Annotated in this window: 47 protein-coding genes (1 of these 47 cut by a window edge); 15 read left to right on the forward strand and 32 right to left on the reverse strand. The window is 66.0% G+C overall.

Annotated elements, in window-relative coordinates; all coding sequences use genetic code 11:
* The 3 genes from ABKS89_RS28050 to rhlE2 all read left to right on the forward strand — a co-directional run.
* Positions 1-143: the 3' end of an HD domain-containing protein gene (locus ABKS89_RS28050; protein ID WP_348588410.1), read on the forward strand. Its footprint begins 388 nt before the window's first position; 143 of the gene's 531 nt are visible here — the last part of the coding sequence; its start codon lies off the left edge, out of view; the stop codon is at positions 141-143.
* A 54-nt stretch (positions 144-197) separates the two neighbouring features.
* Entirely contained in the window at positions 198-1046 is an 849-nt protein-coding gene (gene metF / locus ABKS89_RS28055) for a methylenetetrahydrofolate reductase [NAD(P)H] (protein WP_348588411.1), read from the forward strand.
* Between the two features lie 154 nt (positions 1047-1200).
* Positions 1201-3300 (forward strand): RNA helicase RhlE2, encoded by a 2100-nt coding sequence (gene rhlE2 / locus ABKS89_RS28060; RefSeq protein ID WP_348588412.1) that lies wholly within the window; start codon positions 1201-1203, stop codon positions 3298-3300.
* Between the two features lie 266 nt (positions 3301-3566).
* Here the strand turns inward: rhlE2 and ABKS89_RS28065 are convergent, their stop codons facing one another.
* The 7 genes from ABKS89_RS28065 to pip form a co-directional block, all read right to left on the reverse strand.
* The gene (locus ABKS89_RS28065; protein WP_348588413.1) at positions 3567-4301 is read right to left on the reverse strand and encodes an amino acid ABC transporter ATP-binding protein; all 735 of its coding nucleotides are present in this window, start codon (positions 4299-4301) and stop codon (positions 3567-3569) included.
* A complete protein-coding gene (locus ABKS89_RS28070) occupies positions 4294-5196 on the reverse strand; it encodes an ABC transporter permease subunit (protein ID WP_518301063.1) in 903 nt (300 codons plus the stop codon). Before ABKS89_RS28070 ends, ABKS89_RS28065 begins: the two co-directional genes overlap by 8 nt.
* 133 nt (positions 5197-5329) lie before the next feature.
* Positions 5330-6127 (reverse strand): transporter substrate-binding domain-containing protein, encoded by a 798-nt coding sequence (locus ABKS89_RS28075; RefSeq protein WP_138213898.1) that lies wholly within the window; start codon positions 6125-6127, stop codon positions 5330-5332.
* 223 nt (positions 6128-6350) lie between these two features.
* Entirely contained in the window at positions 6351-8924 is a 2574-nt protein-coding gene (mdoH, locus tag ABKS89_RS28080; RefSeq protein WP_348588415.1) for a glucans biosynthesis glucosyltransferase MdoH, read from the reverse strand.
* On the reverse strand, positions 8917-10485 hold the full coding sequence (locus ABKS89_RS28085; RefSeq protein WP_518300975.1) for a glucan biosynthesis protein: 1569 nt from the start codon (positions 10483-10485) through the stop codon (positions 8917-8919). The genes mdoH and ABKS89_RS28085 overlap by 8 nt, the downstream gene beginning before the upstream one ends.
* 201 nt (positions 10486-10686) lie before the next feature.
* Positions 10687-11124, reverse strand: a complete 438-nt coding sequence (gene dtd, locus ABKS89_RS28090) for a D-aminoacyl-tRNA deacylase (protein WP_081515381.1) — start codon at positions 11122-11124, stop codon at positions 10687-10689.
* Complete coding sequence (gene pip / locus ABKS89_RS28095; RefSeq protein ID WP_138213896.1) at positions 11121-12092, reverse strand: prolyl aminopeptidase; 972 nt, start codon at positions 12090-12092, stop codon at positions 11121-11123. The genes dtd and pip overlap by 4 nt, the downstream gene beginning before the upstream one ends.
* Before the next feature lie 178 nt (positions 12093-12270).
* Here pip and ABKS89_RS28100 point away from each other — a divergent pair, with 178 nt between their 5' ends.
* A complete protein-coding gene (locus ABKS89_RS28100; protein ID WP_138213895.1) occupies positions 12271-12699 on the forward strand; it encodes a hypothetical protein in 429 nt (142 codons plus the stop codon).
* Positions 12696-13172, forward strand: coding sequence for an NUDIX domain-containing protein (locus tag ABKS89_RS28105; protein ID WP_348588416.1), 477 nt, complete (start codon positions 12696-12698; stop codon positions 13170-13172). Before ABKS89_RS28100 ends, ABKS89_RS28105 begins: the two co-directional genes overlap by 4 nt.
* 5 nt (positions 13173-13177) lie before the next feature.
* Here the strand turns inward: ABKS89_RS28105 and ABKS89_RS28110 are convergent, their stop codons facing one another.
* The 3 genes from ABKS89_RS28110 to ABKS89_RS28120 are packed head-to-tail and all read right to left on the reverse strand — an operon-like array spanning position 13178 to position 15747.
* A complete protein-coding gene (locus tag ABKS89_RS28110) occupies positions 13178-14077 on the reverse strand; it encodes a transporter substrate-binding domain-containing protein (RefSeq protein ID WP_171039393.1) in 900 nt (299 codons plus the stop codon).
* Positions 14078-14115: 38 nt separating this feature from the next.
* Positions 14116-14466: a RidA family protein gene (locus ABKS89_RS28115; RefSeq protein WP_138213893.1), complete on the reverse strand. Its 351-nt coding sequence runs from the start codon at positions 14464-14466 to the stop codon at positions 14116-14118.
* 24 nt (positions 14467-14490) lie between these two features.
* The gene (locus tag ABKS89_RS28120; RefSeq protein WP_348588417.1) at positions 14491-15747 is read right to left on the reverse strand and encodes a D-amino acid dehydrogenase; all 1257 of its coding nucleotides are present in this window, start codon (positions 15745-15747) and stop codon (positions 14491-14493) included.
* Positions 15748-15878: 131 nt separating this feature from the next.
* On the opposite strand from ABKS89_RS28120, the gene ABKS89_RS28125 reads away from it, so the two are divergent.
* On the forward strand, positions 15879-16790 hold the full coding sequence (locus ABKS89_RS28125) for a LysR family transcriptional regulator (protein ID WP_138213891.1): 912 nt from the start codon (positions 15879-15881) through the stop codon (positions 16788-16790).
* A 121-nt stretch (positions 16791-16911) separates the two neighbouring features.
* Complete coding sequence (locus ABKS89_RS28130) at positions 16912-17796, forward strand: tetratricopeptide repeat protein (protein WP_348588418.1); 885 nt, start codon at positions 16912-16914, stop codon at positions 17794-17796.
* A 115-nt stretch (positions 17797-17911) separates the two neighbouring features.
* Here ABKS89_RS28130 and hutG read toward each other — a convergent pair whose 3' ends face one another.
* The 9 genes from hutG to ABKS89_RS28175 form a co-directional block, all read right to left on the reverse strand.
* A complete protein-coding gene (gene hutG / locus ABKS89_RS28135) occupies positions 17912-18715 on the reverse strand; it encodes an N-formylglutamate deformylase (protein WP_348588419.1) in 804 nt (267 codons plus the stop codon).
* 255 nt (positions 18716-18970) lie between these two features.
* Complete coding sequence (gene hutI, locus ABKS89_RS28140; protein ID WP_348588420.1) at positions 18971-20167, reverse strand: imidazolonepropionase; 1197 nt, start codon at positions 20165-20167, stop codon at positions 18971-18973.
* Positions 20164-21696, reverse strand: a complete 1533-nt coding sequence (hutH, locus tag ABKS89_RS28145; RefSeq protein ID WP_348588421.1) for a histidine ammonia-lyase — start codon at positions 21694-21696, stop codon at positions 20164-20166. Before hutH (ABKS89_RS28145) ends, hutI begins: the two co-directional genes overlap by 4 nt.
* A gap of 49 nt (positions 21697-21745) precedes the next feature.
* Positions 21746-22561, reverse strand: coding sequence for a quaternary amine ABC transporter ATP-binding protein (locus ABKS89_RS28150; RefSeq protein ID WP_192293251.1), 816 nt, complete (start codon positions 22559-22561; stop codon positions 21746-21748).
* On the reverse strand, positions 22558-23412 hold the full coding sequence (locus tag ABKS89_RS28155; protein ID WP_138213885.1) for an ABC transporter permease: 855 nt from the start codon (positions 23410-23412) through the stop codon (positions 22558-22560). The genes ABKS89_RS28150 and ABKS89_RS28155 overlap by 4 nt, the downstream gene beginning before the upstream one ends.
* A gap of 62 nt (positions 23413-23474) precedes the next feature.
* Positions 23475-24446, reverse strand: a complete 972-nt coding sequence (locus tag ABKS89_RS28160) for an ABC transporter substrate-binding protein (protein ID WP_138213884.1) — start codon at positions 24444-24446, stop codon at positions 23475-23477.
* Positions 24447-24525: 79 nt separating this feature from the next.
* On the reverse strand, positions 24526-25938 hold the full coding sequence (locus ABKS89_RS28165; protein WP_081515367.1) for a purine-cytosine permease family protein: 1413 nt from the start codon (positions 25936-25938) through the stop codon (positions 24526-24528).
* Between the two features lie 168 nt (positions 25939-26106).
* A complete protein-coding gene (hutU, locus tag ABKS89_RS28170) occupies positions 26107-27774 on the reverse strand; it encodes a urocanate hydratase (protein WP_348588422.1) in 1668 nt (555 codons plus the stop codon).
* Between the two features lie 461 nt (positions 27775-28235).
* A complete protein-coding gene (locus ABKS89_RS28175; RefSeq protein WP_348588423.1) occupies positions 28236-29249 on the reverse strand; it encodes an ABC transporter substrate-binding protein in 1014 nt (337 codons plus the stop codon).
* Between the two features lie 235 nt (positions 29250-29484).
* Between ABKS89_RS28175 and hutH (ABKS89_RS28180) the strand changes: the two genes are divergently transcribed.
* Complete coding sequence (gene hutH, locus ABKS89_RS28180; protein ID WP_348588424.1) at positions 29485-31014, forward strand: histidine ammonia-lyase; 1530 nt, start codon at positions 29485-29487, stop codon at positions 31012-31014.
* 287 nt (positions 31015-31301) lie between these two features.
* On the opposite strand, the gene ABKS89_RS28185 is transcribed toward hutH (ABKS89_RS28180), so the two are convergent.
* Together ABKS89_RS28185 and hutC are read right to left on the reverse strand one after the other, a co-directional pair.
* The gene (locus tag ABKS89_RS28185; protein ID WP_348588425.1) at positions 31302-31892 is read right to left on the reverse strand and encodes a HutD/Ves family protein; all 591 of its coding nucleotides are present in this window, start codon (positions 31890-31892) and stop codon (positions 31302-31304) included.
* Positions 31889-32599: a histidine utilization transcriptional repressor HutC gene (gene hutC / locus ABKS89_RS28190; protein ID WP_348588579.1), complete on the reverse strand. Its 711-nt coding sequence runs from the start codon at positions 32597-32599 to the stop codon at positions 31889-31891. Before hutC ends, ABKS89_RS28185 begins: the two co-directional genes overlap by 4 nt.
* A 222-nt stretch (positions 32600-32821) precedes the next feature.
* Between hutC and ABKS89_RS28195 the strand changes: the two genes are divergently transcribed.
* A complete protein-coding gene (locus tag ABKS89_RS28195) occupies positions 32822-34186 on the forward strand; it encodes a formimidoylglutamate deiminase (RefSeq protein ID WP_348588426.1) in 1365 nt (454 codons plus the stop codon).
* Positions 34187-34300: 114 nt separating this feature from the next.
* On the opposite strand, the gene ABKS89_RS28200 is transcribed toward ABKS89_RS28195, so the two are convergent.
* The 9 genes from ABKS89_RS28200 to thiI form a co-directional block, all read right to left on the reverse strand.
* Positions 34301-34864 (reverse strand): lipocalin family protein, encoded by a 564-nt coding sequence (locus ABKS89_RS28200; protein WP_348588427.1) that lies wholly within the window; start codon positions 34862-34864, stop codon positions 34301-34303.
* A 36-nt stretch (positions 34865-34900) separates the two neighbouring features.
* The gene (bamE, locus tag ABKS89_RS28205; RefSeq protein WP_138213877.1) at positions 34901-35155 is read right to left on the reverse strand and encodes an outer membrane protein assembly factor BamE domain-containing protein; all 255 of its coding nucleotides are present in this window, start codon (positions 35153-35155) and stop codon (positions 34901-34903) included.
* Between the two features lie 75 nt (positions 35156-35230).
* Positions 35231-35836, reverse strand: coding sequence for a DUF924 family protein (locus tag ABKS89_RS28210; RefSeq protein WP_348588428.1), 606 nt, complete (start codon positions 35834-35836; stop codon positions 35231-35233).
* Positions 35836-36849 carry a class 1 fructose-bisphosphatase gene (locus ABKS89_RS28215; protein ID WP_138213875.1) on the reverse strand — a complete coding sequence of 338 codons (1014 nt, stop codon included), beginning with the start codon at positions 36847-36849 and terminating at the stop codon, positions 35836-35838. Before ABKS89_RS28215 ends, ABKS89_RS28210 begins: the two co-directional genes overlap by 1 nt.
* Before the next feature lie 232 nt (positions 36850-37081).
* Positions 37082-38989 carry an esterase EstP gene (gene estP, locus ABKS89_RS28220; protein ID WP_348588429.1) on the reverse strand — a complete coding sequence of 636 codons (1908 nt, stop codon included), beginning with the start codon at positions 38987-38989 and terminating at the stop codon, positions 37082-37084.
* A gap of 101 nt (positions 38990-39090) precedes the next feature.
* On the reverse strand, positions 39091-40455 hold the full coding sequence (locus ABKS89_RS28225) for a DUF3999 domain-containing protein (RefSeq protein WP_348588430.1): 1365 nt from the start codon (positions 40453-40455) through the stop codon (positions 39091-39093).
* Positions 40452-44168, reverse strand: a complete 3717-nt coding sequence (locus ABKS89_RS28230) for a DUF2339 domain-containing protein (protein WP_348588431.1) — start codon at positions 44166-44168, stop codon at positions 40452-40454. The genes ABKS89_RS28225 and ABKS89_RS28230 overlap by 4 nt, the downstream gene beginning before the upstream one ends.
* 202 nt (positions 44169-44370) lie before the next feature.
* A complete protein-coding gene (gene typA / locus ABKS89_RS28235; protein ID WP_045215809.1) occupies positions 44371-46191 on the reverse strand; it encodes a translational GTPase TypA in 1821 nt (606 codons plus the stop codon).
* Positions 46192-46361: 170 nt separating this feature from the next.
* Entirely contained in the window at positions 46362-47816 is a 1455-nt protein-coding gene (thiI, locus tag ABKS89_RS28240; protein WP_138213871.1) for a tRNA uracil 4-sulfurtransferase ThiI, read from the reverse strand.
* 331 nt (positions 47817-48147) lie between these two features.
* Between thiI and glnA the strand changes: the two genes are divergently transcribed.
* The gene (glnA, locus tag ABKS89_RS28245; RefSeq protein ID WP_045215805.1) at positions 48148-49557 is read left to right on the forward strand and encodes a glutamate--ammonia ligase; all 1410 of its coding nucleotides are present in this window, start codon (positions 48148-48150) and stop codon (positions 49555-49557) included.
* Between the two features lie 176 nt (positions 49558-49733).
* On the opposite strand, the gene ABKS89_RS28250 is transcribed toward glnA, so the two are convergent.
* On the reverse strand, positions 49734-51941 hold the full coding sequence (locus ABKS89_RS28250; protein ID WP_348588432.1) for a mechanosensitive ion channel family protein: 2208 nt from the start codon (positions 51939-51941) through the stop codon (positions 49734-49736).
* A gap of 193 nt (positions 51942-52134) precedes the next feature.
* Between ABKS89_RS28250 and ABKS89_RS28255 the strand changes: the two genes are divergently transcribed.
* The 4 genes from ABKS89_RS28255 (at position 52135) to ntrC (ending at position 55992) form a co-directional block, all read left to right on the forward strand.
* The gene (locus tag ABKS89_RS28255; protein WP_138213869.1) at positions 52135-52683 is read left to right on the forward strand and encodes a DUF4124 domain-containing protein; all 549 of its coding nucleotides are present in this window, start codon (positions 52135-52137) and stop codon (positions 52681-52683) included.
* A gap of 2 nt (positions 52684-52685) precedes the next feature.
* Entirely contained in the window at positions 52686-53276 is a 591-nt protein-coding gene (locus ABKS89_RS28260) for a DUF4124 domain-containing protein (protein ID WP_138213868.1), read from the forward strand.
* A gap of 206 nt (positions 53277-53482) precedes the next feature.
* Positions 53483-54559, forward strand: a complete 1077-nt coding sequence (glnL, locus tag ABKS89_RS28265) for a nitrogen regulation protein NR(II) (RefSeq protein ID WP_138213867.1) — start codon at positions 53483-53485, stop codon at positions 54557-54559.
* A 2-nt stretch (positions 54560-54561) separates the two neighbouring features.
* A complete protein-coding gene (ntrC, locus tag ABKS89_RS28270; protein ID WP_138213866.1) occupies positions 54562-55992 on the forward strand; it encodes a two-component system response regulator NtrC in 1431 nt (476 codons plus the stop codon).
* A gap of 324 nt (positions 55993-56316) precedes the next feature.
* Here the strand turns inward: ntrC and trmL are convergent, their stop codons facing one another.
* On the reverse strand, positions 56317-56778 hold the full coding sequence (gene trmL / locus ABKS89_RS28275; RefSeq protein WP_081515348.1) for a tRNA (uridine(34)/cytosine(34)/5-carboxymethylaminomethyluridine(34)-2'-O)-methyltransferase TrmL: 462 nt from the start codon (positions 56776-56778) through the stop codon (positions 56317-56319).
* Between the two features lie 52 nt (positions 56779-56830).
* Here trmL and ABKS89_RS28280 point away from each other — a divergent pair, with 52 nt between their 5' ends.
* Positions 56831-57229 carry a hypothetical protein gene (locus tag ABKS89_RS28280; protein WP_348588434.1) on the forward strand — a complete coding sequence of 133 codons (399 nt, stop codon included), beginning with the start codon at positions 56831-56833 and terminating at the stop codon, positions 57227-57229.
* Positions 57230-57671: the final 442 nt, after the last annotated feature.

Below are 57671 nucleotides of genomic sequence, written 5' to 3' on the forward strand. Positions count from 1 at the left end.
CGCCACCCTCGACCTGGGCGCGGAGCAAGATCGCCGAATACCATGTTCAGTCGCAGCGCATCCTGGCCGTCCTCGGCCATGCGCACGAGCCCAGCGCCGAGCGACTGCGCACGAAGATAGACAACTACCGCCGTTACTTCTGAAGTCGACGGCACATGCCGGCAGCCACGCGATGACGCGGCGCCGAAGGAACGACCATGAGTCAGAAAGAACGCCGTTTCAGCTTCGAGTTCTTCCCCGCCAAGACCGAAGCCGGCCATGAAAAACTGCTGGCCACCGCAAGCCAGCTGGCCGCGAAAAAGCCCGACTTCTTCTCCTGCACCTATGGTGCCGGCGGCTCCACCCGCGACCGTACCCTGACCACCGTGCTGCAGCTGGATGGCGAAGTGAAGGTGCCGACCGCACCGCACCTGTCCTGCGTCGGCGACACCAAGCCCGAGCTGCGCGCCCTGCTGGCCCACTACAAGGACGCCGGCATCCGTCGCATCGTCGCCCTGCGCGGCGACCTGCCTTCGGGCATGGGCATGGCCAGCGGTGAGCTGCGCTACGCCAACGAACTGGTGGACTTCATCCGCGCCGAAACCGGCGATCACTTCCACATCGAAGTTGCCGCCTATCCGGAAGTTCACCCGCAGGCACGCAATTTCGAGGATGATTTGGCGAATTTCGTGCGCAAGGTCAAAGCCGGCGCCGACTCTGCCATCACACAATACTTCTTCAACGCCGACAGCTACTTCCATTTTGTCGAGCGTGCGGAGAAACTCGGTGTCAGCATTCCGGTCGTACCGGGTATCATGCCGATCACCAACTACACCAAACTGGCCCGCTTCTCCGACGCCTGTGGCGCGGAAATCCCCCGTTGGATTCGCAAGCAGCTGGAAGCCTACGGCGACGACATCGCCAGCATCCAGGCCTTTGGTGAGCAGGTCATCACCGAAATGTGCGAACGCCTCCTCGAGGGCGGCGCACCCGGTCTGCATTTCTACACCCTGAACCAGGCTGAACCCAGCCTGGCGCTCTGGAACAACCTCAAGCTCCCCCGCTGAGGATCATTGCTCCGGGCTTACCGTCCGCGATCCCGGCCAGCGCAACGCCGGCGTATCGTGGACGGGGTGCTTCCAGCCATCGGCTGAGCGCTCGCCCCGAGCCTGAAATCACGCGCCCTCGAGCCGGCAGGTCGCCGGCCTACAGGAACCCCGCATGTCCTTTACTTCCCTCGGTCTCTCCGAGGCCCTGGCTGGCGCCGTTGAAGCCGCCGGCTACGCGCGCCCCACTCCCGTTCAGGAACGCGCCATCCCCGCCGTACTGCAAGGCCGCGACCTCATGGTTGCCGCCCAGACCGGCACCGGCAAGACCGGCGGCTTCGCCCTCCCGGTACTCGAACGCCTGTTCCCCGAAGGCCACCCGGACCGCGAGCACCGCCACGGCCCGCGCCAGGCTCGCGTCCTGGTACTGACGCCGACCCGCGAGCTGGCTGCCCAGGTGCACGACAGCTTCAAGGTCTACGCCCGTGACCTGCCCCTGAAAAGCGCCTGCATCTTCGGTGGCGTCGGCATGAATCCGCAGGTCCAGGCCATGTCCAAGGGCGTCGACGTCCTGGTCGCCTGCCCCGGCCGCCTGCTCGACCTGATCGGTCAGGGCAGCGTCGATCTGTCCCGCGTGGAAATCCTCGTCCTCGACGAAGCCGACCGCATGCTCGACATGGGCTTCATCCACGACGTGAAGAAGGTCCTCGCCAAGCTTCCGGCCAAGCGCCAGAACCTGCTGTTCTCGGCGACCTTCTCCAAAGACATCATCGACCTCACCAACAAGCTCCTGCACAACCCGGAGCGCATCGAGGTCACCCCGCCGAACACCACCGTCGAGCGTATCGAGCAGCGCGTATTCCGCATTCCGTCGGTACAGAAGCGCGCCCTGCTGGCACACCTGGTGACCATGGGCGCCTGGGAGCAGGTGCTGGTGTTCACCCGCACCAAGCACGGCGCCAACCGTCTCGCCGAGTACCTGACCAAGCACGGCCTGCCGGCTGCCGCGATCCACGGCAACAAGAGCCAGAACGCGCGCACCAAGGCCCTGGCCGACTTCAAGGCCAACGACGTGCGCATCCTGGTCGCCACCGACATCGCCGCCCGCGGCCTGGACATCGACCAGTTGCCCCACGTGGTCAACTACGAGCTGCCCAACGTCGAGGAAGACTACGTCCACCGCATCGGCCGTACCGGCCGCGCCGGTCGTACCGGTGAAGCCATCTCGCTGGTGGCGCCGGACGAGGACAAGCTGCTCAAGGCCATCGAGCGCCTGACCAAGCAGCGCATCCCCGACGGCGACATGCTGGGCTTCGACCCCAACACCGTGCTGCCGGAAGTCCAGCAGCCCGAGCCGAAGGAAGCCCCCCAGCGCCAGCCGCGCAAGGACAAGGCCAAGCGCGGCGAGCGCAAGGACCGCAACAAGGACAAGCCACAACAGCCGCAGGCCGAAGAGCAGCAGAGCGCCGCTCCCGGCGCTGAAGGCGAAGCCGCCGACGGCGACAAGCCGGCCGGCAAGCGCCGCCGTCGTGGCGGTCGCGGCAAGAAGAAGGGCGACGGCCAGGGCGGCGACGCTCAGCCAAACGCCAACGCTCAGGCTCGCGAGCCGCGCGAACCGCGCGAGCCCCGTCAACCGCGCCAGCCCCGCCAGCAGCACGATCAGCAGGGCCAGGGCGGCCAGCAGCAGGCCAAGCCGGCACGCGCAGCGAAAGCCGACGGCAACCGCGATCCTGAAGAATTCCTCGACGACGACTTCGACAACTTCGGCAACCGCGCCGACTACGTCAGCCCGTTCCCGGACAAGGACCAGCAACGCGGCCAGCGCCGCCGTGGCGGTCAGGGCCAGGGGCAAGGCCAAGGTCAGGGCCAGAACCAGGGTCAGGGCCAGCAGCGCGCCCGCGGCCAGGGTGGTCAGGGCAGCGGCCAGGGCGGAAGCGGTCAAGGTCGCAGCCAGGGCCAAGGACAAGGTCAGGGTCGCGCCGCCAAGAAGCCTAACGGCGGTGGTCGCAGCCAGGGCAGTAACGGCCAGGGCAAGCAGGGCCAGGGTCAAGGCCAGCGCAAGCGCGGTGGCAAGGCTCCGGCTTCGCGCATGAACGACGCCCCGCTGCGCGAGCCGAGCGAGTACGGCGCCGCCAAGCCGACCCGCCAGCCGGTAGTGATCAACAAGCGCGACCTGGTTCGCACCGACCGCTTCCCGACGCCGGAGCAGCTGGAAGAGCTGGAACCGCGCCGCAAGACCGAGCGTCCCGCGCTGCTGACCCGCAACCGCGAGTGATGCTGTAGAAGAAACCGCCCTTCGGGGCGGTTTCTTTTTGCCCGCGATTTGTCGCCGATACACCCTGTGATCCTACAAAAGCCCTGCACCTCACCTGCCCGCGTAGGGCGCATAACGCCTACGGCGTTATCCGCCGCCCTGGCGGATAACCCGTTCCGGGTTATTCGCCCTACGGGTGCCAGCGGCTGATCACAGAGAACAGACTTCCCCTCCGGGCAGGCACAAAAAAGCCGCCCGAAGGCGGCCTTGTCAGCAGTGCGCGAAATTCACAGCACTTGCCGCAGGAACGACTGCGCGCGCGCATCCTTGGGCTGGGCGAAGAATTCCGCCGGGGCGGCGTCCTCCAGCAGCTTGCCGTGATCGAAGAACAGCACGCGATCCGCCACTTCGCGGGCGAAGCCCATTTCGTGGGTCACGCAGACCATGGTCATGCCTTCCACGGCCAGGGTCTTCATCACGTCCAGCACCTCGCCGACCATTTCCGGGTCGAGCGCCGAGGTGGGTTCGTCGAACAGCATCACCTTCGGCTCCATGCACAGCGCACGGGCAATCGCCACGCGTTGCTGCTGTCCACCGGAGAGGCGCGACGGGTACTCGTTGGCCTTCTGGCCGATACCGACCTTTTCCAGCAGCGCACGGGCCTTGTCTTCGCGCTCGGCCTTGCCGCGCTTGCGCACGACCTTCTGCGCCAGGCACAGGTTCTCCAGCACGGTCATGTGCGGGAACAGGTTGAAGTGCTGGAACACCATGCCGACTTCGCGGCGGTAGGCGTTGATGTCGGTCTTCGGGTTGGCGAGGTCGACGCCGTCGATGCTCACCGAGCCGGAGTCGAACTCTTCCAGGCCGTTCAGGCAGCGCAGGAAGGTGGACTTGCCCGAGCCGGACGGCCCGATCACCACCACCACTTCGCCGCGGGCGACGCCGGTGCTGACATCGTCCACCGCGCGCACGACCAGCCCGCGGGTGTCGTAGACCTTGGTCAGATTACGGACTTCAATCACTTTGGCCGAGCCTCCGCTCCAGGCGCCCCGCCAGATGCGACAGCGGCAGGTTGATCACGAGGTAGAGCGCGGCGACGCAGAACCAGATCTCGAAGGTGGAGAACGAGGTGGTGATCGCCTCGCGGCCGCTCTTGGTCAATTCGGTGATGGCGATCACCGAGACCAGGGAAGTGTCCTTCACCAGGCTGATGAACTGTCCGGCCAGCGGCGGCAGCACGCGTTTGAAGGCCTGCGGCAGGATCACGTGACGCATCGACTGTGCGGCGTTCAGCCCCAGGGAGCGTGCGGCCTCATCCTGGCCACGGGCGATGGACTGCACGCCGGCGCGGACGATCTCGGCCACGTAGGCGCCGGTGAACAGCGCCAGCGCCGCCACACCGGCGAACTCGCGGGAGAGGTTCAGCACGGTGCCGATGAAGAAGTAGAAGATGAAGATCTGCACCAGCAGCGGCGTGCCGCGTACCAGTTCGACATAGAGAGTCGAGAGGTCGTGCAGGGTCGGGTTCTTCGACAGGCGGCAGAGACCGGTGAACAGGCCGATGAACAGGCCGAATGCGCCGGAGACGAAGGAAATCCACACCGTGGTCCACAGGCCCCAGGCCAGCGGGCCGGCGGCCCAGTGGCGGGTCGAGCCGACCACATCGCCCTCGGCGACGTCGTCGTTCTCGGAGAACTGCAGGCTGTCGGCGGCTACGGTGAGCACCTGCTGCTTGCCATCCTCGTCCACCAGGGTGACGCGAGCATTGCCGCCCTGGCCCTCGATCTTCTCCACCCGCGAGACGTTGTCCGCACGCAGCGGTTCTTCGGCCTGGTAGGCGAAGTACTGCGGGACGCGATTCCAGCGCCACTCGTAGGAAATCAGCGAAGTGGAGTACCAGAGGGCCAGGCCGATCATCAGCAGGATCAGTCCGGTCAGCCCGTGCCAGGGCCAGGTTGCGCGTTTCGTTCTAGCCACGAATCTCTACCGTGAAAATGCGAACGCGCAGGCTTGTGGCCTGCGCGTCGGGTCGACTTGCGTCAGACGTGGATTATTCCATGTCCTTGAGCCAGTCGGTGCTCTTGAACCACTTGTCGTGCAGACGATCGTAGGTGCCGTCTTCACGGATCTGCTTGAGGAAGTTGTTGATGAAGTTGATCGAGTCGTAGTCGCCCTTCTTCAGGCCGAAGGCCAGCGGCTCGTAAGTGAACGGCTGGTCCAGGTGCACCAGCTTGCCGGCGCCGAACTTGCTCACGCCGACGACGTTGTAGGGCGAGTCGTAGATGAAGGCGTCGGCCTTGCCGTTGACCACGTCCATGACCGCTTCGGGCTCGTTGTCGAAGCCATGGTACTGGGCCTTGGACAGCTGCTTCTTGGCGACGAATTCGCCGGTGGTGCCGATCTTGGAGGTGATGCGGTATTTCGCATCGTTCAGGTCCTTGTAGGACTTGATCTCGCCTTGCAGTTCCTTGCGGATCAGCAGGGTCTGGCCGACCACGATGAAGGGATCGGAGAAGTTCAGGCGCAGGTTGCGTTCCTGGGTCAGGGTCATGCCCGAGCCGATCATGTCGAACTTGTCGGTGAGCAGGGCCGGGATGATGCCGTCATAGGCGGTGGAGACCAGCTCCAGCTTGACGTTCATGGATTTGGCCATGGCCTTGAGCAGGTCCACTTCGAAACCGACGATCTGACCACGCTTGTTGGTCATCTCGAACGGCATGTAGGTCGGGTCCATGCCTACGCGCAGGGTGCCGCGCTTGGCCGCTTCATCGATGGCGCCGGCCTGAGCCGCGCTCACGCTGACCAGGGCGCAGACGCCCATCACCAGCGATGCCAGGTACTTTTTCATCCCCATACTCCCAAGCAAGTGAAAGAACTTCTTGTTTTTCCCAGCGATCGAATCGCGCGCGCCCTGGCATGCCGGGCACAGAAGGGTGCGAAGCGTACCCCATGCGGCGGATATCTCAATCTTTTCTGGATAGCTGGCGAAGGGTACCAGCAGCGGTGCGCGGGGAAAACAGGCTAAACCGCCACGCCTCCCTCGCCCCGGACGGGACGAGGGAGGCGCTGGGTCAGGATTGCGCGGCGGGCAGTGCCATGGCGCCCTGCTCCGCGACCGGCGCCAGGGGCACGGCCGGGGCATGGGCATCGGCCTGCAGCGATTGCCGCCAGGGACCGATCCACTGTTCCTTGTCACCCTGCCAGAGCGCCAGGTGCAGGCGCGACAGCGCCACCGGGTCGCTCAGCAGCGCCAGGCGACGATTGCCGTCGAGCTGCTCGGGGCCGGCTTCCAGCGCCTTCTCGACCAGCGCGGTGCGGGTCGCTTCGATGGCGGCGGACTGGCCGTGGCGGGCAGTGCCCATGGCGCACGCCAGGGCGTTCAGTACCGGGTCGACGGCGGAGCGGACGAAGCCGTCCTTCAGCGCCTGCCAGCGGTTCTGGTAGGTGTACTCGTCGGTGGCACGCAGCTCGCGGGGAGTGTCGTATTCCTCGGGAATGAGGAACAGCTTCTCGTCGCGCGAGGCCAGGCCGAGCTTGACCCGGCTGCTGATCACCGAGACCGGGATCGACAGCATCAGGGCACCGACGATGGGCGACAACCACCACAGGAAGCGCGGATTCAGCCACGCCACCAGCAGCGCCCAGCACAGGCCCAGCAGGGTTTGCAGGCCATGGCGGCGGATCGCCTCGCTCCACGGGGTGTCGTCGTCGTCACGCTGCGGCGACTTCCACTGGGCTTCCCAGCCGAGGAACGCGGCCAGCACGAAGCGGGTGTGGAAGAGCATGCGTACCGGGGCGAGCAGCACGGAGAAGAACATCTCCAGCAGCATGCTCATCGTCACCTTGATCACACCGCCGTAGCCCTTGGCGCCCTTGGCCCAGATCAGCATGACGCTGAGCAGCTTGGGCAGGAACAGCAGGGTCAGGGTGGTGGAGAACAGGGCGATGGCCTTCTCCGGGTGCCACTGCGGCCAGATCGGGAACAGCTGGCGCGGCTCCAGGAAGTACTGCGGCTCCATCAGCTGGTGCACCGCCAGCAGCGCGGTGGACAGCACCAGGAAGAAGAACCACAGCGGCGCCGACAGGTAGGACATCACGCCGGTGAGGAACACCGCGCGGTGCACCGGGTGCATGCCCTTGACCAGGAACAGGCGGAAGTTCATCAGGTTGCCGTGGCACCAGCGGCGGTCGCGCTTGAGCTCGTCCAGCAGGTTGGGCGGCAATTCCTCGTAGCTGCCTTCCAGGTCGTAGGCGATCCACACGCCCCAGCCGGCGCGGCGCATCAGCGCGGCTTCGACGAAGTCGTGGGAGAGGATCGCGCCAGCGAAGGAACCCTTGCCCGGCAACGGCGCCAGGGCGCAGTGCTCGATGAAGGGTTTCACCCGGATGATCGCGTTGTGGCCCCAGTAGTGGGATTCGCCCAGCTGCCAGAAGTGCAGGCCGGCGGTGAACAGCGGGCCGTAGACGCGGGTGGCGAACTGCTGCATGCGCGCATAGAGGGTGTCCATGCCCGACGCCTTGGGTGCGGTCTGGATGATGCCAGCCTCGGGGTTGGCCTCCATCAGGCGCACCAGCTTGGTCAGACAGTCGCCACTCATCACGCTGTCGGCGTCCATGACGACCATGTACTTGTACTGGCCGCCCCAGCGACGGCAGAAGTCGTCGATGTTGCCGCTCTTGCGCTTCACCCGGCGCCGGCGGCGACGGTAGAAGATGCGACCGAAGCCCAGGGCTTCCTTGCACAGCTCGATCCAGGCCTTCTCTTCGGCCATGGCGATATCGGGCTGGTTGGTGTCGCTGAGCACGAAGAAGTCGAAGCGATCCAGCTCGCCGCTGGCCGCCACCGATTCGTAGGTCGCCCGCAGGCCGGCGAAGACGCGCGGGACGTCCTCGTTACAGATCGGCATGACGATGGCGGTGCGCGCGTCAGGAGCGATCGGCTCGCTGCCCGCGCTGCTGCCGGAGATGCGGTAGCGGTCGCGGCCGGTGAGCAGTTCCCAGAAGCCCATCAGGGCGGTCCAGAAACCTGCCGAGACCCAGCAGAAGAGGATGGCAAAGAGCGCCAGCACGCCGAACTGGATGACGTACGGCAGCACCTGTTCCAGGGTCTGCAGGAAGGTCTGGCGGTTGATCTCTTCGAGGTCGACGAAGGCCCAGCCCTGGTAGGGCAGGATGCCTTTCATGTAATAGGTAGCGACGCTGGTCTGGCCGAGCATGAGCAGGACCAGGATGAACCGGCGCAGCGAGCCGACCCGCTGCCAGCGCGCCTTGGGCAGGTCACGGGAAGGCTTGGAGGGGTTGCTGCGCCCGGTCAGGCGGCGCCAGCCGCGCATGATCGGGTTGGTGCGCCAGGGTTCGGGGATTACCTTGGTGCGCTGGATCGGCGGTGCGGCCTTGAGGTAAGTGCGGCCGTTGTCGTCCATGCCCAGCATCTGGGCATCGTCGAGGTCCTGGCCATAGCCGTGGCGCAGACGCGCACCGACCGAAGCCAGTGCAGCGTCATCACCTTGGGCATCGCCAGCGAGCTGCTCGTGCAGCTCGCTGAAGGAACCGGCCCTGGCCAGCTGCTCACGCTCCTGCGCCGAAAGGGGCAGGTGCGCGAGGTAGTCGGCCACCGGCGCGGTGGTAGCGGTGGAGTTATTCATCGGCAGGCAGCTGGTAGCTCCAGGTTTCGGAAATGGTCTGGCCACCGTTCACCAGGGCAGCACGCATTTCCGTCGGCTTCTTCGGATCCTTGACCTTGATCCGCAGGGTCAGACGCCAGCCCTGGGTCACTGCGTTGTAGCGCAGGCTGTTTTCCTTCACTTCGGCGTTGTCGTCGGTGCTCACCTGGGTGCTCACCGGGGCATCGCCTGCCAGCGCCTTCAGGGTCGGGCCGACGAAATCGACGACCAGGGCGACACTGCCATCCGGCTGGCGGATCAGGTTCTTCTGCTTCACGTCACCGACCGAGCGCAGGGTCTGCATGACCCAGGCGTTCTTCGGATCGTGCAGGGCCTGCTCGTCCTTGGTCCAGCGCATGCGGTAGGCGAAGTCCAGCGGCTCGCCGGCCTCCGGGCGCTTCTCGGGGTTCCAGAAGGCGACGATGTTGTCGTTGGTCTCGTCCGGGGTCGGGATTTCCACCAGCTCGATGGTGCCCTTGCCCCAGTCGCCCTGCGGCTCGACCCAGGCGGACGGACGCAGGTCGTAGCGGTCGTCGAGGTCTTCGTAGCGGGAGAATTCGCGGCCACGCTGCAGCAGACCGAAGCCACGCGGGTTCTCGACGCTGTAGGCGCTGACGGACAGGTGTTTCGGGTTGTTCAGCGGGCGCCAGATCCACTCGTCGTTGCCAGCATGGATCTGCAGGCCGGTGGAATCATGCAGCTCCGGACGGAAGTTGTGCTCCGGCGACGGCTGGTTGGAGCCGAACAGGAACATGCTGGTCAGCGGTGCCAGGCCCAGCTTGGTCACCTTGTCGCGCAGGAACACGCGGGCCTTCACATCGACCACGGTGTCGTTGCCCGGACGGATGGTGAAGCGGTACGCGCCGGTCGCACGGGGCGAATCCAGCAGCGCGAAGATCACCAGGTGCTTGTCCTTGGGCTTGGGCTTCTCGATCCAGAACTCGCGGAAGCGCGGGAATTCCTCACCCGACGGCAGCGCGGTGTCCAGCGCCAGGCCACGGGCGGAGAGGCCCCACCACTGGTCCTTGCCGATGATGCGGAAGTAGCTCGCACCCAGGAAGGTGGCGATCTCGTCCTGCTTGTCGGGGGCGTTGATCGGGTACAGCAGGCGGAAGCCGGCGTAGCCCAGATCCTTGGTGGCATTGGCGTCGAACTTCAGGGAACCGAAGTCGAAACGGGAGGGATCGTATTTGATCTCCTTGACGTCGGTCGCCGTGACTTCGTTGATCTTCACCGGGGTGTCGAAGTGCATGCCCTGATGATAGAAGCTGATCTTGAAGGGGGTCTTCTCGACGGCCCAGTAGGCCTTCTCGTTACGGAAGCGAATCTGCTGGTAATCGGCGAACTTCATTTCGCTGAATTCCGATGGCAGGTTGCTCGTCGGTGCGCTGTACTTCTCTGCAGCCAGCGCCTTGGCCTTTTCGCCAACGTCGTCGAGATTGAAGGCCCAGGCATGGGTAGCGCTCAACGCCAACAGGGCGGAGCCGACCAGTCCGCGAAGGATTTGGCGCGAAAGCGGTTGTTGAACGGAACGGAAAATCACGAGTCCCCCTCGTCCGTGAACACAAAACGATTAAAGCCAGCAAAGGCGATGCCAATCTGCTGGCGATTGAATTCCGACCCCGGTGAGCCTGAATGATTCCCCGATTTTTTCCACGGGTACTTCGAGCTCCCGGAGGCGCATTGTTCTAAGTGCATAAGCCCTAACCATCATCCCACGGCGATATGACAAGCTGCCGCGCGTTCAAGCCTCCAGTAGAAAGGTCACCGGGCCGTCATTGACCAGGTGGACCTGCATGTTGGCGCCAAAACGGCCAGTGGCGACCAGCGGATGACGCTCTCGCGCCTGTTCCACGAGTAGATCGAACAACGCGGCGCCCTTTTCAGGTGGCGCCGCGCTGGAAAAGCTCGGTCGCAGCCCCTTTCGGGTATCCGCGGCCAGGGTGAACTGCGAAACCAGCAGCAGACCGCCGCCGACATCGCTCAATGAAAGGTTCATTTTACCTTCATCGTCGCCAAACACTCGATAGTTAAGCAGCTTGTGCAACAAACGGTTCACTGACTCTTCATCATCCTGGGGTTCGACCCCTACCAGGGCCAGCAGCCCATGGTCGATGGCGCCGACGATTTCGCCGTCGACCTCGACGCGGGCGCCACGCACCCGCTGGATCAGACCCTTCATTCAGCCTCCGGCGGCAGGTTCAGCAGGCGCCGGCCGATTTCGTTGGTGGCGCGCACCAGCGCATCGGTGATGCCCGGCTCCGCGGCCACGTGACCGGCGTCGCGGACGATCTGCAGCTCGCTGTTGGGCCAGGCCTTGTGCAGCGCCCAGGCGTTGTCCAGCGGGCAGACCACGTCATAGCGGCCGTGGACGATCACGCCCGGCAGGTGGGCGATCTTGTGCATGTCGCGCAGCAGCTGGTCGGGCTCGAGGAAGCCGTCGTTGACGAAGTAATGGTTTTCGATGCGCGCAATGGACAGCGAGCGGTGCGGGTCGGCGAAGCGCTCGACCACCGCCGGGTTCGGTCGCAGCGTGGCGGTACGGCCTTCCCAGGTGGACCAGGCGCGGGCGGCGTGCATCTGGGCGATCTGGTCCGGGCCGGTCAGGCGGCGGTGGAAGGCGTGCAGCAGGTCGTCGTGCTCGTCGGCAGGAATCGGCGCCAGGTAGTCCTCCCAATAATCAGGGAACAGGCGGCTAGCGCCTTCCTGGTAGAACCAGCGAATTTCCTGCGGGCGGCAGAGGAAGATGCCGCGTACGATCAGCGCCAGCACGCGCTCGGGATGTGCCTGGGCGTAGGCCAGCGACAGGGTCGAGCCCCAGGAGCCGCCGAACAGCACCCACTTGTCGATACCCAGGTGCTCGCGGATGCGCTCGATATCCTCGACCAGGTGCCAGGTGGTGTTGTTCTCCAGGCTCGCGTAGGGCGTGGAGCGGCCACAGCCGCGCTGGTCGAAGGTGACGATGCGGTAGATATTGGGATCGAAGAAGCGCCGCGACATGGCATCGCAACCGGAGCCCGGGCCACCATGGATGAACAGAACCGGCAATCCGTCGGGCGTGCCGCTCTCGTCCACATAGAGGACGTGCGGCGCTTCGACGGCCAGTTCATGGCGCGCGTAAGGCTTGATTTCCGGATACAAAGTTTGCATGGCTCGCTCCTGGATCAGTACGTACGGTCGCTCCGGACCAGTAACCATCCTAGGGCCTGTCGCCACCTTATAGAAAGTCGCGTTGCCGCGGCGCGACTTCCATCGAAAGTCTTCGGCCCCCACGGTGTCGGGCATGATACTCGGGCCAGCGAAAAACCCATAAGGGAGTTAGTGAGCCATGCCACGGAAGTTGTTTCTTTCTCTGTTCCTGCTGCTGTTCGCTCTGAGCGGCTGTGGCCGGGACGATCCGCGCGCGCAACTGGATGCCGCCGTCAAACAATTGCAGGACAACCTCGAAGCCAAGAATAGCGGGGCCGTGATCGATCAGCTGGCCGGCGATTTCCGCGCCAATGGCGAGTTCGACCGCGACTGGGCCAAGCGCACCATGACGCTGATGTTCCTGCGCCACCAGCAGGTCAAGGTGATCCTGCTCAGCAGCGAGAGCCGGATAGACCCGACCTATACCAATCGCGGCCATACCGACGCGCAGGTCGCCCTCACCGGCGCCGAGAACCTCATCCCCGACAGCGCCGGGCATTATTCCGTGAAGCTGGAGTGGTGGCGCGAGGGTTCTGAATGGAAACTGGCGAGGCTCGACTGGCAATGACTCTCCCCCTGCAACACCGCATCCGCGCCGCCGGCCTGCTGCTGCGCAACGACGAGATCCTGCTGGTGCGCCACGAGGTGGCCGGCGACGTGTACTGGATTCCGCCGGGCGGCGGCTTTGAGTCGGACAAGGACCAATCCACTCGCGACACGGTGCGGCGCGAGTGCCGGGAGGAAACCGGGCTGGCGGTGGAAGTCGGCCCGCTGGTCTACGTGCGCGAGTTCGCCGAGCCGGTGGCCGGGCGCTTCCACATGGAGCTGTTCTACCGCGTGGACGCCTGGGATGGCCGGGTCAGCCTGGACAACCTGCGCGGCATGGGCGGCGACGAGTTCGATATCCGCGAGGTCGCCTGGGTGCCGCGCCAGGAACTGCCGCGCCTGCCCTCCTACTACCCCGCCGAATTGCTCGACGATGTCTGGGAGCGCCTGGCCGAGGCGCAGCCACTGATCCGCCACCTCGGCCTGCAACGCTAGCGGCGTTACTGCACCGGTTCGCTGGTGGGCTTGGCGATGATCTCCTGCAGCTCGGCGGTCATGGGGAATTCCAGGTTGAGGTTCTTCGGCGGGATCGGTTGCTCGAACCAGCGCTGGTAGATGCCCTTGATCTCGCCCGAGGCGTAGAGGTCGGCCAGGGTCTGGTTGACCAGGGCGAGGAACTGCGGATCGTCGCGGCGCACCATGCAGGCGTAGATTTCCCGTGACTGCGGCTCGCCCACCACGACCCAATGGTGCGGGTCGCGTGCCTTGGCCTTCTCGCCGTAGAGCAGCGCGTCGTCCATGTAGAAGGCCACCGCGCGGCCGGATTGCAGCATGAGGAAGGCTTCGCCGTGATCCTTGGCGCTGACCACGTTCATGCCCAGCTTGTGTTCGGCGTTGTAGGCCTTGAGGTAGCGCTCGTTGGTGGTGCCGGCGGTGGTCACCACGTTCTTGCCCTTGAGGTCGTCGAAGCCCTGGATGCCGCTGTCCTTGGCGGTCAGCAACTGGCCCTTCACGTAGATGAATCCGTAGGAGAAGGCGACCTGCTTCTGGCGCTCGGCGGTGACGCCGGTGGAGCCGCACTCCAGATCGACCGTGCCGTTCTGCACCAGCGGGATGCGCGTCTGCGAGGTCACCAGGTTGTACTTCACTTTCAGGTCCGGCTTGTCGAGCTTCTGCTTGATGCGCTCGACCACCTTGCCGGCCAGGTCCACCGAGTAGCCCATGGGCTGCCCGCTGTTGTCGCCCAGGTATGAGAACGGCACCGAGGCGTCGCGATAACCCAGGGTTATCGTGCCGCGATCGGCGACTTTCTTCAGCGTGCCATCCAGCGCTTCGTTCGCCTGCGCCAGCGCGCAGACCAGGCTGGACGCCGCCAGCATTCCCAGTGCGAGTCGTTTCATGGGTTCGGTCCCTCTTGTTGTTGTGAGTCGGGTTGAGGTCAGGGGCGCGCGGCGATCACGGTGATTTCCACCAGTACCGACGGCCGCGCCAACAGCGCCTGCACCGTGGTGCGGGTCGGCGCGCAGCCTTCGGGCAGCCAGGCGGACCAGACACCGTTCATGGCCTCGAAGTCTGCCGCGATGTCCTTCAGGTAAATGGTCGCGCTGAGGATGTTCGCCTTGTCGCTGCCAGCTTCGGCCAGCAGTGCGTCGATCTTCGCCAGCACTTCGCGGGTCTGGCCCTGGATATCGGTGGCCTGGCCGGGCACCTGCCCGGAGAGGAAAACCAGCGAGCCGAAGACCATAGCGCCGGAAAGGCGGTCGTTGGTGGCGATGCGTGTGAGTTGCATGGTGAGTCTCCCTATTCGATGGAATCAGCCGGCCAGCCGTTCGGGCGTCAGGCCGCTGGTGTCGATGCCGGGTTTGCGCCCGCTGATCTGCGCGGCGATCAGCTCTGCACTGCCGCAGGCCAAGGTAAAGCCGAGAGCGCCGTGGCCAAGATTCAGCCAAAGCCCGCGCGGCCCGCAGGCGCCCACCAGCGGCACGCCGGTGGGCGTGGCCGGGCGCATCCCGGCCCATTCGATCGCGGCACCGTAATCGCAGGCTTCGGGCAGCGTGTCCGCCGCCTGCTGGCGGATCAGCGCCAGCCGCTTGGGCTCCAGGCGCGGGTCGAAGCCGACGATGTCAACCATGGCGGCAATGCGCAGTTGCTCGCCAATGCGCGCATAGACCACTTTGCGGTCGTAGTCGGTCAGGCTCACATCCGGCGCTTGATCACCGGCACGAATCGGCGCGGTCAGGCTGTAGCCCTTGAGCGGGTAGAGCGGCAGGCGCGGCCCGCCCGTCAGCAACGCGGCGCTGCGGTAGCCGGCGGCGAGCACCACGTGATCAGCCTCGAAGCTTTCCGCACCAGCCGCCCCGCCCGCCTCCACTCCGACCACGGCGCCGTTGCGCTGGATCAGCCGGGACGCCGGGTGACCATAGAGAATCTGGCAGCGACCGGATGCCTGGAGACGCTCGGCCAACCGCTGGCAGAACAGGAAGCAGTCGGCGACCTCCTCATCCGGCGTATGAATGCCTCCCACGAAGGGCGCGCGCTCCAGCGCCGGGTCCAGCTCGCGGCACTGCTGCGCCGAGAGCACGAATTGTTCGGCAGGGTCAGACAGGTTCTGCCGCGCACTGCGCAAGCTGCCTTCGTCGCGGAAGGCCACCAGCTTGCCGTTGCGCCGCCAGTCGAAACCGTCCAGCCCGTCCTCGCGCCACTGCGCCAATGTGCCCTGGCTGAACAGCGCGAGGCGCAGAAGGTGTTTGGCGTTGGCCTGGTTCACCGAGCGCCGGCAGGCGGCGGTGAACTCCAGCAGCCAGCGCCATTGCGCCGGGTCCAGGCGCGGGCGCAGACGCAGTGGCGAGTCCCCGCGCAGCAGCCAGCCCAGCGCCTGCTGCGGCACGCCGGCATCGGCCAGCGGCGCGACATAGCGGTAGGACAGTTGGCCGCCGTTGGCGAAGCTGGTTTCCAGCCCGGCCTGATCCCGCGCCTCCAGCACGGTGACGTCGAAGCCTTCGAGGACCAGCGCCTGGGCCGTGGCCAACCCGACCACGCCCGCGCCGATGATGCATACCCGCTGTGCCATTGCCGTCTCACTGCCCATCCAAACCTGGCCTCGACCTTAGGCGCGGGTGACAGGCGACGAACAATGAATAAACATGGGTAACCCATAACCTTGCGTTATACGCATCGGTTATCCACACAAGGGAGACGCCCATGCGCCTGCGCCATATCGAAGTGTTCCAGGCCATCCGCGAGACTGGCTCGGTCAGCGGCGCCGCGCAATTGCTACACGTCTCGCAGCCGGCGGTGACCAAGGTGCTGCAGCATGCCGAGCAGCAGTTGGGCTTCCCGCTCTTTCTCCGTGTTCGCGGAAAGTTGCAGGCGACACCCGAAGCGCTGGAGCTGGAGCGCGAAGTGGCCAAGGTCAGCGAAAGCCTGCAGGGCGTGCGCCGCCTCGCGCAGAGCCTGCGCGGCCAGCCGGAGAACCGCCTGCGCGTGGGCGCCACGCCGGCGATGGCGCTTTCGCTGCTGCCGCCGGTGATCCGCGAATGGACCGACCGCTACCCGCAAAGCAGCTGCGAACTGGCCACGCAGCATTCCCGCGAACTGGTGCAGAACCTGCTGATGCGCGAGCTCGACCTCGCCCTCACCCTGCAGCAGACCGACCACCCCGGCCTGCGCTCGCAGCCCATCGCCAGCGGCCCGCTGGTGGCCCTGGCGCCGCGCGGCCACTGGCCGGCGGAGCGCCTCGGCCAGCCCCTGACGCTGGACGAACTGGCCGGCGAACCGATGATCGGGTTGTCCACTTCCGACCCGCTGTCGGCCCGCCTGGAAAGCCATCTGGCCAACGTCGAACCGCCACCGCGCGTGCGCATCGCGGTGCAGACCTATGCCCTGGCACGCACGCTGGTGGAAGCTGGCACGGGACTGGCGCTGGTCGATCCCTTCACCGCGCTGGGCGCGGACGAGCGCCTGACAGTGCAGCGCACCCTGACGCCCACCGTGAAGGTGACGCTCTACGCCCTGACCCGCGCCGACGAAACCCCACCGCATACCCAGGCGCTATTACTGGAGATGCTGGTGCGGCATGCCGAGAAGCAGCTGGCGCAGCATCGCTTCGAATAGTTTCCCGGATGGCGCGGGCGAGCAGACCGGGCAGAGCGGCATCCTTGGTTTAAAGTGGCGGCCTCATCTGTGCCCTTCGGGTACACCAGGACGCCATTGAGTCGAACCGACAAGGAAAGCCATGTCCCGCGAGAAAGCCGACGCACTGCACCAACAAGCCATGACCCTGGACGACCAGGGCGATAGCGATGCGGCCCTGGCGCTGTATCTCCAGGCCATCGAGCTCGCGCCGGAGAAGTCGGAAACCCACTACAACATCGGCCTGATCTACAAATACCGCGGCGACTGGCCCGCCTCGCAGCGTTACAACCAGCAGGCCGTCGACCTGACGCCGGACGATGAAGCGGCCAACTGGAACCTCGCCATCGCCGCCACGGCGCTGCGCGACTGGAGCTGCGCGCGGGCCGTGTGGAACCGACTCGGGATTTCCATCGAACTGGGCGACCGGCCGATCGAGGCCGATTTCGGCATGACCCCAGTGCGCCTGAATGCCGACGAGAGCGCCGAAGTCGTCTGGGCGCAGCGCATCGACCCGGTGCGCGCCAGTTTGCTGAACATCCCCTATCCGGATTCGGGGTTTCGCCATGGCGACATCGTCCTGCACGACGGCGCCGCGGTCGGCTACCGCGAGAACCAGGGCCGTGAGTATCCGGTGTTCAACGTCCTCGAGCTGTTCACCGCGTCCCCGCACAGCACCTACGAAATCAACCTCCGACTCGGCTCGCCGGAAGACCTCGACGAGTTGCAGCAACGCCTGGACGAACTGGACATCGCCAACGAGTCCTGGTCGAAGAACGTGCGCGTACTGTGCCGCCAATGCTCGGAAGGCCATCCGCACGAGCAGCACGATCACGAGCTGGAGGAAGAGGAAAGCTGGCAGCAGGAGCAGTTGCTCGCCGTCGCGACCAGCGACGAGGCCCGACTGCGCGCGGTGCTGGCCGACTGGGCAAACGATCAGCGGTGCGTCGAGCACATCGAATGCACCCTGGAAGGTGTGCGCCGCTGAAGCGACGCGACGAATGAAAAGACAGCCCCCTGCCGCACCGGGGAAACGCCGCCGGGATGCGTGGTCCGGCGGCGCCGCGCCGACAGTCCCGGCGCGGCAGGAAGCTGCGTAAAACTCAGCGACCGTAGCGCTCGCGGCCCCAGGCGATGAAGGTTTCCAGCATGCGCCGGAGCACCTGGGCGGTCGGTGCGGCGAGGTCTTCGCGGTAGCCGAAGGGCGCGTGCTCACCCATGTAGTTGCACTGCGCGAGTTCCAGTTGCACCGCATGCACGTTGTCCTGCGGCTGGCCGTACTGGCGGGTGATGTGCCCGCCCTTGAAGCGGCCATTGAGGATGTGCCGGTAGACCGGTGCGTCGGCGCACACCGCGACCAGTCGCTCGGCCAGTTCCGCGTCGCAGCTCGCGCCGCTGTTGGTGCCGATGTTGAAGTCCGGCAGCTTGCCGTCGAACAGGTGCGGGATCACCGAGGCGATGGAGTGTGCATCCCACAGCAGCGCGTAGCCGAACTCGGCCTTCAGGCGCGCCAGCTCATCAGCCAGGGTACGGTGGTAGGGCGTCCAGACTTCCGCAAGGTAACGCGCGCGCTCCTCGGCCGACGGCGTCTGGCCGACCTTGAACAGCGGGCGGCCGTCGAACAGCGTGTCGGGGTAGAGGCCGGTGGTGGCGGTGCTGTACAGCGGCTTGTCATCGGCCGGGCGATTCAGGTCGATGACGTAGCGCGAGTAGCCGGCGGCCAGGGTGCTGGCGCCCAGCTCTTCGGCGAAGGCGTAGAGCCGTGGGATGTGCCAGTCGGTGTCGGCCAGCTCGCGGGCTTCATCTACGAGGCCGTTTTCCACGGCCGGGGTCAGGCGGGTGCCGGGGTGCGGCATGCTGATCAGCAGCGGCACGCGGCCGCGTTTGAATTCGAGAACGTTGTCCATGGGGCTATCTCCAGTACGGGCGAGATGTATTCGCTGTTCGTGCGAGCAACGTTTCCTGCTGGAAACCCGTGCCGCTGCTTCCCTCTCCCCAGCCCTCTCCCTGAAGGGAGAGGGGGCATCCGATTGAAGCGGGCCACTCGTGCCACGCTGCCACTTCGCTCGCAGGCTGACGCCAGAGTTTCGAGTGCTGCCGAACCGGTCCCCTCTCCCGCTTGCGGGAGAGGGCTAGGGTGAGGGGTTTTTGCTCTTGTGGCTTCAAAGCTCTTCGCCGTGACGAATGACGCGCTTGGGCAGGTCACCGCCGAGCCAGTAGGCGAGTTCGGCGGGGCGCTGGATGTCCCAGGCGATGAAGTCGGCAACCTTGCCCGCTTCCAGGCTGCCATGGCTGTCAGCCATGCCCAGCGCACGAGCGGCGTTGAGGGTGACGCCGGCGAGGGCTTCTTCCGGGGTCAGGCGGAAGGCGGTGCAGGCCATGTTCAGCATCAGGCGCAGGGACAGCGCCGGCGAGGTGCCGGGGTTGAGGTCACTGGCGATGGCGATGTTCACGCCGTGCTTGCGCAGGACATCCATCGGCGGCAGCTGGGTTTCGCGCAGGACGAAGAAGGCGCCCGGCAGCAGCACGGCGACGGTGCCGGCCTCGGCCATGGCAATGGCGTCGCTCTCGTCCATGAATTCCAGGTGGTCGGCGGACAGCGCGCCATACCGCGCGGCGAGGCTGGAGCCATGCAGCGAGGACAATTGCTCGGCGTGCAGCTTCACCGGCAAGCCCAGGCGCTGGGCTGCCTGGAACACCCGCTCGACCTGAGCCGGGGAGAACGCCAGGTGCTCGCAGAAGGCGTCTACCGCGTCCACCAGCCCCTCTTCGGCCAGCGCCGGGAGGATGTGATTGCAGACCTGCTCGATGTACTCGTCAGCGCGGCCGACGTATTCCGGCGGCAAGGCGTGGGCGGACAGGCAGGTGGTGCGTACCGTCACCGGCAGCTCCTGCTCCAGGCGACGGGCAACGCGCAGCATGCGGCGCTCGCTGTCGAGGTCCAGGCCGTAGCCGGACTTCACTTCCAGCACGGTCACACCATCGGCCAGCAATGGGCGGGCGCGCTTGATGGCGCTGGCCAGCAGTTCGTCCTCGCTCGCTTCGCGGGTGGCGCGCACGGTGCTGGCAATGCCGCCGCCGGCCGCGGCGATCTCGGCATAGCTGACACCGTTCAGGCGCTGCTCGAACTCACCGCTGCGGTCACCGCCGAACACCAGGTGGGTATGGCAGTCGATGAAGCCGGGCGTGACCCAGGCGCCGCCCATGTCAGTGCTCTGGATCGGGCGTTCGGGCAGTTCGGCGCGCGGGCCGATCCAGCTGATGCGGTCGCCTTCGGTGATGATCGCGGCGTCCTCGATGATCGAGTAACGGCCGTCCTTCATGGTCGCCGCGTGGCAGTGCTGCCAGAGGTGTTTCATTGCAGTCTCCCGATGCTTGCGCCGACGCTGTGCAGCGCCGCCGGATCGGCCAGCAGCTCGGCGGCGCGGGCGATGTCCGGCGCCAGCCAGCGGTCGCTGTCATAGGCCGGCACCTGTTCGCGCAGCAGGCTCCAGGCGCAATCGGTGCCGCTGCCGAAGCGCTGCGGCTTGAGGAATTCGAAGGCCTGGGCGGCCAGCAGGTATTCGATGGCGAGGATGCGTCGACTGTTGTCCAGGGCGCGGCCGAGCTTGAGCGCGGCGCTGGTGCCCAGGCTCAGGTGGTCTTCCTGCAGGCCGGAGGTGACGTAGTTGTCCACCACCGCCGGCTGCGCCAGCTGGCGATTCTCGCCGGCAAGGGCGGCGGCGACGTACTGCACGATCATCATCCCCGAGTTGACCCCCGGCTTGCTCACCAGGAAGGCCGGCAGGCCGCTGACCAGCGGGTTGATCAGGCGGTCCAGGCGGCGCTCGGAGACCCCGCCCAGCTCAGCCACGGCAATCGCCAGCAGGTCGGCAGCCATGGCCACGGATTCGCCGTGGGGGTTGGCCTGGGACACCACCCGGTAATCGTCCGGCGTGCCCAGCACCAGCGGGTTGTCGGTGGCGGAATTGAGTTCGGTCTCGATCTGTTTCGCCGCGTGCTCCAGCTGGTCGCGGCAGGCGCCGTGGATCTGCGGCATGGAGCGGATGCTCAGGGCGTCTTGGGTGCGGATACCCTTGCTGCTCGCGATCACTTCGCTGCCTTCCAGCAGCGCGCGCAGGTTGGCGCCGACCTTCTGCATGCCCGGGTGCGGCTTGAGCGCGATGATCTCGGCGTCGAACGCGTCGATCTGCCCGCGGAGGGCCTCGAAGCTCATGGCGCCGATCACGTCGGCCCACTGCGCGAGGCGGGTCGCTTCTTCGAGGGCGAGGCAGCTCAGGCCGGTCATGCACGGCGTGCCGTTGACCAGGCAGAGCCCGTCCTTGGCGCCCAGTTGCACCGGCTCCAGGCCTTCGGCGGCCAGCGCCTGGAAGGCCGGCACCACTTCGCCGCGATAGCTCACTTCACCGATCCCGAGCAGCGCCACGCCGACGTGGGCCATGTGGGTCAGGTAGCCCACCGAGCCCTGTGCCGGCACGCGCGGGGTGATGCCGTGGTTGAGCAGCGCCAGCAGTGCTTCCACCACGCGACGGTGCAGGCCGGATTTTCCGTGGCTGTAGTTGGCGATGGCGGCGGCGATGATCGCACGGGTCTGTTCGTCCTTCAGCGGCTCGCCCACGCCGCAGGCATGACTGAGCAGGGTGTTGCGCGACAGCTGCGCCAGTTGCTCGCCCTGCAGCACCACGTTGCACAGCGCACCCAGGCCGGTGCTGATGCCATAGGCGCGCTCCCCCCGGCTGACGATGCGTTCGACGATGCCGTGGGCGTTGTCGATGCGTGCCCAGGCAGCCGTCGACAGTTGCAGGTGCGCACCCTGGCGCGCCACCTCGACCAGGTCCTGCCAGCGCAGCGGGCCGTTGCCGAAGGTGATGGTGGAAGACGACGACATGCAAAACTCCTGTAGGCGGGGAAGCCCCCTTCCCCGCCGGCGAATGGTGTTACAGCGCGGCGACGCGGCGCTGGACGAAGCGGTCGACGTACTCGTCGGCGGGCTTGTGCAGGATGTCGGCGGGCGCGCCCACCTGGATCAGCTGGCCGTCCTTGAGGATGGCGATGCGGTTGCCGATGCGCACGGCTTCATCGAGGTCGTGGGTGATGAAGACGATGGTCTTGTGCAGGGTCTTCTGCAGCTCCAGCAGCTGGTCCTGCATGTCCGCGCGGATCAGCGGGTCGAGGGCGCTGAAGGCTTCGTCCATGAGGATGATGTCGGTGTCCGCGGCCAGGGCGCGGGCCAGGCCGACGCGCTGGCGCATGCCGCCGGAAAGCTGGTGCGGGTAGGACTTCTCGTAGCCCTTCAGGCCCACGGTGGCGATCCAGTGCAGCGCGCGCTCCTGGCACAGCGCCTTGCTCTCGCCGCGGATCTTCAGGCCGTAGGCGACGTTGTCGAGCACGCTCTTGTGCGGCAGCAGGCCGAAGCTCTGGAACACCATGCTGATCTTGCGCCGGCGGAAGTTCTCCAGCGCGGCCGAGTCATAGGCAAGCACGTCCTCGCCATCGACCAGGATCTGCCCGCTGGTGGGGTCGATCAGGCGGTTGAAGTGGCGCACCAGGGTCGACTTGCCGGACCCGGACAGGCCCATGATGACGAAGATTTCCCCGGCCTCGATGGACAGCGAGAGGTCGTTGACACCGACCACGCAATCGGTGGCGGCGAGCACCTCGGCCTTGCTCTTGCCCTGGCGGATCATCGCCAGCGCCGAGTCGGCCTTGGCGCCGAAGATCTTGTAGACGTTCTTGACCTGGATCTTGCTCATTTGCTGGCCTCATGGTGGCGCGAGCGGCCGTAAGCCTGGGTGATGCGGTCGATGACCACGGCGAGGATGACGATGGCGAGACCCGCCTCCAGCCCCTTGCCGACGTTGAGCGTCTGGATGCCCACCAGCACGTCCTCGCCCAGCCCACGGGCGCCGATCATCGAGGCGATGACCACCATTGACAGGGCCATCATGGTGGTCTGGTTGATGCCGGCCATGATGCTCGGCAGCGCCAGCGGCAGCTGCACACCGAACAGTTGCTGGCGGCGGTTGGCGCCGAAGGCGGTGATGGCTTCCATCACCTCGCGGTCGACCTGGCGAATCCCCAGGTCGGTGAGACGGATCAGCGGCGGAGCGGCGTAGATCACGGTGGCGAAGATCGCCGGCACCTTGCCCAGGCCGAACAGCATCAGCACCGGGATCAGGTACACGAAGCTGGGCATGGTCTGCATGATGTCCAGCATCGGCAGCAGCACGGCGCGGAAGCGGTCGCTGCGCGCGGCGACGATGCCCAGCGGGATGCCGATCAGCACCGAGATGAGGGTCGCCACCATCATCAGCGCAAGGGTCTGCATCAGCTTGTCCCACAGGCCCACGGCGCCCACCAGGAACAGCAGGCCGACGATGACCACGGTCGGCAGGATGCGCCGGGTGGCGTGCCAGGCGATGCCGGCGACGATGGCCAGCATCAGCCACCAGGGAGTGGCCCGCAGCACGCTCTCCAGGTTGACGATGGCCCACAGCAGGGTGTCGGAGATGTGGCGGAACACGTCGCCGTAGTTGGTAACCAGGGCATCGACCCAACCGTTGACCCAGTCGGCGATGGAGAAAGTGAAGCGTTCGGGAAACATGGCACGTACTCGTCAGGAGTGGGCATCACCGGGGAAGCAGTGCCTCCCCGGATTCGGCGGCGTCAGAGCGCGGCCTGGACCTTCTTCGCAGCGTCCTCGCTGACCCAGGTGGTCCACACTTCCGGGTGCTCCTTGAGGAAGGCCTTGGCCAGTTGCTCGGAGGTGAGCTTCTCCTTGGCCATCTTCGCCAGGTTCTGGTTCAGCAGGTCGATGGGCAGGTTGACCTTCTCCAGCACCGCCACCAGTTCCGGGGCCTGATCGTGGAAGGCCTTCGACAGACCGACCTGGATCTTCACGTCCTTGTTCACGCCCGGCTCCTCCAGCTTCACCAGGTCGGCCTGGCCCATCAGCGGCGTCGGCGACCAGTAGTAGAAGAGGATAGGCTCCTTGCGCTTGTAGCTCGACAGCACGGCGGCATCCAGCGCCGGGCCGGTGCCGGGGCGGAAGTTGGTGTACTTGTCCTCGAGGCCGTACTTCTTCAGCATCTCGGAGTTTTCCAGCTCGCAGGTCCAGCCAGCCGGACAGTTGTAGAAGCGGCCCTTGCCCGGTTCTTCCTGATCGCGGAAGACTTCGGCGTACTGCGCAAGGTCGGTCACGGCCTTGAGGTTAGGCGCCTTGGCTTCGATGTTGCGCGCCTTGTCGCCCTCGATCACGAAGCGCGGCACGTACCAGCCTTCGGTGGCGCCGACGATGGGCGCGCCCACGCCGACCACCTTGTTGGCGGCGGCGGCCTTGTTCCAGGCGTCGCTGCGGCCGATCCATTCCTCACTGAAGATCTGGATGTCGTTGTTCGCCAGCGCCTGCTCCATGGTGATGGAGTTGCCCGGCAGGCTGTCGGTTTCGCAGCCGTAGCCGTTCTTCAGGATGATCTGCATGAGGTCGGTGAGCAGCATGCCGCTCTCCCAGTTCAGCCCGGCGAACTTCACCGGCTTGCCACTCTCGCACCAGCCGGCGGCCTGGGCCGATGCCAGGGTGCCGCCCAGCAGACCGGCGGACAGGAACAGGCCCAGCAGCGTCTTCTTGGTGTTGTTCATCTGATGCTCCTAAACGTGAATGAGGTTGGGCAGTGCAAGGGCCGCGAGTGCTTGTGGCCGCGCGGCCGGGCCGGTCTGTTCAGGTGCGGGCCGGCAGGATCAGCCGGTCCGGTACTGCCCGCGTGACGCGGCGGGCGACCAGGTAATAGAGAACGGCCGGAACCACGAGGCCGATGATCCAGGAGATGTCCACGCCACCCAGGGCGTCCACCAGCGGGCCGGTGTAGAACTTGGTGGAGATGAAGGGCAGCTGCACCAGCACGCCGATCACGTAGACGCTGATGCCGGGGATGTTCCAGCGGCCGTAGCGGCCATCCGGATCAGCCAGCGCCGGCACGTCGTAATGCTCGCGGGTGATGCAGTAGTAGTCGACCAGGTTGACCGCGCTCCACGGGGTGAAGAAGGCCAGCAGGAAGAGGATGAAGGACTTGAAGGCGCCGAGGAACGAATGCTGGCCGAGCAGCGCGATCAGGGTCGCGGCGCCGACGATCAGCAGGACGAACACCAGGCGCTGCACGCGGCTCACTTCCAGGTGGCCACGGAAGCCGCTGATCACGGTGGCGATGCACATGAAGCTGCCGTAGGAGTTCAGCGTCGAGATGGTGATCTTGCCGAAGGCGATGCTGAAGTACAGCAGCGCGGCGACGGCGCCACTGCCGCTCAGGCCGACGATGTAGGCCACTTCATGGCCGGCGAACTGGCCGTTGGCCCCGGCCGCGGCGAACACGCCGAAGATCATCGCCACCTGCGCGCCGATCACCGAACCTGCGCCCACGGCGAGGAAGGTCTTCACCGAGGAAGTCTTGCTCGGCAGGTAGCGCGAGTAGTCGGCGACATAGGGGCCGAAGGCGATCTGCCAGGAAGCGGCCAGGGACACCGCGAGCAGGAAGCTGCTCCAGCTGAAGTGACGGATCTGCAGCAGCGCGCTAACGTCGGTCTGGTTCACCAGGCGGCTGAACAGGTAGATGAAGGCGATCACCCCGATGACGCTGGCGATGCGGCCGATCACGTGGATCACCCGGTAGCCAAGCACGGTCACCAGCACGATCACGCTGGCAAACATCAGGATGCCGACGCTGTCGCTGACGCCGAACAGCTGGCCCAGCGCCTGGCCGGACAGCACGGTGCCAGTGGCGGTGAAGCCCAGGTACATCAGGCACACCAGCACGATCGGAATGGCCGCGCCATAGACACCGAACTGCACACGGCTGGAGATCATCTGCGGCAGGCCGAGTTTCGGCCCTTGGGCAGCGTGCAGCGCCATCACGCCGCCGCCCAGCAGTTGGCCGATGAGCAGGCCGATCAGCGACCAGAACACATCGCCGCCCAGCACCACGGCCAGGGCGCCGGTGACGATGGCGGTGATCTGCAGGTTGGCACCCAGCCACAGGGTGAACTGGCTGTAGAGCTTGCCGTGGCGCTCGGCCTCGGGGATGTAGTTGATCGAACGCACTTCGATCAGGGGTTTGGAGCTATCACTGGCCTGGGACATCGTTATTGTTCTCCCGAAGGGATTTATTGTCTGTCGATGTACTGCTGCTTCACGGACCGGGCCGCCGCACGACACCGTGCGGCGGCCCTCTCCCTGGTCCTGCTTTTCTGCTACCGAATTACCGGTCCGTAGGGCGCATAACGCGCCAGCGTTATCCGCCGTATCTGATCACTTGCCGGTGATCATCGGCAGGTTCAGGCCCTGCTCCTTGGCGCAGTCGATGGCGATCTGGTAGCCGGCATCGGCATGGCGCATCACGCCGGTGCCTGGGTCGTTGGTCAGGACGCGGGCGATGCGCGCCGCCGCTTCGTCGGTGCCGTCGCAGACGATCACCATGCCCGAGTGCTGGGAGAAGCCCATGCCCACGCCGCCGCCGTGGTGCAGCGAAACCCAGGTGGCGCCGCTGGCGGTGTTCAGCAGGGCGTTGAGCAGCGGCCAGTCGGACACGGCGTCGGAGCCGTCCTGCATGGCTTCGGTCTCGCGGTTCGGGCTGGACACCGAGCCGGAGTCGAGGTGGTCGCGGCCGATCACGATCGGCGCTTTCAGCTCGCCGCTACGGACCATTTCGTTGAACGCCAGGCCAAGCTTGGCGCGCTGGCCCAGGCCGACCCAGCAGATGCGTGCCGGCAGGCCCTGGAAGCTGATGCGCTCGCGGGCCATGTCCAGCCAGCGGTGCAGGTGAGCGTCATCGGCGATCAGCTCCTTGACCTTGGCGTCGGTCTTGTAGATGTCCTCGGCATCGCCCGACAGCGCGGCCCAGCGGAACGGACCGACACCACGGCAGAACAGCGGGCGGATATAGGCCGGGACGAAACCGGGGAAGTCGAAGGCGTTGGCCACGCCCTCTTCCTTGGCCATCTGGCGGATGTTGTTGCCGTAGTCGAAGGTCGGGATGCCCTGCTTCTGGAACTCCAGCATGGCTTTGACGTGCACGGCCATGGACTGCTTGGCGGCTTTCACCACGGCAGCCGGGTCGGTCTGCGCGCGGTCGCGGTACTGTTCCCAGGTCCAGCCGGCCGGCAGGTAGCCGTTGAGCGGGTCGTGGGCGGAAGTCTGGTCGGTGACCATGTCCGGGCGCACGCCGCGCTTGAGCAGTTCCGGGAGGATTTCCGCAGCATTGCCCAGCAGGGCGATGGAGATGGCCTTGCCTTCGGCGGTGTATTGGGCGATGCGCGCCAGGGCATCGTCGAGGTCCTTGGCCTGCTCGTCGACGTAGCGGCTGGCGAGGCGGAAATCGATGCGGCTCTGCTGGCACTCGATGTTCAGCGAGCAAGCGCCGGCCAGGGTCGCGGCCAGCGGCTGGGCGCCGCCCATGCCGCCCAGGCCTGCAGTGAGCACCCAGCGGCCCTTGAGGTTGCCGTCGTAGTGCTGGCGGCCGGCCTCGACGAAGGTTTCGTAGGTGCCCTGGACGATGCCCTGGCTGCCGATGTAGATCCACGAGCCGGCGGTCATCTGGCCGTACATGGCCAGGCCCTTGGCATCCAGTTCGTTGAAGTGTTCCCAGTTGGCCCAGTGCGGTACCAGGTTGGAGTTGGCGATCAGCACGCGCGGGGCGTTGGCGTGGGTCTTGAAGACACCGACCGGCTTGCCCGATTGCACCAGCAGGGTCTCGTCTTCATTCAGCTCCTTGAGGGTCTCGACGATCTTGTCGTAGCACTCCCAGTTGCGCGCGGCGCGGCCGATACCGCCGTACACCACCAGCTCCTTCGGGTTCTCGGCAACTTCCGGGTCGAGGTTGTTCATCAGCATGCGCAGCGGTGCTTCGGTCAGCCAGCTCTTGGCGTTCAGTTGGGTGCCGCGCGGGGCACGGATTTCGACGTCGCGGAATTTGGTCACGGAAGGCTCCTTCGCTTTGCTCGGGTCGTTGGCCGTTGGGGGCGGCCTGGCGGTTCGTTCGACGGTGCCGAGGAGTTCGCCACCATCATGTCTATTCTTGTATGTACAAGTATAAGCAAAGCAAGGGCCAACCTTGGCTGGCGCGGTGTCCAAGCAGCCGGATAAACAACTCAAATCATTGATTTATATGGAGTAAAACAGATATTTAGTAACTCGGTAGCGGCTGACAGCAATCGCTGCCCTTCAGACGAATGCACCAGAAGCAGGCTTCACTGCACCGTTTCGTTGCGTTCGGTAACACCGCTCGCTACCAAGGGACACAGGTTGTATAGACAAGTTCATTGGAGCGAGATTTAGGCACAGTATCTCCCGGATGCGCCCTCTCCCCCCGCCCTCTCCCTGAAGGGAGAGGGTTAGGGAGAGGGAGCCCCTAGTACCATCAACTTCACCCAGGCACCCGCTCACTTCAACGCCGCATCGATCTTCGTTGCCGCCTCCGCCGTCACCCACTTCGACCACAGCTCCCGGTGCTCGCGGAAGAACTTCGCCCGCACATCCGCCACGTCCCGGTGGTGCTCGGCCATGTCCGCCAGCAGCGCGTTGAACAGCGGCAACGGCAGCTCGACCTTCTCGAACACCTGCACCAGCACCGGCGCCTTGTCATGAAAGTCGCGGGACACGCCGATGCTGATCTTCGCCGGTAGTGAGCGCGACCCCTTGGGGTTGGGCTCGTTGGCGTCGGTCAGGGTCTTCCACGCCGCCTCGTCGAACGGCGGCTCCTCCAGCTGCACCAGCTTGAAGCGCCCCAGCAGCGGCGTCGGTGCCCAGTAATAGAAGAGCACCGGCTTGCCCTGGGCGATGGCCGAGCTGATTGCCGCATCCAGCGCGGGGCCGGCGCCGGTACGGAAGTTCACGTAGCTGTCCGTCAGGCCATAGGCCTTGAGCTTCTGCGTGTTGACGATCTCGCAGGTCCAGCCGGTGGGGCAGTTGTAGAAGCGGCCCTTGTCCGGCTCCTCGTCATCCTTGAACAGCGCCTTGTACCTGGGCAGGTCGCTGACGGACTTCAGCTCCGGCGCGGAGGCCTTGATGCCCCGCTTCGCGTCGCCGTGCACCACGTAATCCGGCACCCACCAGCCCTCATTCGCGCCCTTCACCGTCTCACCCACGGAGAACACCTGGCCGGCCTTCTCCGCCTGCTGCCAGACGGTGCTGCGCCCGGCCCACTGCTCGCCGGTGACCTGGATGTCGTTCTGTTTCAGCGCGTTCTCCATGGTCACGGTGTTACCCGGCACGGCGTCGGTCTGACAGCCGTAGCCCTTCTCCAGGATGAATCGCAGCACGTCGGTGGTGAACATGCCGCTCTCCCAGTTCAGCCCGGCGAACACCACGGGTTTCGGGTAGGGGCAGGCGGCGAAGGTCTGCGCACACAGGCCCAGGGCCAGCAGCAGCGCGAACAGGCAACGGGGGGTGGACATGGGCGTCTCCGGGCGCGTCGGTGTCCCATTGGGTTTAGCCGCCGATCCGCGATTTGCCCACGACCATCGGACTGGAAATGCCACCGCCGGTGACATTCACTCCCTCCATGCACCACCGCACGCCAAGGTGAAATGCCGAACCACGCGCCCCCGCACGCCATGGCATAGCGATTGCTATACCTGTATATACAGGAACGATCCACGGTAACACTTTCACCGAACCCAGGATGCTGACATGTCCGAAACCCTGCTCCTGACGCCCGGCCAGTTCGACCTCGACCAGCTGCGCGCCATCTACCAGCACCAACCCGAATTACGCCTTGCGGATGAATGCCGCGAGGCCATCCTGCGCAGCGCGCAGACGGTCAGCCAGATCATCGCCGACCAGCGCACCGTCTACGGCATCAACACCGGCTTCGGCCTGCTGGCGCGCACCTCCATCGCCGAGGACCAGCTCGCCACCCTGCAGCGCAACCTGATCCTCTCCCACTGCACCGGCACCGGCCCGCTGCTGGACGACGCCAGCGTGGCGCTGATCATGGCGCTGAAGATCGGCTCCCTGGCGCGCGGCTTCTCCGGTGTCGGCCTGCCGGTGATCGAGACACTGCTCAAGCTGTACAAGGCGCAGGTCTACCCATGCATCCCGTCGCAAGGCTCGGTGGGCGCCTCGGGCGACCTCGCGCCGCTGGCGCATATGTCCTCGACCCTGCTGGGCGTCGGCCAGGTGCGCCATGAAGGGCGCATCCTCGAAGCCGCCGAAGGCCTCGCCATCGCCGGCGCCGAACCGCTGGTGCTGGGGCCCAAGGAGGGCCTGGCGCTGATCAACGGCACCCAGGTGTCCACCGCGCTGGCCCTGCGCGGGTTGTTCGCAGCGGAGAAGCTGTTCATCTCAGCGGTAGTCGCCGGCAGCCTGACGGTGGAAGCGCTGAAAGGCTCGTTCGTGCCCTTCGACGCGCGCATCCAGGAAGTGCGCGGCCAGCCGGGGCAGATCGCGGTCGCCGCGCTCTACCGCGAGTTGCTGCACGACAGCCCGATCAACCATTCGCACATCGACTGCAAGCGCGTGCAGGACCCGTACTCGCTGCGCTGCCAACCTCAGGTGATGGGAGCGTGCCTGGATCACCTGCGCTTCGCCGCTGGCGTTTTCCTGCGCGAGGCCAATGCCGTTTCCGACAACCCACTGGTATTCAGCGCTGACGGCGATGTTCTGTCAGGCGGTAACTTCCACGCCGAGCCGGTGGCCATGGCGTCCGACGTGCTGGCGCTGGCGATCTCCGAAATCGGCGCGCTGTCCGAGCGGCGTATCGCCCAGCTGGTGGACCCGGCGATGTCCGGGCTGCCGGCCTTCCTGGTCAAGGAAGGCGGGCTGAACTCCGGCTTCATGATCGCCCAGGTCACCTCGGCGGCCCTGGCCTCGGAGAACAAGACCTGGGCTCACCCGGCCTCGGTGGACAGCCTGCCGACCTCGGCGAACCAGGAAGACCACGTCTCCATGGCCACCTTCGCCGCCCGTCGCCTGCAGGACATGGCCGGCAACAGCGCCGGCGTGGTCGCCATCGAATTGCTGGCCGCCGCGCAAGGCGTGGACTTCCACGCGCCGCTGCAAAGCTCGCCTCAGCTGCAGGAAGTGCGCACGCTGATCCGCAGCCAGGTGCCGCATTACGAGCAGGACCGCTACTTCGCCCCGGACATCGCCGCCGCGCGGGCGTGGGTGGAGGATGGGGTGATGAGCCGCTGGATCGGTTACGCGCGGCTATACGGCTGATAGATGGCGTTTTACGCCATCGCGGGCATGGCCCGCTCCTACAATGGCAAGAGCCCGCTACTCCCCCTGTAGGAGCGGGCCATGCCCGCGAACAGCGCCTGTAAGGCGCATCTCCCGTCCAGCCGTATAGGCCGAGTTCAGGACCCGTAGGATGGGTGGAGCGGAGCGATACCCATGCGGATCGTCGCGCGGTGATTGATGGGTATCGCTTCGCTCCACGCCATCCTACTCACAGCATCCCGCCAGACTCGAAATAAGAAAGGGCGCCTCCCGGCGCCCTTTTCTGTTCAGCGTGCTTCGAGTTCGATCACACAGATATCGGCACGACCCGCCACTTTCAGCCGCCACTCGCGCAGCGCGCCGTCAGCCTCGGCGATCAACGTGTCATACAGCCCCAGCACACCACTGGCCGCGCCGTTCAGACTGACATGGATGCCCTCGCCCGCACTGAACAGCAGCACGGTCGAAGCGCTGCTGAAGAAGTGCGCCGCGCCGTCGAGCGTCAACCACTGCAGCCGCGCCCGGTAGCGAGCCGGCGAGTAGATCAGGTTGAAGTCGCGGATCGCACCGCCCAGCAGCGCGCAATCCACCGCGCTGGCGCCATCGAAGGCGAAGGCATCGAGCGCACGCAGATCGCGCGAATCGACGCCATCCACGTTCAGACGCATACCCTCGCCTTCCAGCACGCTGATGACCCGCTGGTAGCCGGTGAACGCGGAGAACGGCCCCGGCGCGCCAACATCGGCGATCGACACGCGCCAGCCGAAACCCTCCAGGCCGTCGCCGGCATCGCGGACGATCTCGCGGGTGGTGCCCGCACCGTTCTTCCAGGGCATCGCCGGGTAGTCGGCGGCGCGCAGCAACTTCACATCGGTCATGAACTGAAACGTCCTTCCAGGCGGTAGCGCGAGCCCGGATACAGCAGGCGCGCGCTGGTGACGGTATTGCGCCCCGACCAGGTACGCCGGCGGATCAGCAGGCACGGTTCGTGGCGGTCCACGGAAAGCAGCTTGCATTCCTCGGGGCTGGGCAGCACTGCCTCGACCACGTGCTCGCCCTCGCTCAGCGGCGCGACTTGCGTGAGGTAGGCGAACGGCGTCTGCCCGGTGAAGTCCTGCTTCATGTACTCCGGCGCCACGGCCGCGTTCACGTAGCGGTCCTCGATCTGCACCGGGATATCGTTCTCGAAGTGCACGATGATCGAGTGGAAGATGCGCTGACCTTCGCGCACGTCCAGCGCCAGCGCGCGCTCGGCGGTGGCCAGTTCTTCGATCAGGCTGACCACCACGCAGTGGTGCTTGTGGCCGCGGGCGGTGATTTCCTCGGCGATGTTCTGCACCTGGAACAGCGCCGACTGGCCCTTGGGCTCGGCGACGAAGGTACCCACGCCCTGCATGCGCACCAGCAGGCCGTCGGCGGTCAGCTCGCGCAGCGCGCGGTTGATGGTCATGCGGCTGACGCTCAGCTCCTCGACCAGCTCTGCTTCGGACGGCACGCGGTGGTGCGGCGGCCAGGTGCCGGACTGGATCTGCTGGATGATCAGCTGCTTGACGCGGGCATACAACGGCGCGGGAAATTCCCCCATCTGCGCGGCGAGCGACGAACCCTCGGCGGGCGGGGTAGGCGTGGGCGATGCGGGCACGGGAAACTCCTTGTCGTGGCGACGGCTGGTCTGACTCCGGCATGTACCGGATTCGACCGGTGCATACAAGTCCTCTGGCGACCGTCGGGTGCCTTGCAGTTTACGGCCTCGGCAAACGTCTGTATATGTATATACAAATTCCAAGAAGCCTGCGAGGCCCCGCGCATGTCCGTCCTGTTCGCCGAATCCGCCCTGCTGCCCTCCGGCTGGGCGCGCAATGTCCGCTTCGAGATCGATGCCGACGGCCTGTTCACCGCGATCACCCCGGACGCCAGCGCAGAGGGCGCCGAACGGGTTTCCGGGCCGCTGCTGGCAGGCATGCCGAACCTGCACTCGCACGCCTTCCAGCGCGCCATGGCGGGGCTGGCAGAAGTCGCCGGCAACCCCAACGACAGCTTCTGGACCTGGCGCGACCTGATGTATCGCCTGGTCGGCCGCCTGTCGCCCGAGCAGGTCGGCGTCATCGCCCGCCAGCTGTACATCGAGATGCTCAAGGCCGGTTACACCGGCGTCGCCGAATTCCACTACGTGCACCACGACGTCGATGGCAAGCCTTACGCCAACCCGGCTGAACTGGCCCTGCGCGTCAGCCAGGCGGCAACGGATGCCGGCATCGGCCTGACCCTGCTGCCGGTGCTCTACTCCCACGCCGGCTTCGGCGGCCAGGCGCCCAGCGAGGGCCAGCGCCGCTTCATCAACAGCACCGAAAACTACCTGAAACTGATCGACGGCTTGCGCGCGCACCTCGCGACGCAGCCGCAACAGGGCCTCGGCCTGTGCTTCCACTCCCTGCGCGCAGTGACGCCGCAGCAGATCACCGAGGTGCTCGGCGCCGATTCCAGCGGTTGCCCGGTGCACATCCACATCGCCGAACAGCAGAAGGAAGTCGACGACTGCCTGGCCTGGAGTGGCCGCCGCCCGCTGCAGTGGCTGTACGAGAACATCGAGGTGGACGAGCGCTGGTGCCTGGTCCACGCCACCCACGCCGAAGCCGACGAAGTGACCGCCATGGCCCGCAGCGGCGCGGTGGCCGGCCTCTGCCTGACCACCGAGGCGAACCTGGGCGACGGTATCTTCCCGGCGGTGGACTACCTCGCCCAGCACGGTCGCTTCGGCATCGGCTCGGACAGCCACGTTTCACTCAGCGTGGTCGAGGAACTGCGCTGGCTGGAATACGGCCAGCGCCTGCGCGACCAGCGCCGCAACCGCCTCTACGGCGAGGACCAGCCGATGGTCGGCCGCACCCTGTTCGATGCAGCGCTGGCCGGCGGCGCCCAGGCTCTCGGCCAACCCACCGGCGAACTGGCGGTGGGCAAGCGCGCCGACCTGCTGGTGCTGGACGGCGGCGACCCTTACCTGCAGACCGCCCGTGGCGACGCCATCCTCAACCGCTGGCTGTTCGCTGGTGGCGATCGCCAAGTGCGTGATGTGATGGTTGCCGGGCAGTGGCGCGTGCGCGCGGGCAAGCATGCGCTGGAAGAACAGAGCGCCCGAGACTTCGCCGGCGTCCTCCGCGAGCTGCTGGACTGACCCACCGTGTAGGAGCGGGCCATGCCCGCGACCCGCGTATAAAAGCATCGCGGGCATGGCCCGCTCCTACAAGTCATTCCGCCTAGCAAAAACGCCCCACGGGGCGTTTTTTCGTCAGGGCGCGGTGGCGGTTTCCGCCGTCCGCCAGATCAGGTCGTCGGTCTGGTAACCGCGCTCGTGGGCCAGCTCCAGCAGCTTCATGCGGGTGGCGTCCGGCACCACCGGCTGGCGCGAGAGCAGCCAGAGGTATTCGCGGTTGGGGTTGCCGACCAGCGCGGTCTGGTAGTCGTCGTCGACATAGAGCACCCAATAATCACCCTTGGCGAGGCCGGGGAAGATCCGCGAGAAGGTGTTGTCGAAGCGCACCCAGAGCTTGTCGGTGCGGCCCGGCACCTGCGCCTCGGCGCGGCCGGAGGCCTGGTCCCACTGCCCTTCGGTAGTCAGGCAGCGGTTGGTCACCGCGATGCTGGCATCGTCCTGCAGGCGGTAGTGGGCCTCGGATTGCGCGCACTGGCGCTGGAAGAACATCGGCTTGCGCGCCAGCTCGTACCAGGTGCCCTCGTAGCGCTTGAGGTCGACCTGCACAGTCTGCGGCGGCTGCTGGGCGGAGCCCGCACAGCCACTCAGAACGGCGAGGCAGGCCAGCCAGGTGAGGGATCGAGGGGTGTATCGACGCATTCGCTCCTCCTTGGCCGCCTGCCCTGCCCGGGCCGCTTACTTCAGGCCCTGGGCGGAGAACAGCAGCACTTTGTCGCCGGCGTACTGGATGCTGATGAAGGCTTTCTCATCACCCCAGGTGCAACTGGAAACGCCCAGTGCGCCGGAGCATTCGGTGGGCTTGCCGAGCAGGCTTTCCACGTCGGCCTTGCTCATGCCGGTTTTGATCTTGGAATAGTTCTCCTGGTTCACTTTGCTGCAAGCGGCCAGGACGACACAGAACGCGACGAGCGCGAGGCGGCGGAAGGACATCGACAACTCCATTGTTTTTTGGGGGCAGGCCAACAAGCTTGGCACAGGGCGACCGGTTCGGCCGCCGGGTTGGAGTCAGAAACGTGAGCCAGGTTCCGTGAGGAACGAAGCTTCTTCAGCCGTGGAGTCGCGGCCGAGAATGGCGTTACGGTGAGGGAAGCGTCCGAAGCGCTCGACCACCACCTGATGCTTGCGTGCATAGGCGAGGTAGCCGGCGAACAGCACCTTCTCGCTCTCGCTGGATTCGCCCTGCAAGGCTTCATACAGGCGCACAGCCTCGTTCTGGCTGGCCAGATCTTCGGCGTGCTCCAGCACGATGTAGACAAACACCCGCTCAATGCGCGGCAGCTGGCGGTCGAAACCGGCCTGCAGGCCCTGGCGCACCAGTTGCTGGGCGCGGGCGTCGCCGGCGTAGGCGCGCGGAGAATCGCGGAAGACCATGCGCGGCAGCTGGTCCAGCAGCAGGATCAGCGCCAGCCAGCTCTGCGGCTCGCGCTCCCACTCCAGCAGACCACCGTCCAGGGCCTGGCGCACCAGGCCGCCGAAACGGTTTTCCGAGTCCACGTCCTGGCAGCCGCTCTTGCCGAACCACAGCGCGTTGCGCTGGGCGGCGACCTCATTGGCATCCAGCGCAGTGCCGAACCACCAGTCGAGCAGGGTCTGCCAGGGCGCGGTACTCATCAGCCTTCCTGGTGGTAGGCGGTGGCGCGCTCGACTTCTTCCTTCGAGCCCAGGAACACCGCAACGCGCTGGTGCAGGCTGTCGGGCTGGATGTCGAGGATGCGCTGGCGACCGTTGGTGGCGGCGCCGCCGGCCTGCTCGATGATGAAGGACATCGGGTTGGCTTCGTACATCAGGCGCAGCTTGCCGGGCTTCTCCGGCTCGCGGGAATCACGCGGGTACATGAACACGCCACCGCGGGTCAGGATGCGATGCACGTCGGCCACCATGGAGGCGATCCAGCGCATGTTGTAGTTCTTGCCCAGCGGGCCTTCCTTGCCGGCCAGCAGCTCACTGACGTAGCGCTGTACCGGGGCTTCCCAGTGGCGCTCGTTGGACATGTTGATGGCGAATTCGGCGGTGCTGGTCGGCACGGTGATGTTGTCGTGGGTCATCACGAAGCTGCCCAGCTCGCGGTCCAGGGTGAAGCCCTTCACGCCGTTGCCCAGGGTCAGGATCAGCATGGTCTGCGGGCCGTAGATGGCGTAGCCGGCGGCGACCTGGGTGGTGCCCGGCTGGAGGAAGGCTTCCTCGCGCAGGCTGTCGTTCTGGCTCAGGTATTCCTGCGGGCAGCGCAGCACGGAGAAGATGGTGCCGACCGAGACGTTGACGTCGATGTTGGAGGAGCCGTCCAGCGGATCGAAGACCAGCAGGTAGGCGCCTTTGGGGTACTTGCCCGGAATCTGGTAGGGGTGGTCCATTTCCTCGGAGGCCATGCCGGCCAGGTTACCGGCCCACTCGTTGGCTTCCAGGAGGATTTCGTTCGACAGCACGTCCAGCTTCTTCTGCACCTCGCCCTGCACGTTCTCGGTTTCCATGCTGCCAAGCACGCCACCCAGCGCGCCCTTGGAAACGGCGTGACTGATCTCCTTGCACGCGCGGGCCACCACTTCCACGAGGTGACGCAGGTCGGCCGGGGTGTTGTGACTGCGGGTCTGCTCGATCAGATAGCGGCTCAGGGTAACGCGGGACATGGAAGACTCCAGGGGAGAAGATGGAAAAAATCAGGGCGCATTCTAGCGTGGAAACGACCGCGATGCCTCCTTGCGCAGAGGCTCGCCGAATGCTTGGAGCCCGCCGTGCACGGGCAGTTCCCCAAAGGCGTCCGGCCCCGCGACCTTCGGCCGCGCGGCGAGCAGTCCAGTGGAAAGAAAGCGGGGTGACGGCCGCAACCGCCCGTCACCCCGCGACGCTCGGATCAGACGATCAGAAGTCCAGGCTCAGCGCCAGGTTCACGCCCTGGGCCAGGTCGTCGCTGCTGCGGTGCGCGCTGTAGCCGCCGCGCAGCGACAGCTCCGGGGTCAGCTTCTGGGCGAAGCCGATGGTGGCGCGCTGCAGGTGGCTCTGCGGGGTGTAGCCCTGCAGGCTGAAGCCGACGTCCGGCAGGCTGGTGAAGTTCATCCCGACGTTCTGGGTGTCGTCGGCGTATTCGCGCTCCACAGCGACCTCGCCGAAAAGCTGGGTGTCCTGGGACAGGTCCAGCTTGCCCTGCAGGCCGACGCCGAGGCGGCGGGAGTAGCGGTTCTGCTCATCAAAGGCCAGCGCGGTGGAGCGGCCGCTGCCCTCTTCGTAGCTGTCCACCTTCACCCGCGCCCAGTCGGCGCTGACGAAGGGCGACAGGTGCCAGTTCTCGCCACCCTGGGCGATGTCGTAGCCCAGGCGACCGCTGAAGGCCAGCAGGCTGCCGTCGGTATCGGCCTTCTCCTCGACCTCGTGGTTGATGATGGAGAACTTGCGGTTGGCATCGTCGAAGTCCAGCTTGCCGCCGGTCACGGACGCATCAGCCCACCAGCGGTTCTGCTGGAACTGCACGAACAGGCTGCCCAGGTAGCTGTTGAGCTTGTAGTCCGAGTCGTCGGAGCCCAGCTCCAGCTTCTGCCGGTAGAAGCCCAGCGAGCCGCCGACACGCCAGGCGTCATCGAGGCGGTAGCTGGTGCCCAGGGTCAGGTTGGCGCCGTAGCCGGAGCCGTCTGCGGCGCTGTCCTGGTCGTCGTAGTCCAGGTGTTGCGCGCCGCCGGTGACGAAGCCGCGCCACTGGCCGGTGCCCTGCCAGTTTTCCCAGTCCGCCAGCCACTGGCTGCGCAGTTGGTCCTGGTAGGCGTTGTACGTGCCCAGGGCCATTTCCGGCAGCATGGTCGCTTCCCACGGGGCGGAGAGCACCGAGTAGGCGTAGTCGGCGATCAGGCTCTGGCCGGCGATGGTCGGGTGCACGCCGTCGTTGAAGATCAGCTTGGTCGGATCGGGGTTGCTGCCGTGGCGGCCGTAAACCGCGTTCTCGGGGCAGCTGTTGCCGCTGAAGCAGGTGCCGATCAGGTTCTGGTCGGTGGCCAGGCCGTAGGCGCCCGGGTTGGCCAGTACTTCCTTGAACATCGCCGGGATGTTCAGCGGAATGACGTTGGCGTCGGAGGCGGCCAGCTGGCTGACCAGCTCCTCGTTGAAGATGCCCGACAGCTGGGTGCCGAAGGATTCCAGCGCGGTGCCGTTGGTGGCCGGGGTCTGGCCGAGGTCGGGCAGCAGCCAGACCATGATGTAGCGCGCCCCCGCGTTGTGCAGCGCATCCACGCTATCCACCAGACGGCCGGCCGCAGCACGGGCGGTGGGATCGTTGGTGATGCGCAGCTGGAGGAAATCGTTGCCGCCGCCGGTGAGGTAGTAGAGCGCGTTCGGGTCGGCGCGGTTGTTCACCAGGTAGCCGTCACGGGTACGGCTGTCGGAGCCGGAGGTGACCGTCGAGCCACCGGCAGCGGTGATCGAGTCGTAGATCTGGTCGGTGCGGTAGCCGCCGACGGCCCAGTTGTTGCCGTCCACGGTGCCGGGGACCAGCGAGGTCGAGGGGTTCAGGTCGGTGCCACTGATACCCAGCTTGCCGCCCAGAATCATCGGCGCGGTGGGGCCGAAGATCTCGCCGCTGCCGTCCAGGTAGGTCGGGCCGACGCGGTTGGTGAAGCGGGTGCTGGCGCCGGCCGGGCCGCCGGCGTCGGCGAACTGTCCGGAATCGCTCAGGCTGTCGCCGAAGACGACCATGGTGGAATACGGCGAAGGGGCTGCGGAGGCCTGTGTGGCAATGGCCAACGCGCACGCAGCCGCCAGCGGGGTGAGCGCCTTTCTGATCATTCTGCTACTCCATGCTTTGTTGTTATTTGGCAATCAGAACAAGCAAGACAGTATCAGAATTTCTACAGGCGACACCCCTATCTTGCGGCGATCCGCGTCGATCAGCTCGCCTGGCGGTTGCTCCGCAGCAGGCTCAGCGCCATCAGCGCGAGCAGGCCGACGCCCGCCAGCAACAACGCCCACAGGCCGTAGCGTTTCCAGTGGGTATCGGCTTTCGCGACATCGGCGGGCAATTGTGTCGCGGGCGCCTGCAGAGTGCCTTTGAGCCGCGCCTCGCCCATGCTCGCCAGGCGCTTGGGCTCGTAGCCGGGCACCAGGGTGGTCAGCGGCAGGCTGCCATCGGCGATGGAGCCGCTGCCCACCGCCAGTTCGTAGGGCGCGCCGCCGCGGGCGAGGAACACCAGCTCGCTGGCGCGAACGCCCACGCTCAGGTGAGCCGTCGAACCGCCGAGGCCGCCGCCGCGCGAATCCACCTGCAGCCGCAGCTGGCCCAGGGTGGTGCCGGGCAGTTGCAGCTCCTCCTGGGTGATTTCGCCGCCCTGCCCCGGCAGGCGATACAGCACGCCACGTGCCAGCGGCGACCACTGCACATTACCGTCGTGGCGGCCGGAGATCACCACCGGCGCCAGGGTGTTGTCCTGCTGCAGGGGAATCCGCACGCGCTCCACCGGCAGCGCCAGTGGCAGGCTCCAGCTGAAGTCGCCGTTGCTGTCGGCCTTGGCCGCCAGCGGCTCGGACCAGAGCATCGGCACCGGGCCGCTACTGCTGCGGCTGCCGCTGAGCGTGGCTCCGACCAGTTGTGCGGCCTGCTCCGGCGACTCCCACCACAGACGCAGGTAGCGCGCCGTCTCGCCGGGCAGCGCGATATCGTTCTGCTCGATGCGCTGGCCATTGAAGTCCAGCCGCGCCAGTTGCCCTTCGCCCAGGGAACGCCAGTGCTCCAGGTCGTCGCTGGCTTCGATGCGCAGGCGCTGGAAGCCGTCGCTGTCCGCCGTCCAGTCCAGTTGCAGGCGGTCCAGCGGCAGGTCGCCGGAACCGGTTTCCAGCAGCCAGCCGCGCAGTACCTGGGTCTTGTCCTGGGCAGGCGCGTTCGGGGTGATTTCGAGGATGGTGCCGGTGGTGCTGCGGACGATCTTCAGGTTGTCGCCGGCCGCGCTGCCGGAAGCACCGCGCAGCGGGAAGATGCGCGCCTGCACTTCGCTGCGCACCTCCTTCGCGCTGGCCGAACTGGTGCGCAGGCTGTAGGGCAGCGCTTCGCCTTCGGCGTTGAAGATGCGCACGTCGCGCAAGTCGCCATGGCGCGCGGCGAACAGCACCTCAAGGGGCAATTGCACCCGATACCACGGGCCGTCGCCGGACACTTCCAGCGGTACGCGGGTGGCAAAGTCCGCCGGAGTGGGTGCGGCACTGGCCTGGTTGCCCAGCAGGCAGGCACCCGCGAGCAGGACGAGGGTATTGAGCTTCATGCGGAGGGTTGCTCCTGTTGCGGTTGCTCTTCAGGCACCGGCCGACGCGGCGGCAGCGGCGCGAAGTAGCCGACGATCAGCATCAGCACGCCGACGCCGATGAAGGAAATGATGCGTTCCAGGCTGCCGCCGCTGGCGCGGTCGACGAGGAACAGCTTGATCACCACCACGACCAGCAGCACCGCACCGACCAGCCAGAAGTCGCGGCGGCCGCGCAGGTGCCCGGCGATCATCAGGCCCAGGGCGATCAGCGCCCAGACGATGGACAGCCCGGCCTGCACCAGCATGGACTGGCTGAGGGAATCGAACTCGAACGGCACGCTGCCCCAGTGGTGCGCGGTGCGGCACACGGCCATGGTCAGCAGGGCAAACAGCGAAGCACCGAGCACCGCCTGAACCGGCAGGCGCAGGGTCGACTCGGCCACGCCCAGTTGCGGCAGGCCCAGGCGCGTCCACTGGAATATCGCTGCGAGCACGATGAGCATGCCCAGCTCCAGCGGGTTCACCAGCGGCAGGTAGGGCAGCGGGTCGGCTGCGCCGTTGCTGAACAGATTGACCAGCCAGAACCAGCCCAGCAGCGCCAGGGCAACGGGCGCGGCGGTGATGGCGCGGTACTCGCGCTCGAAGGCCGCCACCGGCCATGGCAGGCGCGCGACCCCGCCCATGAGGATCAGGAACAGGCTCGGCACCAGTGCCCAGCCCAGCCAGCGCCAGGCGTTGTAATGCTCGGCCAGGGCGAAGAACAGGTAGCGCAGCTCCAGCGCCAGCACCCCGAGGATCAGCCAGCAGCCCAGCACATGGGCCGCCTGTGCAGCACGATGCGGCAGCAAGGCATCGAGCCGGCGCAAGGTGAAGAAATGCACCGCGAACACCGCCAGCCAGCCGAGCCAGCCCAGTTCGGCCAACGGGTGGTACTGCAGGTTCCAGGCACTGGCCAGCGCCACCAGCGACACCGGCACCAGCGCCAGGCACAGCAGCGCCAGCGCACGCCATTGCTCGCGGCGCGCCAGCAGCGACCAGAGGCCGACGCTGACCGCCGCCACCAGCAACGCCGTGTGTTCACGCATCTCGACGGGCACGAAGCGGGCGATCTCCCACAGCGCGGTCAGCGCCCACCAGCCGGCGCCCCACACCAGCAGCAGTTGCGACAACTGCTCCAGGCCAAGGCCGCCCAGCGCCAGGTTGCGCTCGCGCTCGCTGGCCCGGTGCAGGCGCCAGGCGCCGACCAGCGCGGCCAGCGCCAGTACCGCCGGGGTCCAGAAGCCCATGTGCGCCAGCGGCTTCAGGCCCTCGCTGGGCAGGTCGCCAAACAGCGCCGAGCCGCCAAGCAGGAAGGCCCCGGCACCGATCACCTGCAGCACCAGGCCGAAGACGAAGGCCGCGCGCTGCTGCAATTGCAGGCTCAGCCAGAGGATCAGCAGGCCGCTGCCGGCCCAGACGGCGGCGGCGGTCTGCCACGGCAGCACGAAGAGTACGGCGAGGTTGATGAAGGCCAGGCCCAGCAGCAGAACCACACTCAGGCCGAGCATCAACCGGCGGTCGTCACGCACCAGGGAATCGCGCGCGGCGATCAGCATGGCGGCGATCAGCGCCAGGCCGATCAGCGAGGCGGTGACCAACCCGCGCCAGCCCGAGCCGAGCACACCACTGCCCTCCTGCGCGCCGTGCAGATGCAGGAGAAATACCGCGCCACCCAGCAATTGCACCGCAAAGGCGCAGGCCAGGAAGGTGCGCGAGCGCAAGCGCAGCGCGGCGAACAGGGTCGCCAGCCCGGCGACGGCCCAGGCCATGGCCGTGCCGTCCGCGCCCATCAGCAGCGGCGCGATCAGGTAGAGGAAGGCCAGACCGAAGGCCGCCAGCAACGGGCGTGCGTTCGGTTCCCAGCTGCGCAGGGTTTGCGCATCGGCATTGCGCAGGTTCCAGAAGCTGAACAGCAGTGCCGCGCCGAGCATCAGCGCGCCCAGCGGAGCGCCTTCGAGCAGCGCCAGCGACTGCGGATCGGCGCGCAGCTCGCCGAGGAAGGCCAGCGCCGCACCGATTTGCAGCAGCAAGGCGAAAATCCGCGCCAGCGGCCGCTGCTGGCGCAAGCCGAGCCAGAAGATGCCGGCGCCTTCCACGGCCCAGGCGGCGGAGGTCCAGCGGGCGTCCAGGCCCAGCGGGATCGCCAGCGTGCCGAACACCACGCCCAACGCCAGGCAGGTTTCCACCAGCAGCAGCGCGCGGCCGGCGGTGCGCCCGGCCAGCAGGCGGGCGAGCACCATGTAGAACAGGCCCAGCGCCAGGGCGCTGAACGCCGCGCCGAATTCCAGGTGCTGGATGATCCCGTATTGCAGGCCGAAGCCCACCAGCGGCGTGCCGAACAGCACGGTGCCGTCGACATAGTCGGTCTGCCGCGCCGACCAGCGCAGCAGGGCCTCGCGGGAATCGTCCTCCGGCGCACCAGCCGCCTCGCGCAGGCGGCGACGGGCGAACAGCAGGCCGATGGCGACGTAGGTGAGGAAGAACAGGATCAGGAACGGCTCGGTCGTCCCGAACAGCTCCGGCTTGTATGACCGCAGCCCCCAGGCAAGGCCGATGCCGAAGGTGCCGAAGAAACCGATCAGGTTGAGCATCCGCCAGGCCTTGAACCAGGCGATGACGAAGATGCCGGCATTGAGCAGGGCGAAGTAGCTGAACAGCGCGACATGGCTGCCACCACCGGTGGAAGCCAGGATCGGCGCGGCGAAACCGCCCAGCGCCGCGGCAGCGGCAAGGCCCACGGCGTCCTGCAGGATGGCGAGGATCGCCGAGAACAGGGTGACAGCCACCAGCAGGACGAAGCCGGCCTTCGGGTCGATCAGCACTTCGCCGTGGTTCATCGCCGGGTACAGCTTGATGCTGGCGAACACCGTCAGGTAGAGCACCGCGACACCGGTACCCTGGAGGATCAGCGCATAGGCTGGGCGACGGTGACGCAACCACCAGCCAAGCCCGAGCAACGCCAGCGCGGCGGCGGCAGTACCGAGGTACGGCCCCTGCGGCGGCATGGTCATGCCTTCGGTGGCGTAGCGCAGCAGGAAGGCCAGGCCGAGGAACAGCAGCACCACACCGACGCGCAGCACGGTATTGCCGCCCAGCAGCCAGTCGCGGGCAGCGCCGAAGGCGCGATCGAACAGGGAAGGAACGGGCGGAGACGGCGGCAGCGGTGGTGTGGTCGGAGCCTGCTGCGGGTGAACCTCGGGCTCTTCGACGCGGGCCTGGGAGGCTGGCCTTTCCATCGGCTCAAGTACCAGGTCGGACCACTCGACCGGCGCTTCCACCCGCGCGGCAGCCGCCGGGGCCGGCGCCAACTCGTCGGAAGGCAGCTCGATGTTCCAGTCCAGTTCGGTGGTAGCAGGTCCGCTGGCGGGCGCCTCGACCTCGGGCCCGGCCCCGGTCGGCGCAACCGTCATTTCCGGCGCGACATACTCGACGCTGGCGGGCGGAGGCGTCTGCCCGGCCGCGCCACGTTCCACCTGCAGCAACCGCTCATACAGGGCCTTGGTGCCCTGGTCGAAGCGCTCGCCGAAGACCTTCAGCTCACCGCGAAGGCTGGCGTTCTCCCGCTGCAGGCTGTGCAGCGCGAAGGTCTGTCCCAGCGCGAGGCCAACCACCGCGCCCAATACCGCCCCGGTGATCGACTCGCCCGCAGCGGCGCCGATGACCAGGCCGACCAGCATGAAAATCCATTGCATGCTTTCGAATCCTTGAGGTTCTGTGCGAATCCATCCCGAACCGGACGGCAACGTCCGGCAGGCTGAGTATATCGGCCCGGTTCCCTGGCCTGCGTCCACTAACTCTCAGCTTCGAATACTCTGACGTCGCGAAGTTGCCTTGCAGCCACGCAGAAACGAAAAAGCCGGGCAAATGCCCGGCTTTTCCTTGCTACCAGTCGAATCAGACCTTGGCGCGTTCGTAGCGCTTGCGGTCGTTCTCGTTGAGCATTTTCTTGCGCAGACGGATCGACTTCGGCGTCACTTCCACCAGCTCGTCATCAGCGATGAATTCCAGCGCCTGCTCCAGGGTGAAGCGGATCGGCGGAACCAGGGCGATGACTTCGTCCTTGCCCGAAGCGCGCATGTTGTCGAGCTTCTTGCCTTTGGTGGGGTTGATCACCAGGTCGTTGTCACGGCTGTTGATGCCGGCCAGCTGGCCTTCGTAGATCTCGTCGCCTGGGCCGAGGAACAGCTTGCCGCGGCTTTGCAGGGTTTCCAGCGAGTAGGTCAGCGCGGTGCCGGTGGCCATGGAAACCAGTACGCCGTTCTGACGGTTGGTCACTTCGCCAGCCTTGATCGGGCCGTAGTGGCTGAAGGTCGAGGTCAGGATGCCGGTGCCCGAGGTCAGGGTCAGGAAGTTGTTACGGAAGCCGATCAGGCCACGCGCCGGGATGGTGTATTCCAGGCGCACGCGGCCCTTGCCGTCGGGGATCATGTTGGTCAGATCGCCCTTGCGCAGGCCCATCTGTTCCATCACCGAGCCCTGGTGCTGCTCTTCGATGTCGATGGTGACGTTCTCGTAAGGCTCCTGCTTCTCGCCTTCAGCGGTCTCGATGATGACCACTTCCGGACGGCCTACGGCCAGCTCGAAGCCTTCACGGCGCATGGTTTCGATCAGAACCGAGAGGTGCAGTTCGCCACGGCCGGAGACCTTGAACTTCTCCGGGGAGTCGCCTTGCTCGACGCGCAGGGCCACGTTGTGCAGCAGTTCCTTGTCCAGACGGTCCTTGATGTTGCGGCTGGTGACGAACTTGCCTTCTTTACCGGCGAACGGCGAGTCGTTGACCTGGAAGGTCATGCTCACGGTCGGCTGGTCAACGGTCAGCGGCGGGCGCGCTTCGACGTTCTGCGGGTCGCACAGGGTGTCGGAGATGAACAGTTCGTCCATGCCCGAGACGCAGACGATGTCGCCGGCTTCGGCTTCAGCGACTTCGATGCGCTGCAGGCCGGAGTGACCCATGATCTTCAGGATACGGCCGTTGCGCTTGGTGCCGTCGTCGCTGATGGCCACGACCGGGGTGTTGGTCTTGACCTTGCCGCGGGCGATACGGCCGATGCCGATCACGCCGAGGAAGCTGTTGTAGTCCAGCTGGGAGATCTGCATCTGGAACGGACCGTCGACGTCGACTTTCGGCGCCGGAACGTGGTCGATGATCGCCTGGAACAGCGCGTCCATGTTGTCGTCCATCTTCTCGTGGTCCATGCCGGCGATGCCGTTCAGGGCACTGGCGTAGACGATCGGGAAGTCCAGCTGCTCGTCGGTGGCACCGAGGTTGTCGAACAGGTCGAAGATCTGGTCGATGACCCAGTCAGGACGCGCGCCCGGACGGTCGATCTTGTTCACCACGACGATCGGACGCAGGCCGGCCTTGAACGCCTTCTGGGTCACGAAGCGGGTCTGCGGCATGGGGCCGTCCTGGGCGTCGACCACCAACAGTACGGAGTCGACCATCGACATCACGCGCTCAACCTCACCGCCGAAGTCGGCGTGGCCGGGGGTGTCGACGATGTTGATGCTGTAGTCGTTCCATTTCAGGGCGGTGTTCTTCGCCAGAATGGTGATGCCACGCTCTTTTTCCTGGTCGTTGGAGTCCATCACGCGCTCGTTTTCCGCTTCTTTGCGGTCGAGGGTGCCGGACAGGCGCAGGAGCTTGTCTACGAGGGTGGTCTTGCCATGGTCGACGTGGGCGATGATGGCGATGTTGCGCAGTTTTTCGATCACAGTGTCAGTCTCGATAGTGAATCTTCGGCTGCCGTTTTCGGCAGCGGGGGCCGGGCCGTGGCGCGGCGGTGCAAAAGGTCAGGGCGTGAGCCTACGCACCGAATGTGTCGGGAGGTCGGTGGCGGATACTGCCGCCGAACAGTCCGGGCTGGCGGCGTTGGTCCGCGCCTCTATTGCGGACGGTAAACACGCACATTGGTGTGCCCTTCGTTGACCAGGTGGTGGGCGTGCAGGCGACTCATCACGCCCTTGTCGCAATACAGGAGGTACTGGCGGTTGGGGTCCAGTTCCTTGAACTTGCTGTTGATCGCGTAGAACGGCATGGCCAGGACTTCGATGCCCTCGATGGCCAGCGGTTCATCTTCCTGGGCATCCGGGTGACGGATGTCCACGACGATCTGGCCGGCCAGTACTTCGTCGACCATTTCCACCGCCAGGTCCTTGCCCAGCTCGTCGATCACGCGGTCGACGGTCATCTGGGTGGAACGCTCCAGGGCGCGGTCGAGCACGGCCATGTCGAACTTGGTTTCTTCGTGGTCGACACGGTGCGGCTTGGCCTGGGTGGTCGGGTTCACCGAGATCACGCCACAGTATTCTGGCATGTGCTTGGCGAACTCGGCGGTGCCGATTTTCGTCGCGGTGTCGATGATGTCCTGCTTGTGGCTGACGATCAGCGGGCGCAGGACCAGGGTGTCGGTCACCCGGTCGATCACAGAGAGGTTCGGCAGGGTCTGGCTGGAGACCTGGGAAATCGCCTCGCCGGTCACCAGCGCATCGATTTCCAGGCGCTCGGCTACACGGCTCGCGGCGCGCAGCATCATGCGTTTCAGGGTCACGCCCATGTAGCTGTCGTCGACCTTCGTGAGAATCTCGCCGACCACTTCCTCGAAGGGCACGCTGACGAACAGCACGCGCTGGGAACTGCCGTACTTCTTCCACAGATAGTGCGCGACTTCCATCACGCCCAGTTCGTGGGCACGGCCGCCGAGGTTGAAGAACACGAAGTGGCTGATCATGCCGCGGCGCATCATCTGGTAGGCCGCCACGGTGGAGTCGAAGCCGCCGGACATCAGCACCAGCACCTGCTCCAGCGCGCCCAGCGGGTAACCGCCGAGGCCATCGTGCTGGGCGTGGATCACGTAGAGGCGGTCATGGCGGATTTCCACGCGCACTTGCACTTCCGGGTTCTTCAGCGAGACGCCCGCCGCGCCGCAATGCTGGCGCAGGCCACCACCGACGTAGCGCTCCACATCGATGGAGGTGAAGGGGTGCTTGCCGGCGCGCTTGCAGCGCATGGAGAAGACCTTGCCCGGCAGCTTGTCGCCGAAGTGGGCCTTGCACTTCTCGAGGATGTCGTCGAAATCGCCCAGCGGGTACTCGTGCACTTCCAGGAAGTGGCCGATGCCCGGCGTGCAGGTCAGGCGCTCGATCATCTCGCGCAGGACTTTCGGGTCGGTGACCTGGGTCTCGACCTCGAGGTTGTCCCACTCGCCTTCGACCAGCAGCTCGGGATCGAGATCGCGGAGCACCGTGCGAATGTTCTTCGCCAGCTGGCGGATGAAGCGCTTGCGCACCGGCCGGCTCTTGATGGTGATTTCCTGGAAGACCTTGACGATGAGTTTCATGCGGATCGGGCGATTGCCATGGGACTGAAAAAAAGGGGCGGAATTATATCCGAAATTGCTCAAGACTTGAGCAGAAATCGGAGACTTTCTTTTTGATGCACCAAAATGGACTGACGCACCACGATGGAGCACCAAAGCGGTGCACTATTATCGCGCAATTCTCTGCAACACCCGCTACACCCCGTGATTTCAGGGCCCCTGCCCGTTTACGGGCACTGGCACGCAACTTGCTCTCTTGTGAGGCAGGTTGCCCTGGCCGACTATGCCGGCCGGCATCACCCGTTACTGGGGCACAGAAAGCTCCCAGCTCTAATCCCTCCTGGAGGACAGCATGTCGTACAAGTCGCAACAACTGATCAAAGATCATGACGTGAAGTGGGTTGACCTGCGCTTCACCGATACCAAAGGCAAGCAGCAGCACGTCACCATGCCCGCCCGCGACGCGCTGGACGACGAGTTCTTCGAAGCCGGCAAGATGTTCGATGGCTCCTCCATCGAAGGCTGGAAGGGCATCGAAGCCTCCGACATGATCCTGCTCCCGGACGACAGCACCGCCGTGCTCGACCCGTTCACCGAAGAGCCGACCCTGATCATCGTTTGCGACATCATCGAGCCGAGCACCATGCAAGGCTACGAGCGCGACCCGCGCAACATCGCCAAGCGCGCCGAGGAATACCTGAAGTCCACCGGTATCGGTGACACCGTATTCGTCGGCCCGGAGCCGGAGTTCTTCATCTTCGACGAAGTGAAGTTCAAGTCCGACATCTCCGGCTCGATGTTCAAGATCTTCTCCGAGCAGGCTTCCTGGAACACCGACGCTGACATCGAGACCGGCAACAAAGGCCACCGTCCGGGCGTCAAGGGCGGCTACTTCCCGGTACCGCCGGTCGACCACGACCACGAAATCCGTACTGCCATGTGCAACGCCATGGAAGAAATGGGCCTGGTCATCGAAGTTCACCACCACGAAGTGGCGACTGCCGGCCAGAACGAAATCGGCGTGAAGTTCAACACCCTGGTTGCCAAGGCTGACGAAGTTCAGACCCTGAAGTACTGCATCCACAACGTTGCCGACGCCTATGGCAAGACCGTGACCTTCATGCCGAAGCCGCTGTACGGCGACAACGGCTCGGGCATGCACGTTCACATGTCCATCTCCAAGGATGGCAAGAACACCTTCGCTGGCGAAGGCTATGCCGGCCTGTCCGACACCGCCCTGTACTTCATCGGCGGCATCATCAAGCACGGCAAGGCCCTGAACGGCTTCACCAACCCGGCTACCAACTCCTACAAGCGTCTGGTTCCGGGCTTCGAAGCCCCGGTCATGCTGGCCTACTCGGCCCGTAACCGTTCCGCCTCGATCCGTATCCCGTACGTATCCAGCCCGAAAGCCCGCCGCATCGAAGCGCGCTTCCCGGACCCGGCTGCCAACCCCTACCTGTGCTTCGCCGCTCTGCTGATGGCCGGCCTGGACGGCATCCAGAACAAGATTCACCCCGGCGATGCCGCCGACAAGAACCTGTACGACCTGCCGCCGGAAGAGGCGAAGGAAATCCCGCAGGTTTGCGGCAGCCTGAAAGAGGCGCTGGAAGAACTCGACAAGGGCCGTGCGTTCCTGACCAAGGGCGGCGTGTTCACCGACGAGTTCATCGATGCCTACATCGAGCTGAAGTCGGAAGAAGAAATCAAGGTGCGCACCTTCGTGCACCCGCTGGAATACGACCTGTACTACAGCGTCTGATCCACGAATACCTATAAATAGCGACAGCATTAAGGCCTCCTTCGGGAGGCCTTTTTTATGCCCTCGGGAAAGCGCACAGGCGCTTTTGCAGGAGCGCGCCATGCGCGCGATCGCGGGCATGGCGCGCTCCTACAGGTGAGCGCTGCGTCACCGACCTGTAGGAGCGGGCAGTTGGATCAGATCCCGCCGTCTGCCGGCACGCCCGACTCCTCGTCGTCCTCGCGGCGCGACTTGCGCATGCGCGAGAGCTGCACGTTCAGGCGCGGCATGGAGAGCTCCAGCCCGGCCTTGTCGAGCTTCTGTCGCAGGCGCAGGTTGAAGGCGCGCTGCACTTCCCACTGGCGGATCGGCGCGGTCTTGAAGCGGAAGCGCAGGATCGCCTGGCCGGCGTCGAAGCTCTCGATACCCTGGATTTCCAGCGGCGACCAGATGGCGCGGTTGATGGTGCGGTCGCCGCGCAGTTCGCCGGAGACTTCCTTGACCAGCGCCAGCGCGTCGTCGATCGGCATGCTTGCCGGCACCGGCCAGCGGAACATGGCGTAGCCGAACTGCCGCGAGTAGTTCTTGATGCTCTTGATCTCGCTGAACGGGATGGTATGCACCACGCCATCCAGGTCGCGCAGGCGTACCGTGCGGATGGTCAGCCCCTCCACCGTACCGAGGTGGCCACCTACGTCGACGTAGTCGTCGATGGACAGCGAGTCCTCGATGATGATGAACAGGCCGGTGATCAGGTCCGCCACCAGTGATTGCGCACCAAAGCCGATGGCCAGACCGATGACACCAGCACCGGCGAGCAGCGGCGTGACATTCATGCCCATGTTGGCCAGCGCGACGATCAGCGCGATCACCGCGATGGTCACGAACAGCACGTTGCGGATCAGCGGCAGCATGGTCAGCGCGCGGGCGTTGGCGCTCTTCTTGCCGCCCAGGCCGAGGCTGTGCTGCACCGCGGTGTCGGTGAGAATCCAGACCAGCCAGGCGACCAGCAGCGTGGTGCCGAAGCTGAACAGCTTGAGGCTGATCTGCGAACCGTCGCCTTCGGCGAAACGCACCAGCGACATGCCCCAGACGCGCAGGCCGATCTCCAGGAAGAACAGCAGGCTGCCAATGTGCAGCAGCGTGTAGCCGAAGCTCTGCAGCTGCTCGATGTACGGCGCATGGCGACGCGCACCGCGCCGCGCGGACCGCTGGTGGGCGCGGCGGATCAAGCCGTTGACGGTCATCGCCACCACGGCCACGACAGCGCAGACCAGAGCGCGGCGCAGGGCATAGCTGCTGTCGCCAGCAGTGACGATGGTGGCGAACAGCGAGATGCCCACCAGCACCAGCACCGGCAGGAACCAGATCGAGCCGATCAGCTCCACCAGATCGCTCAGGCCGCGGCGCTTGAGGCGGCGCTCGAGCGGCTGGTTGCGGATCAGGTGGGCGATGGGCCGGCGGAACTGCAGGACGAACAGCGCGGTGAGCAGCGCCGCGCAGATGTTCGCCACGGAGCCAACGAACAGCGAGATGTTCATCCCCAGGCTCTCGATGACGCGCGGGTCGTGCATCACTTCGCCCAACGCCGCGAGGCTGCCGATCAGCCAGAGCGGGCGGAAGGCGCGGCGGCGCAGGATATCCAGCGCACGCATGCGGTGCGGGCCGCTGAGCAGCGACAGGGAGATCACGCACAGCGCGGAGAACAGCGTGCCGCACACCAGCGTGTAGGCGATCACCATTGCCACCAGCTTGCCCAGCGAGCTGGGCAGCACCACGGACAGGTAGACGGTGATCAGGAAGGCCACCAGCCAGGGGCCGAGCTTGCGCAGGGCGAACAGCAGCAGGTCGCGGGTCTTGGGGTGCTGGGGCAGCTCGTCTTCCAGGCCGAAGCGCTTGCGCATGCGCCCGGCGATCCAGCGCAGGCCAAGGGCGACGCAGGCCCAGATGAGGATGACGAGGGCAAAATCGATGATCATTCCCGGCCATTCGGCCAGCGATGGCGTGCGCGTATCCAGCTCATAGCCGGCGCCCTGGAACAACTCGGACCAGCGCACAACCGGGCTGTTGGCACCCTCGAACTGGCGCTCCAGGCTGCCCAGAGTGTCGCCGATCAGGCCAAGCACGCCGCCCTGGTCCTCGGTGCTTTTCTGCGTGGCATCGCGCAGCTGCTTGAGCTTCTTCAGCAGGTCGGCGCGCTGCTGGTCGTTCTCCAGGGTCTTGATCACCTGGTTCAGCGACTGCTCCAACTGGGCATCGCTGACCTTCGCCTCGCCACTGCCCGTCACCCCGGCCAGCGGCCCGGGAAGCGCCGCCAGCGCGGGCCCGGCGACGGACAAGCCGAGGCCCAGGCAGCACAGCAGCAGCCACTGACGAAGCAGGTAACGAATCGGACTCACAGGCATACCCCACAAACATGGACAATCACGCTTGCCGCATCATACAGACGCCGGCGCCAGGCTCGGACCCGTCCCGCGCAGGAAAGGTCCCCCCACGAGCAGCAGCGCACAACGCGCGGCGCCCCGCTGAAAGACAATAGGCAACTTGCCAGCTGCCGTCGGCAGTGCAAGGCTTGGCAAGACCATCCGGAGATTCTTCATGCGCCTGATCCTCACCGCCCTGCTGCTCGCCGCCGCATTGCCAGCCAGCGCGCAGATCTACAAATACACCGACGCCAACGGCAAGACGGTGTTCACCAACCAGCCGCCAACCAACGTCGACGCCAAGCCCGTGGAGCTACCGCCGACCAATACCGTCGGCCCGCAGGGCCCGGTCGCCGCGCCCGCCGACAGCGGCACTGCGAACCAGGCCAGCAACGCCTACGCGATTCTCGCCTTGAGCAACCTGCCGGACGACGAATCACTGCGGCAGAACAACGGCACCTTCATCGTCAATGTCGTGGTGCAGCCCGCCCTGGCTGGCGGCCATCAGCTGCAACTGCTGCTCGACGGCCAGCCCTATGGCGCACCGACCAGCAGCACCAGCATCGGCCTGCAGAGCCTCGACCGCGGCGACCATACCCTGGCAGTCCAGGTGCTGCAGGGCAGCCGCGTGATCCAGGCCAGCGCGCCAGTGAGCTTCACCCTGCAACGCATCAGCACCAACAGCCCGCAACGGCCCAAGGTCCAGCCCAGGACGGGCGGCTGACGATGCGCTATCTGGTGACTCTCCTGTCGATGGCCCTGTTGTCGGCGCTGTTCTGCCTGTCGGCCAGCGCCGAGGTCTACACCTACATCGACAAGGAAGGTAATCGAGTCTTCACCGATCAGCCGCCGCGCGGCAACGCGCAGAAGCTGCAACTGGCGCCGATCAATTCCCAGCCCGGCTCGCCCAACGGCGTGCGCATGCCGCCGCCGCTGTACGCCCCGGCCACGCCCGCGCTGCCGCCCGGCCCGCCGGCCTACCAGCTGCTGCGCATCATCGTGCCGGAGCCCGACGCCACCGTGCGAGCCAATGACGGCGCACTGATCGTCTCCGCCACCAGCGACCCGGCCCTGCTGCCCGGGCATCTCTACCGCCTGCTGCTGGACGGCAAGCCCGTGGGCGAGCCCGGCCGCAGCCCGGTGTTCCCGCTGAACAACATCGACCGGGGCACCCACCAGCTTTCGGTAGAGATCATCGACACCCTCGGCCGAACCATCGAGCAGACGCCCAGCCAGCCCTTCCACATGTTCCGCGTTTCCGTGGCCGAATCGGCCGATCTGGACACCTCCCGCCCGCTCGCCGCCGTCAACCACTGAGGCGGCGTGCGGCCCGGCACAAATGCACCATATCGGTGCATACGCCTGCACCACTTTCTATACTCTCCCCATTTCGGGTCACTTCCGCTGACCGGATCGGCCGCCTGCGCACCGCAAATCAGCGCGATGCCGCGAAATACGCGTCTTTTCAGGGCCTGGTTTGCTTTTTGCATTTTCCCGCACAGTCTTGGGACATCTCTTACGCCATGCCTACAGAAACCCAGCTCCGCCTGTTGCTCGACAACCTCACCACGGCGGTGATCCTGCTCAACGCCGAGCTGCGCCTGGAGTACATGAACCCGGCGGCGGAAATGCTGCTGGCGGTCAGCGGCCAGCGCAGCCACGGGCAGTTCATCAGCGAGCTGTTCACCGAATCGCCCGAGGCGCTGCAGTCGCTGCGCCAGGCGGTGGAAGAGGCGCATCCCTTCACCAAGCGCGAGGCGAGCCTGACCTCGCTGACTGGCCAGACCATCACCGTGGACTACGCGGTGACGCCGATCCTCGACCGCCGCGACACCCTGCTGCTGCTGGAAGTCCACCCGCGCGACCGACTGCTGCGAATCACCAAGGAAGAGGCGCAGCTGTCCAAGCAGGAAACCACCAAGTTGCTGGTGCGGGGCCTGGCCCACGAGATCAAGAATCCGCTGGGCGGCATTCGCGGCGCGGCGCAGCTGCTTTCCCGCGAGCTGCCAGAGGAATCGCTCAAGGACTACACCAACGTCATCATCGAAGAAGCCGACCGCCTGAGGAATCTGGTGGACCGCATGCTCGGCTCCAACAAGCTGCCGCAGCTCTCGGTGACCAACGTCCACGAAGTGCTGGAACGCGTCTGCAGCCTGGTGGAAGCCGAGACCCAGGGCAGCATCCCGCTGGTGCGCGACTACGACCCGAGCATCCCTGACCTGCTGATCGACCGCGAGCAGATGATCCAGGCGGTGCTCAACATCGTGCGCAACGCCATGCAGGCGATCTCCGCGCAGAACGAACTCAAGCTGGGGCGCATCACCCTGCGCACCCGTACCCTGCGCCAGTTCACCATCGGCCATACGCGCCATCGCCTGGTGTGCAAGGTGGAGATCATGGACAACGGCCCGGGCATCCCGGCCGAACTGCAGGACACCATCTTCTATCCGATGGTCAGCGGCCGTGCCGACGGCACCGGCCTGGGCCTCGCGATTACCCAGAACATCATCAGCCAGCACCAGGGCTTGATCGAATGCGACAGCCATCCGGGCCACACCGTATTCAGTCTGTTCCTGCCCCTGGAACAAGGAGTGCATTGACCATGAGCCGATCAGAGACCGTCTGGATCGTCGACGACGACCGCTCCATCCGCTGGGTACTGGAAAAAGCCCTGCAACAGGAAGGCATGAACACCGTCAGCTTCGACAGCGCCGACAGCGTGATGAGCCGCCTGGGCCGGCAGCAGCCGGACGTGATCATCTCCGACATCCGCATGCCCGGCTCCAGCGGCCTGGACCTGCTGGCGCAGATCCGCGAGGTGCACCCGCGCCTGCCGGTGATCATCATGACCGCGCACTCGGACCTGGACAGCGCCGTGGCCTCCTACCAGGGCGGCGCCTTCGAATACCTGCCCAAGCCCTTCGACGTCGACGAGGCCGTCTCCCTGGTCAAGCGCGCCAACCAGCACGCCCAGGAGCAACAGGGCCTGGAAGCGCCAGCCAACCAGACGCGCACCCCGGAGATCATCGGCGAAGCGCCGGCGATGCAGGAGGTGTTCCGCGCCATCGGCCGCCTCTCGCACTCCAACATCACCGTGCTGATCAACGGCGAGTCCGGCACCGGCAAGGAACTGGTCGCCCATGCCCTGCACCGCCACAGCCCTCGCGCGGCGTCGCCGTTCATCGCCCTGAACATGGCGGCGATCCCGAAGGACCTGATGGAGTCCGAGCTGTTCGGCCATGAGAAAGGTGCCTTCACCGGCGCAGCCAACCAGCGCCGCGGCCGCTTCGAGCAGGCCGACGGCGGCTCGCTGTTCCTCGACGAGATCGGCGACATGCCGGCCGACACCCAGACCCGCCTGCTGCGCGTGCTGGCAGACGGCGAGTTCTACCGCGTGGGTGGCCACACCCCGGTGAAGGTGGACGTGCGGATCATCGCCGCGACTCACCAGAACCTGGAAAACCTGGTGCGCGAGGGCAAGTTCCGCGAAGACCTGTTCCACCGCCTGAACGTCATCCGCGTGCACATCCCGCGCCTGGCCGACCGCCGCGAGGACATCCCCGCGCTGGCCCGGCACTTCCTCTCCCGCGCCGCGCAGGAGCTGGCGGTGGAGCCCAAGCTGCTCAAGCCGGAGACCGAGGAATACCTGAAGAACCTCGGCTGGCCGGGCAACGTGCGCCAGCTGGAGAACACCTGCCGCTGGATCACCGTCATGGCTTCCGGCCGCGAGGTGCACATCGATGACCTGCCGCCGGAGCTGATGACCCAGCCGCAGGACAGTGTACCGGCCGCCAACTGGGAGCAGGCCCTGCGCCACTGGGCCGACCAGGCGCTGGGGCGCGGGCAGTCCAGCCTGCTGGATACCGCCGTGCCGGCTTTCGAACGGATCATGATCGAGACCGCGCTCAAGCACACCGCCGGCCGCCGCCGCGATGCCGCCGTGCTGCTGGGCTGGGGTCGCAATACCCTGACCCGCAAGATCAAGGAACTGGGCATGAAGATCGACGGCCCGGACGACGACGGCGAGGACTGAAGTCCTTCCACGTCAAAGGGGCCGAAAGGCCCCTTTTTCTTGCGCGGTACTCCCCCAAAACGGCCCTGGTTCGAGGGCTGCGCAGGCTGAGCGCGGTCATATCCCGGCAACATCTATCCCCAGAACCTGTGGATAACACTGTGCACGGAACGGGGAAGGAACGTGCTACAGCCCAGAGCACGCGCGGTCTGGAGGATTGCGCGGTTTCTGTGCAGGAATTTCCGGCTTGCCCACATCCACTGTGTGCCCGCCTGTGGATAAGCTTGGGGCAAGCCGCTGCGCTCCCCGCCCGGCGCGGGTTTGCGCGGATTGATCAGAAAACGCTCAATCCATCGCGAAGCCGTGCTGACGCCAGGCTTCGTAGACGGTCACAGCCACGGTGTTGGACAGGTTCAGGCTACGGCAGCCAGGACGCATCGGCAGGCGCACGCGCTGTTCCGGTGGCAGGGCGTCACGCACTTCTTCCGGCAGGCCACGGCTTTCCGGGCCGAACAGGAAGGCGTCGCCGCGCTCATAGGCCACCTCGTGGAACGGCTGCGAACCTTTGGTGGTAAAGGCGAACAGGCGCGGCTGGCCAAGCTGCTCCAGGCACTCTTCCAGGCTCGCGTAGCGACGCACGCTGGCGTACTCGTGGTAATCCAGCCCGGCGCGACGCAGGCGCTTGTCGTCCAGCTCGAAGCCCAGCGGCTCGATCAAGTGCAGGCTGCAGCCCGCGTTGGCGCACAGCCTGATAATGTTGCCGGTGTTTGGGGGGATTTCCGGTTGAAAAAGGATTACGTGGAACATGCAGCGCTCCGAGCCTGAGAACGGCGGGCATTCTACCCCCGCCAGGGAGCAAATGCGGCCCAGGCCCTGGTTGAAGGTGCTGGTTTCGCTGTGCGTGCTCGGCCTGCTGCTGGGGCTGATGCTTGGCCGGCTGGTGAATCCGCCACACGAGGGGCCTCCGCAGATCCTTGCAGTAGAGCCTTCTGCCGATGGACTGGTAGTCACTCTGGACGCGCAGCCTGCCGTTCGCGCCGGCCATCTGGAGGGCGCCCTGGCCGTGCAGATCGACGCCAGCGGCAACGCCCAGCAGGGCCAGTTGCGGATCGGCGATGCGCCGGTGCGCTGGAAGCTGGAGCCAAGGGAGCGAGGGGTTCTGCTGACACTGCTGTCGACCCGGCGCCTGCAGGGCACCTGGGACAGCGCCGAGGTCGGGGGCCGGTGGCGCCTGACCATCAGCGCGCGGCCCGAATAAAAGCGGGGTTTTCCCGGCCTGCCTGGTCCGGGGCCCCGAAGCGGGAAGCGAACCCTCCGAAAGGAGGCTCGCGGGCATAAAAGAGGGGTTTACCCGGCCTGCCTGTACCAGGACCCCTAACGGGTGCGCGGTGCGCCGTGGCGCGCCTGCGGGCATAAAAAGGGGGCTTTCCCGGCCTGCCTGTACCAGGACCCCCGAACTGGCTGCGACGGCCACCGCTTCGGGCGGCACGCTCGCAAGTTGTAAAAGAGGGGTTCCCCAGCCTGCCTGTACCGAGGCCCCTGAAATCGCTGTTATCAGGGGTATTGCAGAGGGCGTGCCAAGATTGCTCGCAAGGCATTACGTCCCACGTCCAGGTCGCTCCCCGGCTGGCTGAAAGTCCCGTGACCAGGGGCTTCCAGCGATATCCACAAGCGTTCGAAACAGCACCCGCCGGCGTCTA

Origin of the sequence: Pseudomonas sp. LABIM340 (assembly GCF_040017195.2) — a bacterium.
GTDB lineage: Bacteria > Pseudomonadota > Gammaproteobacteria > Pseudomonadales > Pseudomonadaceae > Pseudomonas.

Excerpts from the sequence above, each read along its gene's own strand:
- mdoH (WP_348588415.1), bottom strand. The coding sequence starts at position 8,924 with ATGAATAACTCCACCGCTACCACCGCGCCGGTGGCCGACTACCTCGCG.
- ABKS89_RS28130 (WP_348588418.1), top strand. The coding sequence starts at position 16,912 with ATGTCCCGCGAGAAAGCCGACGCACTGCACCAACAAGCCATGACCCTG.
- ABKS89_RS28105 (WP_348588416.1), top strand. The coding sequence starts at position 12,696 with ATGACTCTCCCCCTGCAACACCGCATCCGCGCCGCCGGCCTGCTGCTG.
- ABKS89_RS28150 (WP_192293251.1), bottom strand. The coding sequence starts at position 22,561 with ATGAGCAAGATCCAGGTCAAGAACGTCTACAAGATCTTCGGCGCCAAG.
- ABKS89_RS28200 (WP_348588427.1), bottom strand. The coding sequence starts at position 34,864 with ATGCGTCGATACACCCCTCGATCCCTCACCTGGCTGGCCTGCCTCGCC.
- glnA (WP_045215805.1), top strand. The coding sequence starts at position 48,148 with ATGTCGTACAAGTCGCAACAACTGATCAAAGATCATGACGTGAAGTGG.
- pip (WP_138213896.1), bottom strand. The coding sequence starts at position 12,092 with ATGCAAACTTTGTATCCGGAAATCAAGCCTTACGCGCGCCATGAACTG.
- ABKS89_RS28120 (WP_348588417.1), bottom strand. The coding sequence starts at position 15,747 with ATGGCACAGCGGGTATGCATCATCGGCGCGGGCGTGGTCGGGTTGGCC.
- ABKS89_RS28110 (WP_171039393.1), bottom strand. The coding sequence starts at position 14,077 with ATGAAACGACTCGCACTGGGAATGCTGGCGGCGTCCAGCCTGGTCTGC.
- hutH (WP_348588421.1), bottom strand. The coding sequence starts at position 21,696 with ATGTCGTCGTCTTCCACCATCACCTTCGGCAACGGCCCGCTGCGCTGG.
- ABKS89_RS28160 (WP_138213884.1), bottom strand. The coding sequence starts at position 24,446 with ATGAACAACACCAAGAAGACGCTGCTGGGCCTGTTCCTGTCCGCCGGT.
- ABKS89_RS28195 (WP_348588426.1), top strand. The coding sequence starts at position 32,822 with ATGTCCGTCCTGTTCGCCGAATCCGCCCTGCTGCCCTCCGGCTGGGCG.
- hutH (WP_348588424.1), top strand. The coding sequence starts at position 29,485 with ATGTCCGAAACCCTGCTCCTGACGCCCGGCCAGTTCGACCTCGACCAG.
- ABKS89_RS28115 (WP_138213893.1), bottom strand. The coding sequence starts at position 14,466 with ATGCAACTCACACGCATCGCCACCAACGACCGCCTTTCCGGCGCTATG.
- ABKS89_RS28225 (WP_348588430.1), bottom strand. The coding sequence starts at position 40,455 with ATGAAGCTCAATACCCTCGTCCTGCTCGCGGGTGCCTGCCTGCTGGGC.
- trmL (WP_081515348.1), bottom strand. The coding sequence starts at position 56,778 with ATGTTCCACGTAATCCTTTTTCAACCGGAAATCCCCCCAAACACCGGC.
- ABKS89_RS28210 (WP_348588428.1), bottom strand. The coding sequence starts at position 35,836 with ATGAGTACCGCGCCCTGGCAGACCCTGCTCGACTGGTGGTTCGGCACT.
- hutG (WP_348588419.1), bottom strand. The coding sequence starts at position 18,715 with ATGGACAACGTTCTCGAATTCAAACGCGGCCGCGTGCCGCTGCTGATC.
- ABKS89_RS28125 (WP_138213891.1), top strand. The coding sequence starts at position 15,879 with ATGCGCCTGCGCCATATCGAAGTGTTCCAGGCCATCCGCGAGACTGGC.
- hutI (WP_348588420.1), bottom strand. The coding sequence starts at position 20,167 with ATGAAACACCTCTGGCAGCACTGCCACGCGGCGACCATGAAGGACGGC.
- ABKS89_RS28175 (WP_348588423.1), bottom strand. The coding sequence starts at position 29,249 with ATGTCCACCCCCCGTTGCCTGTTCGCGCTGCTGCTGGCCCTGGGCCTG.
- metF (WP_348588411.1), top strand. The coding sequence starts at position 198 with ATGAGTCAGAAAGAACGCCGTTTCAGCTTCGAGTTCTTCCCCGCCAAG.
- ABKS89_RS28155 (WP_138213885.1), bottom strand. The coding sequence starts at position 23,412 with ATGTTTCCCGAACGCTTCACTTTCTCCATCGCCGACTGGGTCAACGGT.
- rhlE2 (WP_348588412.1), top strand. The coding sequence starts at position 1,201 with ATGTCCTTTACTTCCCTCGGTCTCTCCGAGGCCCTGGCTGGCGCCGTT.
- ABKS89_RS28250 (WP_348588432.1), bottom strand. The coding sequence starts at position 51,941 with ATGCCTGTGAGTCCGATTCGTTACCTGCTTCGTCAGTGGCTGCTGCTG.
- ABKS89_RS28165 (WP_081515367.1), bottom strand. The coding sequence starts at position 25,938 with ATGTCCCAGGCCAGTGATAGCTCCAAACCCCTGATCGAAGTGCGTTCG.
- ntrC (WP_138213866.1), top strand. The coding sequence starts at position 54,562 with ATGAGCCGATCAGAGACCGTCTGGATCGTCGACGACGACCGCTCCATC.
- ABKS89_RS28260 (WP_138213868.1), top strand. The coding sequence starts at position 52,686 with ATGCGCTATCTGGTGACTCTCCTGTCGATGGCCCTGTTGTCGGCGCTG.
- ABKS89_RS28230 (WP_348588431.1), bottom strand. The coding sequence starts at position 44,168 with ATGCAATGGATTTTCATGCTGGTCGGCCTGGTCATCGGCGCCGCTGCG.
- dtd (WP_081515381.1), bottom strand. The coding sequence starts at position 11,124 with ATGAAGGGTCTGATCCAGCGGGTGCGTGGCGCCCGCGTCGAGGTCGAC.
- bamE (WP_138213877.1), bottom strand. The coding sequence starts at position 35,155 with ATGTCCTTCCGCCGCCTCGCGCTCGTCGCGTTCTGTGTCGTCCTGGCC.
- ABKS89_RS28215 (WP_138213875.1), bottom strand. The coding sequence starts at position 36,849 with ATGTCCCGCGTTACCCTGAGCCGCTATCTGATCGAGCAGACCCGCAGT.
- hutC (WP_348588579.1), bottom strand. The coding sequence starts at position 32,599 with ATGGGGGAATTTCCCGCGCCGTTGTATGCCCGCGTCAAGCAGCTGATC.
- ABKS89_RS28075 (WP_138213898.1), bottom strand. The coding sequence starts at position 6,127 with ATGAAAAAGTACCTGGCATCGCTGGTGATGGGCGTCTGCGCCCTGGTC.
- estP (WP_348588429.1), bottom strand. The coding sequence starts at position 38,989 with ATGATCAGAAAGGCGCTCACCCCGCTGGCGGCTGCGTGCGCGTTGGCC.
- thiI (WP_138213871.1), bottom strand. The coding sequence starts at position 47,816 with ATGAAACTCATCGTCAAGGTCTTCCAGGAAATCACCATCAAGAGCCGG.
- ABKS89_RS28070 (WP_518301063.1), bottom strand. The coding sequence starts at position 5,196 with ATGATCGGCCTGGCCCTCTGGTACTCCACTTCGCTGATTTCCTACGAG.
- ABKS89_RS28255 (WP_138213869.1), top strand. The coding sequence starts at position 52,135 with ATGCGCCTGATCCTCACCGCCCTGCTGCTCGCCGCCGCATTGCCAGCC.
- glnL (WP_138213867.1), top strand. The coding sequence starts at position 53,483 with ATGCCTACAGAAACCCAGCTCCGCCTGTTGCTCGACAACCTCACCACG.
- ABKS89_RS28100 (WP_138213895.1), top strand. The coding sequence starts at position 12,271 with ATGCCACGGAAGTTGTTTCTTTCTCTGTTCCTGCTGCTGTTCGCTCTG.
- ABKS89_RS28280 (WP_348588434.1), top strand. The coding sequence starts at position 56,831 with ATGCGGCCCAGGCCCTGGTTGAAGGTGCTGGTTTCGCTGTGCGTGCTC.
- ABKS89_RS28185 (WP_348588425.1), bottom strand. The coding sequence starts at position 31,892 with ATGACCGATGTGAAGTTGCTGCGCGCCGCCGACTACCCGGCGATGCCC.